At 66.8% G+C, this 40,536-nt stretch carries 46 protein-coding genes; 17 read left to right on the top strand and 29 right to left on the bottom strand.

The window, feature by feature from the left end; genetic code table 11:
• Positions 1-129: 129 nt before the first annotated feature.
• From ACQP2U_RS43570 to ACQP2U_RS43580, 3 genes are all read left to right on the top strand, one after another.
• Entirely contained in the window at positions 130-270 is a 141-nt protein-coding gene (locus ACQP2U_RS43570; protein WP_433716942.1) for a hypothetical protein, read from the top strand.
• Positions 271-1,465: 1,195 nt separating this feature from the next.
• Positions 1,466-2,773 (top strand): hypothetical protein, encoded by a 1,308-nt coding sequence (locus ACQP2U_RS43575; protein WP_433716940.1) that lies wholly within the window; start codon positions 1,466-1,468, stop codon positions 2,771-2,773.
• Positions 2,774-3,317: 544 nt separating this feature from the next.
• Entirely contained in the window at positions 3,318-3,842 is a 525-nt protein-coding gene (locus ACQP2U_RS43580) for a hypothetical protein (protein ID WP_433716939.1), read from the top strand.
• A 587-nt stretch (positions 3,843-4,429) separates the two neighbouring features.
• Here ACQP2U_RS43580 and ACQP2U_RS43585 read toward each other — a convergent pair.
• Entirely contained in the window at positions 4,430-5,458 is a 1,029-nt protein-coding gene (locus tag ACQP2U_RS43585; protein ID WP_433716937.1) for a hypothetical protein, read from the bottom strand.
• Positions 5,459-6,134: 676 nt separating this feature from the next.
• A complete protein-coding gene (locus tag ACQP2U_RS43590; protein ID WP_433716935.1) occupies positions 6,135-6,407 on the bottom strand; it encodes a hypothetical protein in 273 nt (90 codons plus the stop codon).
• 425 nt (positions 6,408-6,832) lie between these two features.
• On the opposite strand from ACQP2U_RS43590, the gene ACQP2U_RS43595 reads away from it, so the two are divergent.
• On the top strand, positions 6,833-8,206 hold the full coding sequence (locus ACQP2U_RS43595) for a hypothetical protein (RefSeq protein ID WP_433716933.1): 1,374 nt from the start codon (positions 6,833-6,835) through the stop codon (positions 8,204-8,206).
• A gap of 884 nt (positions 8,207-9,090) precedes the next feature.
• Here the strand turns inward: ACQP2U_RS43595 and ACQP2U_RS43600 are convergent.
• The 22 genes from ACQP2U_RS43600 to ACQP2U_RS43705 all read right to left on the bottom strand — a co-directional run bounded on the left by ACQP2U_RS43600 (position 9,091) and on the right by ACQP2U_RS43705 (position 21,814).
• A complete protein-coding gene (locus tag ACQP2U_RS43600; RefSeq protein ID WP_433716931.1) occupies positions 9,091-9,279 on the bottom strand; it encodes a hypothetical protein in 189 nt (62 codons plus the stop codon).
• Positions 9,280-9,380: 101 nt separating this feature from the next.
• Positions 9,381-9,785: a hypothetical protein gene (locus ACQP2U_RS43605; RefSeq protein ID WP_433716929.1), complete on the bottom strand. Its 405-nt coding sequence runs from the start codon at positions 9,783-9,785 to the stop codon at positions 9,381-9,383.
• A 554-nt stretch (positions 9,786-10,339) separates the two neighbouring features.
• The gene (locus ACQP2U_RS43610; RefSeq protein ID WP_433716927.1) at positions 10,340-10,849 is read right to left on the bottom strand and encodes a hypothetical protein; all 510 of its coding nucleotides are present in this window, start codon (positions 10,847-10,849) and stop codon (positions 10,340-10,342) included.
• A gap of 42 nt (positions 10,850-10,891) precedes the next feature.
• Positions 10,892-11,473, bottom strand: a complete 582-nt coding sequence (locus ACQP2U_RS43615) for a hypothetical protein (RefSeq protein ID WP_433716925.1) — start codon at positions 11,471-11,473, stop codon at positions 10,892-10,894.
• A gap of 174 nt (positions 11,474-11,647) precedes the next feature.
• Entirely contained in the window at positions 11,648-11,821 is a 174-nt protein-coding gene (locus ACQP2U_RS43620) for a hypothetical protein (protein WP_433716923.1), read from the bottom strand.
• 150 nt (positions 11,822-11,971) lie between these two features.
• A complete protein-coding gene (locus ACQP2U_RS43625; RefSeq protein ID WP_433717413.1) occupies positions 11,972-12,637 on the bottom strand; it encodes a DUF6349 family protein in 666 nt (221 codons plus the stop codon).
• Positions 12,637-12,906, bottom strand: coding sequence for a hypothetical protein (locus ACQP2U_RS43630; protein ID WP_433716920.1), 270 nt, complete (start codon positions 12,904-12,906; stop codon positions 12,637-12,639). The genes ACQP2U_RS43625 and ACQP2U_RS43630 overlap by 1 nt, the downstream gene beginning before the upstream one ends.
• A gap of 71 nt (positions 12,907-12,977) precedes the next feature.
• The gene (locus tag ACQP2U_RS43635) at positions 12,978-13,274 is read right to left on the bottom strand and encodes a hypothetical protein (RefSeq protein ID WP_433716918.1); all 297 of its coding nucleotides are present in this window, start codon (positions 13,272-13,274) and stop codon (positions 12,978-12,980) included.
• A 92-nt stretch (positions 13,275-13,366) separates the two neighbouring features.
• The gene (locus tag ACQP2U_RS43640; protein ID WP_433716916.1) at positions 13,367-13,594 is read right to left on the bottom strand and encodes a hypothetical protein; all 228 of its coding nucleotides are present in this window, start codon (positions 13,592-13,594) and stop codon (positions 13,367-13,369) included.
• A gap of 71 nt (positions 13,595-13,665) precedes the next feature.
• Complete coding sequence (locus tag ACQP2U_RS43645; RefSeq protein ID WP_433716914.1) at positions 13,666-13,881, bottom strand: hypothetical protein; 216 nt, start codon at positions 13,879-13,881, stop codon at positions 13,666-13,668.
• A gap of 70 nt (positions 13,882-13,951) precedes the next feature.
• Positions 13,952-14,221 carry a hypothetical protein gene (locus ACQP2U_RS43650; RefSeq protein ID WP_433716912.1) on the bottom strand — a complete coding sequence of 90 codons (270 nt, stop codon included), beginning with the start codon at positions 14,219-14,221 and terminating at the stop codon, positions 13,952-13,954.
• Between the two features lie 40 nt (positions 14,222-14,261).
• Positions 14,262-14,444 carry a hypothetical protein gene (locus tag ACQP2U_RS43655; RefSeq protein WP_433716910.1) on the bottom strand — a complete coding sequence of 61 codons (183 nt, stop codon included), beginning with the start codon at positions 14,442-14,444 and terminating at the stop codon, positions 14,262-14,264.
• 700 nt (positions 14,445-15,144) lie between these two features.
• A complete protein-coding gene (locus tag ACQP2U_RS43660) occupies positions 15,145-15,348 on the bottom strand; it encodes a hypothetical protein (protein WP_433716908.1) in 204 nt (67 codons plus the stop codon).
• 183 nt (positions 15,349-15,531) lie between these two features.
• Positions 15,532-16,146 (bottom strand): hypothetical protein, encoded by a 615-nt coding sequence (locus ACQP2U_RS43665; RefSeq protein WP_433716906.1) that lies wholly within the window; start codon positions 16,144-16,146, stop codon positions 15,532-15,534.
• A 112-nt stretch (positions 16,147-16,258) separates the two neighbouring features.
• On the bottom strand, positions 16,259-16,834 hold the full coding sequence (locus ACQP2U_RS43670) for a hypothetical protein (RefSeq protein ID WP_433716904.1): 576 nt from the start codon (positions 16,832-16,834) through the stop codon (positions 16,259-16,261).
• Positions 16,835-16,892: 58 nt separating this feature from the next.
• Entirely contained in the window at positions 16,893-17,126 is a 234-nt protein-coding gene (locus ACQP2U_RS43675) for a hypothetical protein (protein WP_433716902.1), read from the bottom strand.
• A 122-nt stretch (positions 17,127-17,248) separates the two neighbouring features.
• Positions 17,249-17,848 carry a hypothetical protein gene (locus ACQP2U_RS43680; protein ID WP_433716900.1) on the bottom strand — a complete coding sequence of 200 codons (600 nt, stop codon included), beginning with the start codon at positions 17,846-17,848 and terminating at the stop codon, positions 17,249-17,251.
• A 180-nt stretch (positions 17,849-18,028) separates the two neighbouring features.
• Positions 18,029-18,973 (bottom strand): phosphoadenosine phosphosulfate reductase family protein, encoded by a 945-nt coding sequence (locus tag ACQP2U_RS43685; protein WP_433716898.1) that lies wholly within the window; start codon positions 18,971-18,973, stop codon positions 18,029-18,031.
• Positions 18,974-19,026: 53 nt separating this feature from the next.
• A complete protein-coding gene (locus tag ACQP2U_RS43690; RefSeq protein WP_433716896.1) occupies positions 19,027-19,221 on the bottom strand; it encodes a hypothetical protein in 195 nt (64 codons plus the stop codon).
• Between the two features lie 454 nt (positions 19,222-19,675).
• Positions 19,676-20,320 carry a hypothetical protein gene (locus tag ACQP2U_RS43695; protein ID WP_433716894.1) on the bottom strand — a complete coding sequence of 215 codons (645 nt, stop codon included), beginning with the start codon at positions 20,318-20,320 and terminating at the stop codon, positions 19,676-19,678.
• Positions 20,321-20,463: 143 nt separating this feature from the next.
• Positions 20,464-21,186, bottom strand: coding sequence for a hypothetical protein (locus ACQP2U_RS43700; RefSeq protein ID WP_433716892.1), 723 nt, complete (start codon positions 21,184-21,186; stop codon positions 20,464-20,466).
• Positions 21,187-21,280: 94 nt separating this feature from the next.
• Positions 21,281-21,814, bottom strand: coding sequence for a hypothetical protein (locus ACQP2U_RS43705; protein WP_433716890.1), 534 nt, complete (start codon positions 21,812-21,814; stop codon positions 21,281-21,283).
• A gap of 759 nt (positions 21,815-22,573) precedes the next feature.
• Here ACQP2U_RS43705 and ACQP2U_RS43710 point away from each other — a divergent pair.
• Positions 22,574-23,770 (top strand): hypothetical protein, encoded by a 1,197-nt coding sequence (locus tag ACQP2U_RS43710; protein ID WP_433716888.1) that lies wholly within the window; start codon positions 22,574-22,576, stop codon positions 23,768-23,770.
• 156 nt (positions 23,771-23,926) lie between these two features.
• On the opposite strand, the gene ACQP2U_RS43715 is transcribed toward ACQP2U_RS43710, so the two are convergent.
• The 3 genes from ACQP2U_RS43715 to ACQP2U_RS43725 all read right to left on the bottom strand — a co-directional run bounded on the left by ACQP2U_RS43715 (position 23,927) and on the right by ACQP2U_RS43725 (position 25,073).
• Positions 23,927-24,343, bottom strand: a complete 417-nt coding sequence (locus tag ACQP2U_RS43715) for a hypothetical protein (RefSeq protein WP_433716887.1) — start codon at positions 24,341-24,343, stop codon at positions 23,927-23,929.
• A complete protein-coding gene (locus ACQP2U_RS43720; protein ID WP_433716885.1) occupies positions 24,340-24,663 on the bottom strand; it encodes a hypothetical protein in 324 nt (107 codons plus the stop codon). Before ACQP2U_RS43720 ends, ACQP2U_RS43715 begins: the two co-directional genes overlap by 4 nt.
• 146 nt (positions 24,664-24,809) lie before the next feature.
• Positions 24,810-25,073, bottom strand: coding sequence for a hypothetical protein (locus tag ACQP2U_RS43725; protein ID WP_433716883.1), 264 nt, complete (start codon positions 25,071-25,073; stop codon positions 24,810-24,812).
• A gap of 115 nt (positions 25,074-25,188) precedes the next feature.
• Here ACQP2U_RS43725 and ACQP2U_RS43730 point away from each other — a divergent pair, with 115 nt between their 5' ends.
• A complete protein-coding gene (locus ACQP2U_RS43730; RefSeq protein ID WP_433716881.1) occupies positions 25,189-25,461 on the top strand; it encodes a hypothetical protein in 273 nt (90 codons plus the stop codon).
• A 566-nt stretch (positions 25,462-26,027) separates the two neighbouring features.
• Here the strand turns inward: ACQP2U_RS43730 and ACQP2U_RS43735 are convergent.
• Positions 26,028-26,603 carry a hypothetical protein gene (locus tag ACQP2U_RS43735; RefSeq protein ID WP_433716879.1) on the bottom strand — a complete coding sequence of 192 codons (576 nt, stop codon included), beginning with the start codon at positions 26,601-26,603 and terminating at the stop codon, positions 26,028-26,030.
• A gap of 117 nt (positions 26,604-26,720) precedes the next feature.
• Between ACQP2U_RS43735 and ACQP2U_RS43740 the strand changes: the two genes are divergently transcribed.
• From ACQP2U_RS43740 to ACQP2U_RS43785, 10 genes are all read left to right on the top strand, one after another.
• On the top strand, positions 26,721-27,269 hold the full coding sequence (locus ACQP2U_RS43740; RefSeq protein WP_433716877.1) for a hypothetical protein: 549 nt from the start codon (positions 26,721-26,723) through the stop codon (positions 27,267-27,269).
• A 54-nt stretch (positions 27,270-27,323) separates the two neighbouring features.
• Positions 27,324-27,800 carry a hypothetical protein gene (locus ACQP2U_RS43745; RefSeq protein ID WP_433716875.1) on the top strand — a complete coding sequence of 159 codons (477 nt, stop codon included), beginning with the start codon at positions 27,324-27,326 and terminating at the stop codon, positions 27,798-27,800.
• Positions 27,801-27,889: 89 nt separating this feature from the next.
• Positions 27,890-28,237 (top strand): hypothetical protein, encoded by a 348-nt coding sequence (locus ACQP2U_RS43750; protein ID WP_433716874.1) that lies wholly within the window; start codon positions 27,890-27,892, stop codon positions 28,235-28,237.
• Between the two features lie 81 nt (positions 28,238-28,318).
• Positions 28,319-29,269, top strand: coding sequence for a hypothetical protein (locus ACQP2U_RS43755; RefSeq protein WP_433716872.1), 951 nt, complete (start codon positions 28,319-28,321; stop codon positions 29,267-29,269).
• 41 nt (positions 29,270-29,310) lie between these two features.
• Complete coding sequence (locus ACQP2U_RS43760; RefSeq protein WP_433716870.1) at positions 29,311-29,514, top strand: hypothetical protein; 204 nt, start codon at positions 29,311-29,313, stop codon at positions 29,512-29,514.
• Positions 29,515-29,573: 59 nt separating this feature from the next.
• Positions 29,574-30,047: a hypothetical protein gene (locus tag ACQP2U_RS43765; RefSeq protein ID WP_433716868.1), complete on the top strand. Its 474-nt coding sequence runs from the start codon at positions 29,574-29,576 to the stop codon at positions 30,045-30,047.
• Between the two features lie 28 nt (positions 30,048-30,075).
• Positions 30,076-30,588, top strand: a complete 513-nt coding sequence (locus tag ACQP2U_RS43770; RefSeq protein WP_433716866.1) for a hypothetical protein — start codon at positions 30,076-30,078, stop codon at positions 30,586-30,588.
• A 59-nt stretch (positions 30,589-30,647) separates the two neighbouring features.
• Positions 30,648-31,148 (top strand): hypothetical protein, encoded by a 501-nt coding sequence (locus tag ACQP2U_RS43775; RefSeq protein ID WP_433716864.1) that lies wholly within the window; start codon positions 30,648-30,650, stop codon positions 31,146-31,148.
• Between the two features lie 231 nt (positions 31,149-31,379).
• Positions 31,380-32,816, top strand: a complete 1,437-nt coding sequence (locus ACQP2U_RS43780; RefSeq protein ID WP_433716862.1) for an FtsK/SpoIIIE domain-containing protein — start codon at positions 31,380-31,382, stop codon at positions 32,814-32,816.
• Positions 32,817-33,740: 924 nt separating this feature from the next.
• Positions 33,741-35,861 (top strand): FtsK/SpoIIIE domain-containing protein, encoded by a 2,121-nt coding sequence (locus tag ACQP2U_RS43785; protein WP_433716860.1) that lies wholly within the window; start codon positions 33,741-33,743, stop codon positions 35,859-35,861.
• Positions 35,862-36,428: 567 nt separating this feature from the next.
• Here the strand turns inward: ACQP2U_RS43785 and ACQP2U_RS43790 are convergent.
• A complete protein-coding gene (locus tag ACQP2U_RS43790) occupies positions 36,429-38,069 on the bottom strand; it encodes a hypothetical protein (protein ID WP_433716858.1) in 1,641 nt (546 codons plus the stop codon).
• An 881-nt stretch (positions 38,070-38,950) separates the two neighbouring features.
• Here ACQP2U_RS43790 and ACQP2U_RS43795 point away from each other — a divergent pair.
• The coding region (locus ACQP2U_RS43795) for a hypothetical protein (protein WP_433717411.1) at positions 38,951-40,536 on the top strand (1,586 nt) is incomplete at its 3' end.

Genomic DNA, 40,536 nt, shown 5'->3' on the forward strand with positions numbered 1-40,536 from the left:
GCGGTACCCGGTGATGCTGGATCCGTTGAGCGGCAACCATTTCCGGCTCTCGGTCGTCGCGACCACTGTCGACCACCGCCCCGCCCCGCCCCGCCCGACCCCGGCAGGGCCGACCCGTTTCGTGTCGCGGTGCTCACCGCGCTGGCCCGCATCGACCGCGCATTCGCCGAGGACGCGGGCCCCGACGAACGCGACCGTCAGTACTGCCTCGAGCAGGTCGACAAGATCCTGCGCGCCGCGATCGACCAGGACGGGGGTGAGCAGCGGTGAGCCTGACCGGCCGACGGTCACGCTGCGCGCGTATAGCGGGCGTCGCCGACCGGCCCGGCCATTGATTTCGTGGTCGGCGCGACGTGGCTGGGTACGGGACTGTAGATGATTCAAACAAAGAACGGGCTCACACTGCGAAACAAGCCAGCCCAGGCCATGATGGTGCGGACACGGAATGAGATGAAGCGCGAGCGGTGCGAGCGAGCGCTGCTGCTCGTGGTCTTCTCCTTACTGGTGATCCTCACCGTAAGTCGCGAATTTCCGAAGCTTTCGGCACTTATCGCGTCGGCGACAGGCTGGATTACTGGCACCGCCCTGCTTATCCCAGGGGAAAACCGTCCCCGCAATGATTGGGATGGTTGTCGGGGTCATTGACCTCGTCGGTGTCCCGATCATCCAACGTGCCTGCGATCCGCGCCGAGACACCTCCAGACCGACAAGACCCTGACGGGGCACGATCAGCATCAAGTCCACGGCTGGCAGTGCTGGCAGCGCTGGCTCAGTCAGGGACCGCTAATCGGCGGAATTCCTTTCGTGGCCAATGCAATTCCGGCCGCTCGTCGTCAGCATTCGGAAGCTGTTTCGCATCAGCCTTCGACGAACAGGGTATTCGACGGCGTTGGACACACTGACCGGTTCTTCTCGGCGGTGCGCCGGTCCAAACGATCGACAACCTCACCGAACTTGTCCCTGGCATTCCTTCCCGCATTTCGAAGTCGTTTTGTTGTGTTCATCGAATGGCCCGGCAATTAGCGGTCTTAACTAGCCTCACGAAGTATCGAGGTTTCGTTCAAAGTGTCCCTTCGAACACAAATCGCGTGTGATACTTTCTGGGCTACGGCCACGCGAAAGAGCGCTAGTCGCGCCCACAACAAACGCCGTGGGTGGTGTGGCGACTAGTCCAATAGTCGACGAGATCCCTGACTACCCAAGGTAATCGGAGGACGCAATGCGCTTCGTAACTCGTGCTGAGCAGAACGAAATGACACAACGACACGGCCATTGGCGGACCTCGCCGAGCCGGTCCCTATCCGACAGCTACTTCGACGGCCAGCCACTTCCCCGCGAGATCCTCCCGCGCCATTGGCGACCTGAAGGCGACGTCCACGGCGGTCGAAGGATCTCCCGGTCGACAGAAAGCACCCGGTACTTCACAGGGCCGCAAGTCCTCATCCTCCGCGACGACGTGCGACGCATGACCTGGGCAGCTAGTGTCGAGCGCCATCGGCTGGTCCTACACAGCTACCTGCTCCCGGCTGCCTCTGAACCGCAGCTTGGACGTCAGACCCTCGCCGAGGGCGCTATCTGGCGCGCCCACCTCACCCTGAACAAGTACACGGGACGGGTCTGCCCCACCTGGGTGACCCGCCCGAACGGCCGAGGCGAAATCTGGCATGACGGGCATCGAATCGAGACACAAGGAAAGAACATCGACTTTCCGTTTTTTGCCTACAGCCAGGTGCCGATCGGACTCGTGCAGACCGAGGAGCCACCATTCGGAGTCCTCGGCTACAAGTGCCGCGACACCGGCCGCATCTACGTGCGACGCGTCGAGGGCTCAGACGCCGGAGCCGAACAGATCCTTGTGGCTGAGGACACGATCGGAGGAGCCTCGTTCGGGATCTCCAACAACGACGTCGTCTGCCGTGTGGACCTCATCCGAGACGGGCAGCTCATCCCAGCGCTGTCGACGTCGAACGACGGTGGCAGGTCCTTCACCCCACCACAGCCGATTGACCTCACCTCAGCGCTCGAACAGGGCTTCGTTCCGTGCCCCGGCTACCAGAAGCCGATTGTGGACAAGGGCGGCTCGTTCCACATGCCCATCGGGCTCCAGGGCGAAGGTGAAGCTCTAGCGCTGAACTACGTCGTCGCGTCCGACATCATGGTCGAAGCCATCAGAGTGGCCGGCGAGTTGGGCAAGACCGATCTGGAAGTCTTCCCCAGTACTTTGGGCAGTGGCAACACCTTCGGCAACGGCGTCAGCGATGGCCACGGACTCATCATGGTGGTCAGCACGACGGACGGAAAGCTGTTCTCCAGTAATTCCTCCGCCGGTGGAGGGCACTTCCCGGAAGCGCAACTACTCAACCACGAGATGCCCCTGGTCTCCGACTTCTCGGCGTCGGAGTGCTACAGCAGTGGCCTGACACCGAACGTGGTCAGCATGGACTACCTCGTTGTGGAAGCCGACGCGGTCGGGCGACCACGCTCCGGCGAGGTCTTCATCGAAACGTGGGACATGCCGCTGCCGCTACCGAATGCGACTGCGAGAGCAACAGGGAGCCGTCTCGAGGTCGAAGTTCTCAACGACGCCGACCTCGAACCCGGCAAGGTGACCTTTGGTTTCGACGATCCCACGGTCAACGTCACCGACGTCAAGATCCAGGACCTGCGCCACGCCACCGTAGACACCGACTGCGCAGACCTTTCGGGCAAAACCATTACCTTCGACGTGCTGACCCTCTTCCACCGCCACTACGGTGAGGCACTCATAGAGTGAGAGGTGCGTTGTACCCGGGATCGGCACTGTTCGGGCTGTCGGGCAGGTAGTCCTGGCCACAGCGGTAGCATCCCGTCGGCGATGTCGGCGGCGATGTCGGCGGCGATCAGCTCGCGGGTGGTGTCGTCTACGGGGCTATGGGCCCGCGTCGAGCCCGGTTTCGGTTGCGTGAGACCGTGTTGTCGGTCCTGGACGGTGCGGGCCGGGCGTTGTCGACCGATGAGGTCACCGCGGCGCTGCCGTGGTGTGTCGAACCGCCATGATGGGCCTTGCCGATTGTGGTGTGAGTCGGTGTTGCCGGTCGCGGTGTTCGGGCAAGTCCTTGAATGCCATCAGGATTGGCACGTCGTGGCGATCGCCCGCCCCAAGTATCAGGTTTACATTCGTGTGTTGCGCAGGGCTTTTCGGTGGTCTTCGGTCGGGCGGTGATCGAGGACGCCGACACCCGGTCGGCGCCGCTACCGTCCCCTTGATCGACGCAGGCGAACCTGTGGGCGTCAATGAAGGATCCGCAGGTGTTCGGTGATGGCGGAGAATGATCGGTGTGGATCGAGACGCGGTGATCGAGCAGTTGACGGCGAAGTTTCCCTCCGCCGAGGAGTTCTTGGCGGGCTGGTCGACGCATGGGCCTGGAACACCGGGCCCGGTTCAGGGCGTGGCACGGTTCACTTTCGAGGTGTTCGACGATCCGCGGCTGTTGTTGGTGCTGGGTGTCGGGTGGGCGGGGTCCAGGCGTGTGGCGTGGTGTTTGTGGGGTTCGGCCAGTAATGGACCCGACCCCGATATCGAGGTGCCGGTAGCGATTCCAGCTACTTTGAGTGACTCTGCGCGGCGCGCGCTGCAACTGCTGGCTGTCGACCAGGACGAGACCGAAGAGGCCGCGGCATTCGAACTCGCCGACATCGAGGTCGCCCACCAGGTTGCGGAACTGGCGATGAGCGTCGCGGGACGTACACCGGAAAACGATTACACGGCAGCCGATTTCGGTGCGACGGTCCATGCCGTGCTTCCTGGCACAGGTGATGTGGACGTGATCTGCGTGGGCACCCCGATGTGGATTGGCACGTAATAACGCTCACCACCGCAGCCGGGCTGGTTTGTCGTGTCTGCGTGCCCGCCACCGCCCGGTTGTGCTTGGGCTGGACCTGTGGCACGAGGTCGACGAGTAGGTCATGGTGATCGGGGCTGTGCCGCGGGTGGGTCGAACAACTCGCACGCCGTGGCTTCTCGGTTGTCACCACCCTCGCCGGATACGTGTTGGACGGCCCTTATGTAAATAGGACCGGCAGGTCTGTTTCGCCAACTCGCAACCGAGAACGAGCTCACCTTCGCTGGGGCTGGGGCCGTCTGCGACGATCCGGCCAACCAGTTGCTGTTGCGAGACGTGGGAAGGGACGGTCGGGATGATCTGTCAAATGGTGGGGCCGCACGCGGCCTATCGACCTTGGCGACCTGCCCGTCGGTCCGGCAACGCTACTGCTGATGGCGAAGCATGGTTTCCCGCGCTGGCCGACGATGCGTGACGGCGCGTCTTTTACGAAATCTGTTGGATCTCAATTGATTTGACCGCGTCCCGGTAGTTCACGGTCGGGGATCTCGCATGAATGTGTGGACGCCTCGAGTCTGTAGCGGTGTTGCCAGCGGCTACGTTGCCTTCTACAGTCCGAGGTCGCCGGCCGCAGGTGCAGCAGGCGGCGGGGATGGCTCGGGGTTGGGGCGGGAGTAGTCGTGTCGGCCGGTCAGGGTTTCGCCGACGGCATCGCCGGGGATCATATTTTGAGCGTGGACGGTGTAGACAGTTCCTCCCTGTTCGAATTTGATGTGGTGCCCGGTTGTGCTCGTCGGCTCTTCGTACGCCGTGTTCGACAAGGTGCTGTCGGCCGGTGTGGCCGATGCCCTCGGCTTCTCGGCGGTGCTGTGTGCGTGGGCACCCAGGCTCGGCGCGCCCGCGGCAGCGGCGGCGAGCGCGGCGCGTACCTCGGCAGTGGCAGCGCTCATGATGGCTTCCGCGTCGGGCAGCGGGAATGGTGCGGGGGCACCGCCGGTGTAGTCGCGGTCGGCGTAGAGATCGCCCTCGACCACCCGATTGGCGTGAGCTGTTCCCACCACGAGGTTGGCGGTGCGGAACTCCGCGATGTCGTCGGTCGTGCTCGACGGCTCTTTGCGTGCCATATTCGACGAGGCGCTGTCGGTGGGTGTGGCCGATGTCCCCGGCTTTCCGGCGGCGCCTGGTACGGGATTGCGCTGGGCCGGAGCGCACGCGGCGGCCGCGTCGAGCGCGTCGCGTACCTCGGCGCTGATGGCGCTGGTGGTGGCTCCCGGGGCGGGCGGGGGCAGGTATTCAATCGGTGGTACTGCATACCGGGTGTAGTCGCCGGAGCGGATCAGGAGTCTGCGGTATTGGTTGGCGCGTTCGGGGACAGCGAATCGGGCGGTGGCGTGATGGTCGATTTCGCTCGTGGGCCTGTCCGCGGTGACTTCGTACCGGAGCGAGGGGTCGTGAGGGGGCGCGAATCGCAGTTCCACTGCGCCCGGAGGTGGGTAGTCACCGACCAGAAGGCCGAAGTATTGGTCGGCGCGCTCGAAACTGCCGAATTGTGCGGTGGCGTCGGGGTCGATTTCGCCCGAGGTTTTGTCTTTCCAGGCGATGACGGCGACCGCAAGCAAGGGGCGGGGAGTGGTCACAGGCTCTCTCCGATCGAGTACAGGTGCAGTGTGGTGGGGGATTCGTTGACCCATGGCGACGTTCGCACGGCCGGGGTGGGAGAGCCAGGTAAAAATCCACATTCGGAACCGGAAAGATCCGCGGCCGCGAAGACGCACGGCCGAATCGTGACCGTGAGAGCGTCTGTGCTGGTGGCGGTGAGCCCGCCATCGTGGCGTCCGTGGCGGGTAGCATCCTGCACGGCGACGCGTCCGGTGACGGTGCCGAGACGGGGCCGGTGCACAGAATTGGCTGCGGCAGAGCAGATCACAACATCGGGGTCAGGCATGATGGTGGCCTCCTGCGCGCGAGGGTAGCCGCGCCGAGACGGGGCTTCGTGCGGGTTTCGCACTCGTGGTGTGAAACCCGACAGTCGATGACGTGCTCACGGCGTTTGCCAGAACTCCGCCAGAGGGGCGGTTCGGGGAGACGTGAGACAGCCGTCGACGGTCGATCGTCGCTGGTGACGGTGTGTTGCGGCTGATCAGGATCTGTTGTCGGAATCGGTGTGGCGGCTCTATGACTACGTCGCCGACCGGTTGAAGACCGCCCAGGATGCGGTGTGACCGGCTTCGGCTGTGAGATCCTTACAGGCTGTTGCGGTTTCACCGCTTCGAGCGGTCGCGCTGTTGGTGCGCGCTGCCGCTGGTGGCGTGTCTAGTTGAGTGGTTCGGTGTAGATCTCGATGACTTTGTCGGCGAGTTGGGTTCTTTGTTGGTCAGTGGTTTTGTAGAGGGGACCGGTCAGGCAGTAGTCGGTGTTGATGCCGATGTAGGGGTGGATGCCGATGCAGTCGGGCACGGCTAGCGACAGCATGGCTTGGTTGCCGATGAACCGGGTCATGCGTGCTGGTGGGGCGTGCTGGTCGGACCAGGTGAGTGTGTCGGGTTCCAGCCGCCACAGCGATACTGGTGTGACCGGTGTCTGCATTCCTCGAACCAGGTTGTCTCCGTTGGTTTTTTGGTGCATTTCCAGGAGGCGATGGAGGCGTAGAAGTGGTTGTCGGGCCCGTACCACAGGTCGCGGATGCCGACGCCGACGGGGAATTCGTCGTCGCGGGGTGTGGCGGCGGACAGGTCGGTTCTGCGGGTGTTGCCGTCGGGGGTGAGCACTTCCACTGTCGGTGTGGACTCGCATCCTGATCCGGTGTTGGCGATGAGGATCTGCTCGTTGGGTCCGGATACGCCGTCGGAGATCGAATCTGATTGTCGTGAACCGGTATTTATACGCAGTCGTGGGGCGGATCGCTGCGTAAGGTCGGGCGTGGTTCTCAGCGATTCCCATCATTCCGGAGGCGAATTCTGTTGGTGGACAACGATTTATCTTGCCTCGTCGCGCGACGGCTCGGTGCTTTGGTGACCCGCGATGCGGTGCTGATCGGATCCGCGGCCATCGACGCGGCACTCGGCGGCCGCGCCAGCATGCCGATCGCGGTATCGGTCGGTGAGGACGCCTACCGGTACCTGCGCACGGACCCTGGTTGGGTGCGCGCCGGGTCCCGGCTGGTGCGCGATGAGGTGTCGGTCGAGATGGGCTGGGGCAGGCTGTCGCACACCGAACTCACCGCCAGGGCGTGGAAGTTGCCCGGTGATGTGGGTGTGGCCGCGCTGCCCATGGTCTACGCCCAGATCCTCGACAGCGACGACGACCACGCCGCGAGGCTGGCGGCGCGGATCCGGGAACGCCTGCATGACCCGGCAGCGGGCCCGTTGCCTCGCTATGTTGCGGCGTGGGAGAACGCGGCGCTGGCTGCGACGCTGCCCGACGGCGTGGCCCAGGCCCCAGGGGCGGGCCACGCGCTGGCGTTGGCTGCGAACGGGTTGCTGACGTTGTCGACTCTCTACGGCGACCCTCGCCGCGGACGTGTCGGCCAGATCATCGGCACCGTCGAGCTGCCCGCCTACCAGGTGGCCGCGACCTATCACCACGCTGGTGGTGTGCTGGCGGATCTGGTGCGGCTGCACCAGCATCTGCGCACGCTGCGTGCCACCCCGGCCGACCATCTCGCGGCGATGGCCGCAGAGGTTTACAGCGATGTGGTGTACGGGCATGGGCGCTGCAGTAACAACCCGACCAGCTATGACGAACTGCGCTCGGCGGACCTGGCCGCCGCGCACGCGCTGGCCTTGGATATCGACCCCGACACCGCGGCGCGAGTGCACCGGATTGTGGCGGGCACCGGGTTCGACGAACGCACCCGCACCCAGAGCGGCGCCCACGATGTCGACACGGTCGTGCAGGCCGTAGCCGGGATCGACTTGGCGGTGCTGGCCCGACCCGAATCGGTCACTGCCACCATTGATCTGGCGGTCGAAGATCTGATGTCGGCCCGTTACAGCCCGACCCGGATCCTCGGTCGAGCTCTGCAGCAATCCGGTGTCCAGGTGCGTTCGACATCGCAAGCGCTGGCGTTCATCGACGAGTACGCCGATATGCGTCCGCGGCTGGACGGGCAGCGGCCCGCGGCCACCAGCGTGCGGGAAGCGTTCGCGCAGCGGATCATCGGCAACGCCGCCTTCACCGAGGGCCACCGCTACCCGCCGACATGGACCCTCGACGACCCCGGCCAGCGCGCCGAGAACGCAACCACTGCACGCGAACTGGGTAGGGGGCTGCTCACCGGACGCCTCACAGCGCGCCACGCCTACACCGCTGCGGCCGAGCATCACCGCCGCTGGTCCCGGTCGTGCACCAAGAGGAAAACCCGCCCCAGCAATCCACAGTCATAACCGCTGCGTCGCAACCGAATTCGGTACGACCCGGTCTGTCGGTAGGGTCTGGGAGCATTCCAGGTTGTCCCTTCGCCGCGCTCGGCATCGGCTACGGCGGCGATCTGCAGGATCAGTTCGCCGCGCAGCGCGTTGTCTTCGGCTGCACCAGCCCCTGGCGGATTCCGTGAGGCTGGTCGAACCGGTTCGGCGGATGCGTGGTGGGCCTGGGGGCAGGGCAGCGGGGCTCCCATCGAGTTCTGTTCCAGCCAGGCCCCGACTCGGCCGCGTTGTCACCGGTTCGCCGGAGGTGCTGATCGGATTTCCACTACTGCGCTGTGTCGGACATCGTCATTCCCACTATCGGGCCGGGACTGTGCTCAGCGTCGGAAACGGAGTGACCATGGAAGTTTCGCTGTCTGGACGCACTTAGGCTGAGGTCGCCATGATGGCGATACATGACGCGACCTGCGCCACGCTGACAACGAGCGAGGCTCGTAACAAACGGGGGTAGCCCCAATCTGCTCCGATCAGCAGTCTCACGACGGAAATGATCAGGAAGATGACACCGAGAGCGAGCAAGACCCAGATCAACCACGCTTGTGTAGGGCTCATAGTTGGAATCCTTCCCTCTGCCACGGGTCGATGATGGCACTGCGGCCGCCCCGAACGGCGTGGTGTCGCGGGTCGCGACGGTGAAGCCTGCGGCGGCGCGCCGCCATGGCGGCAATCATGCCTCAGCGCTGTCGATGGACAATCCGTCGGCGCGGGCGGGCGGTGGAGGTGAGGCGCATGTATCCGCAGTGGCTCCAGGTCGTAGGCCAGCACGCGCCAGGCGAACAGCGGCGGCATACGCGGTCCTTCAGCAGATCGCGCTCATGCCTGCGCCACGCGATCGGATCGCGTCAGGGCAGAGGGTGGCCCATGGTGTCCAGCAGCGTCCTGAGTTCTGTGGTGCTGCGGTGGCGCAGGGTTTGCGCGGTTGCGGGCAGGCCGACGAGTTCGACCGCGTCGACTATTTCGGCGCGCTGGGTTTCGTCGCTGTTGGTGATGGCGGTGTGCAGGCGGGCGTCGAGGGCGCTCAGGTCGGTCACGGTGTGTCCTTTGTCTGCTTCGGTGCTGGGCCGAGAAGGTCGGTGAGCAGTTTCGGGTGGATGCCGCCAACCATGGCAGGTAGCGCGCCGTTGCCCTGAGTCTACTTGCGGCCGAGTAGCTTTCGCGCCTGCTCGAGTGAGGATCCTGCGGATCGGAGTTCGGTGTCGATCCAGGCGAGCCGCAGATCACGGCGTTCAGTGGGCCCGGAGGTGAGTTCGGCGGTCCGGATCAGACCAGCCAGTGCCAGGGCTCCCGCCTCGTGGGGTTTGGTGCCGGGGACGAGGCCGCCTCGGGCGGCGAAGGTGGGCGACAGCAGTCGCGCGAGGTCGTAAGGTCTCAGGTCGAGTGTGATCGGGTTCGGGTCGATCTCGCCGTCAACGAGTGGAGGGATCCAGGCTCGGGTTTCGTCTGGTTCGTTCTCGTCGGCGCGGCGGCGTTCGAGATAGGTAATGGCGCGTCCGATGCCGGTGGCGAGGAACAGGTACAGATCCGAAGCTGCGGGCATGGGTTTCTCCTGATCGCTGTCTTTGCTCGACCCTAGTGGTGTACTCCGACATGGTCGGCCACCGTCGATGCGCGACCTGCTGCCTCGTTGATCGCGTGGCGCTGATCTGCAGCACTCCGCGCGGCACCCTGGTGCTGAGTTCTCCGGCGCTGGTGTGGCCGTCCAGGCCGCCGCAGTGATAGGTCATCATGACTTCGGATTCGACATGCGGGCGCAGGGCGTGGTGCCGACGGGGTGGATTGAATTGTGTTGTGCCGCAGGGGCAGCGGGGTACGCCCCGCGGCCTGTTTCGAGGATGTGTTCGAGGTTGATGTAGAGGGTGCGCCGGTGATCCACCGGCGCGCGTAGGCGTCGGCGAGCTGCGTTTTCCCGGATCCGGGCGGTCCGATCAGCGCGCACCCGCCGCCGGTGGTGACCTGCTGCCAACCGTCACCGGTGTGGTCGAGATAGCGGGCGGCGCGTTCGGAGATATCGCCGACGACAGAGGGGTGTGGTGCGGTCATCATGGCCTCATGTCAAAGGGGGCGGGGGTGTTGAGGGGTGTTGAGGGGTGCTCACCATGGCCGGTCGTGGCAGGTGTTGAGGGTGTGGGCGAGGCGGGTGAGCAGCAGGTGCAGCGCGGTCTCGCCGACCGCGCCGGTGTCGTGCAGGTGCCTGGCGTCGAGGCGGTCTACAAGGGTGGGGCCGCCGGGGATGACAGCGTGGAATATCAGGCCGTCGGCTCCATCGCGGTGGTCGCGTCGGCCGTAGGTGGCATAGAGGTAGATGGTGACTCCCGGTTTGGGTTCCCATCCGGTGACGGTGAGACCGTCGCGGCCGCCGTCGTCGTTGTCGTCGCTGATCCAGCCGAGCATGTCGGTGACGATGTGGCGGTCGAGCAGTTCGAAGACGCGCAGGTCGTTGTCGAGGCCGAGCAGGGTGCGGTAGGTCGCGCCGGGCCGAGCGTCGGGGTCGGGGGTGATGTCGAGCCACGCTGTCAGGCGGGCGGGATCGTAGGTGACCACGGGCCCGGTAAGGGCGGGTGTGTCGGTGAAGAGAGAGGTGGTGTCCAGCGGGGCGTTCATGGTCGTGCTCCTTGGGTGTGTGGCGGGTGCGGGCCGGTGGGGTTATTGCGTGCCCGTGAGCGGGATGGATCGTCCAGGGCCGAGGTACCCGATGCGGCCGGTGGGAGTCAGCTGCGTGTGCGGGCCACCGAAGCGGGCCCATGCGGCCTGGTTCGCTTCGGCCTGCCCGGAACGGTTCTCACCGAAGCCGACTCCTTCGAAGTGGACTGGGCCTGGCGTCTCGACGGGATCGCCTTCGATGTCCAGGATCGCGTAGACCGGGCCGAAGTACCCGAGATGGGCCCCAGGGTGCCGGATGTCCCGGATGTCTCGGCCTTGTTCGTGTACACGCAGCGAAAACCGCGACAGGAACCTCTCGCATCGTGCGTCGTCGACTGCACATGTGCCAGCGAAGCGCCAATAGCCCCACGGGGTCCACAGTTTTGATGGCATGTTGTAGGAGATCTCCAGGTACAGGCCGGATTCGGTTTGGTGGCCGAAGGGGTTGACCCCACCGATTCGGTACCCATCGGCATCGTGGGAGGAGATCTCCTCGTCGTAGATCTCGGCGATGTGCAGGCACTGGCCTACGAGGCGGCGGCTGTGCTCGTCGCTGCGTGTGTTCGTGTGTGGCGCCTCGGACACGTGGGCCATCTCCTTCGATTGGGTCAGCACTGTGGTCGAGCGTGACTGTTAGTTGTGTTATCTCATGAGGTTGGTTATTCGAGGGCCCAGCTGATCGGGTTCAGCGCCCCCGACCGAGACGGCGAGGCCGATACCGGTTGGCCGATGCCGGGGCGGCGGTCGTGATTGTGTGATTCAGGAATTTGCCGTGTGGTTCTTCTCCAGCGCAGCGGCCAGTTGCTCACGGACCTCTGTGTCAGACCAGCCCCAGGCGTGTGCGAGCGCTATCAACTGCTGGTCGGACCAGATCCTGCGCAACTCGTCGTCGCTGGGAACGAAGTCGATGACGCCCTGCATCGCAGTGCGCATTTCCACAAGGTCCCTCTCGCTCGGTCCAACGATCATGGTGTGAATTCCTTTCGGTAGCTGAAGGTTCGGTATCCAGCTTCAGACGCTCTGCCGACCCGGCAGGCGGAACCAACCTCATGAGACAGCACAGTTGGTTCAACACTGTTCGGGTCAGCCGCCCAGCAGGCCTGCACAGGATTGTGGCGGCTGGTTGGGGGTGGCGGCTGCGGTGGTGAGGGTGCGGGCGTCGATGTCGTAGCCGCCCCAGGGGGAGCGGCCTGGCACGGCGCGGGTGCCGAGGCTGGTGCGCAGGGTGGTGATCGGCCATCCGTTCGGCCGGTCACCGAGTTGGCTGATGATGGATGCGGCCCATTGGTGATGGGCGTGCGCGGTGTGGTCGCCTGGGTCCGGGACGACAGATGGGTCGTTGCGCCAGCCGGGGCAGGCGTGGTCGAGGGCGGCGAGGACCGCGGTTTCGCGGTTGGTGGTGGTGGGGCCTTCCCATGTGCATCGGCTGCATGCGCCGCGGTAGACCAGCGCGCCGACGCAGTGGCACGGCGAATAGCACACGCAGCGCAGGTCAGCGCTCAGGACAGTGGCTTGGCAGTGCTTGGTCGGCTGGTCCGGGTCGCCGACCGTGACGCTCCAGGCTCGTGCGCGATAGGTGCAGCCGAAGCGGCCGTAGCGCGCTATCCAGTCGGTGTATTCGGCGGCTCTGGCCTGCAGCCCTCGGGCGGGGCTGGCGTAGAGCCGTGGCAGGCCGTGTGCGGCGATCTGGGCGGCCCGGCGCTGGTCGTCGATTCGTTTCAGCTCGTCGAAGATGTCGATCTGCTCCATCACTGCGGCAGGCCTGTCATGGTGTGGTGCCAGTGCTCACTCACTCGGCACGGCCACCAGATGCGCTGGCTGGTGCAGCGGCAGTGCTCGAGGTGTTCTTCGGTCCGGTCCGGAAGCTGGAGTGTCTCGACGCGCAGGACACGTTCGGTCAGCACCGCGCGCAATCCGTTGTCGGAGAGGGTGTCTCCCTGCGAAGAGTCGGTGCGGACGTTGCCGGAGTCGTTGATGCCGGTGACGAGGCAATGCTGCGGTGGGGTGGTGTCGAGCATGACCGCCCTTGTCTTTGGGGCGGGGCCCCTTGCTGGTCTGGGGGTTTCGAGGTCGGTGAAATCGGTTGCCGCTACGCAGCGGGTTTGCCGTGCCTGGCGAGCACTTCCGGAATCAGGTAGTCGTTGTGTGGATGGTGGGCGGAAAGTTTCCGGTCACGAACGATCCGGCCGTAGACGGTTCTCGACTCGACTGCGACTGGGGTGTCAGCGGGAATGTTCGGGTTGAGGATGCGCGCGTAGATGAGTGCGTAGTGAATCTCGGTTTCGAGTTGGAACGTGTCGGGTGAACCCATCGACGTGTTCGAGTAGATCGCCTGATCGTTGAGCGACACAGACAGTGTGTGTTCGGTCCGGTAGTCGTAGGACATTCGTAGTCTCCATTCGATGGAAGTGGTTGTGGCGGTCGGTGTCCCACGCTGGAATCGAACTCGGCGCGGGCGCGATGGGGGATGGGGGATGGTTACAGCGTTCGAGACACCTTGACGGCCTGACCCGAGTAGGCGAATCGAGATGATCGCGTCTTGCGCGTAGGCATGAATTCCCACGTCTCGGGTCGCGGGTTGCGGACCTCGCGGACTTCCATCATTCCGCCGCGCACCCGGTACCCGTCGATCTCGACAAGCCAATTGCCTGGTTCGACCTCGTCGGGGCTCAGGTGTTGCCAGTACTCGTGGGGCTCGTCACCCATCGGATTCTCCTGTCGGAGTTTGGGTTCTAGTGGTCAGTACCGCGCCCACAGGGTGGGCGCGACACAAATGACTAGTCCTCGTCGAGTTCTGCGAGCTCCGCGCGGAGCCGGGCATTCTCGGCTTCGAGATGACGCATCCGCGCCGCCACGCTCCACTCGGACGCCTCCATGACGATCTCGACTTCTTCCGGGTCGTAGGGATCGAAGTCGACGCCGGGGGTGAACGTCAGCGGGGAGCGGTACTGCCCGTCGACCTCGGCCATCGAGGTGTAGTCGCCGATCATCATCTGAATCTCCTTGCGTGAGTGGTCTAGTGGTCAACACCGCGCCCGGGTGGTCCGGGCGCGAGGCAAACGACTAGGGCAGCTGGCGGGCAGCGCGGATGACGACGTCGCTGGCGGTGTCCTCACTCTCGAGGTCATCGATCCAAATGTCGTACGCCGCAACGATCTCGGGGTGACGGTCGTACAGGGTTTCGATGATGACGTTGCGAACGAGTCGCTCGGCCTCGTCGAGTTCGCCGATCGTGTCGAGGTCTGCGAATGCTTGGAGGGCAGTGGCGAGGGCGGCGGTGTCGTGCTGCCCGATGCTCTCGGTGAGTTCTTTGCGGGTGGTGGTGGCGGTCATCTGTATCTCCTCGAGGAGGTTCCGGGTTGCCGGGTGGGGCTCAGAAGAGCCACCGGTCGACCACGTAGCAGGTGATCCAGAGCGCCGGGAGGGCGATGGTCGTCTGCACGATGGGCAGGTGCTCGCCGTTGGTGATCACGATCAGGGCCGTGATCAGGGCTGTGAAGGAGGTGATGGTGGTGGCGTGGTGAGCGGCGTCCTTGTGGGGCGTGTTGGTGTCCATGTCGGGGCCCTTTCTGAGCGAATCTCTGCTGTCTCCCAGCCTACCCAATATGCGACATAGTTTCATAGATTTTCACGAAACTATGTCGCATATTGGGTGGTTGCCGTCCGGTCCCCTCGCTGCGCTGGTGTCACGCATCGAATGGGTTCTGGATGATCGCGAGCGTCATCGCGGTCAGCTGGCCGCGTCGGCATCCGGGAGCTCGGTAGAGGGGTTTGCGGCGGGTGAGGTAGATCTGAGTGCGTTGCAGGCCGCCACCCGCGGCTTCAGTGGCTCTCGCGCATCGCCTGCGATGCAGGTTCCGGCCTCTCGGCCATCGGTTGTCGACCCGGCGCTGGAAGCCGGCCTGGCCCTGGAAGGGCTGGGCGTGGACGGGTTGGGCGTGGGGAGTAGCCGCGCCCCTCTATCCGATGAACCATCGTCGGCCACAACCGCTTTCCCCACAGGTGCCGTCACCGGTGAGCGATCCAGGGGCGTTGCGCAGGTGTTGGTCGACATTGAAACTGCCTACGTCGCGGGCGCTTTCGGGCGTTGAGCGTGCCCACGAGCCATCGGCCCGAATCGGGCACTTTGGCGGCGGCACCTTGCCGACTCTTGGGCCGCTGCCCTGTCTGAGCGGATCTACATCTCGTCGTCGTAGGGGCTACGCGGGAGCCAGACATCGGCAGGGCCGGTACCTCCGACCAGCCACTTGTGGTATTCAGCGGTTTCGCCACTCGGTGACGCCGCCTACCGCGACGGCGAGCAGATCGCTGAGCTGCTGGGTGTGGACTAGAGCCTTCGCGGCCTTGTCCAGGGCGTCGCGCACGTAGTACGTGGACGGCTCGTCGGGGTGTGATTCAAGCAGCTCGAGGCGGGGGAGATCTGCTCGAGCTGCTGGACGAAAAACAGCTGCGCGTGTCATCGGGGCCCGGGTGCGTTGTCGTTGCGACGGCATCGGTCACGAACAGTTGAGTGTCCTTGTCGGTCGAACAGGCCCCAGCGATCGCGAGGCGGGCCAGGTCGCGCTCGCCGGGGTGTCACCCGCGCGGCCTGCGGGGCCGTCGCGGAGTCCGGTTCACCTCGGTCATGCTGGGGTAGGTGTCGGCTACATGGACTTCGGTATGGACTTCAGTTGTGCCGCAATGGAATTAGTGTCGCCGGTCGTCTCGGGTGTGTGTGGGGTGGGGTTGTAGCGGGGGTGAGGGGGCTTGTGGTGGGCATCGAGGGTGAGGGCGTGGTCGAGGCGGGTGCGGGTCAGGGCGGGCAGCCGGTGGACGGCGCGCCAGTCGTAGCGGCGGTGTCGGGCTTCGTCGTCGAGGGCGTCGCAGTGGGCGTCCCAGCGTTCGTAGGCGTCGGTGTCGAGGGTGCGGGAGGCGTTCGCGCGTTGTGCGCGGCTGTGGTGCAGTGCTTGGACCAGGGCGTCGATGGTGAAGTCTTCGAGCTGGTCGGGGCTGTCGGGGATCAGGGCCGGGTCGTAGCCGGCGCGGTATTTGCGCCGCCAGTCGGCGATCTGGTCGGCGCTGCGGTCGTGGTGGTCGGCGAGTTCGCGTGTGAGGCGGTCGTATTCGACGCGTTCGCTGCTCGAGAGGCGGGCGCGGGTCAGGGCGGCTCGGATCGGGGGCCGATGGTAGAGCTCGTCGAGGGCGGCCAGGACGGCCAGCACGGCGGTGGCGGCCGCGACGGTGGTGGCGGCGCCGATGTAGTGGTCTCGGTTGGGCATGAGGGGGCCTTTCGGTCGATCGGGGCCGGAGAACAACAGGTCGAGTGTTGCCCGGTTCGAGGGGAAGTGGGGCCGCGGCTCGCACTGCCGGTGTGTGAACCACGCCCGGGTGTCACAGGGTGGTCGTGGTGAGGTGGGTGTGGAGGAGGTGCGCGAGCAGTGGGGCTGCGGCGGCGGCGATGTCGTCGCAGATCGCGGCGAGGGCCGCAGTGTCGTGGCGGTCGAGTGCGGTGCGCAGGCGTTGGTCGAGGGCGGGCAGATCGGTGGGGGGTTGCAGTGTCTGCGCGCCGGGGCCGTCGTCGCCTTCGCTGAGGATGGTGCCGTGGCAGCCTGCCTTTTCGAGCAGGTCGAATACCTTCGGGTAGTCCCACAGCGGTTCGGTCTGGATGCGCAGGTATAAGGTGCCGTCGTCTCGGGGAGTGATCCATGCGCCGCAGGCGCCGGGGCGCTCTTCCTCCCCGTCGTCATCCCAGTCGCGGAAGTCGCTGGGCGCGTCGTCGGTGATTGCTCGGGCCACCGTGGCGGCCACCGTGTGGGCGAGAGCGGTTCGGTCGAGGTCGTCGATGGATGATGACTGATTCAGCAGCTTCTCGGTCAGCATCAGTCGTGCCACTCGCTGTAGGGGGTCGTAATCGCCTGCGGGGGCGGGGAACTGGATTTCGGCTTCGTAGGTGTAGGGGCAACTCATGGCGGGGTGGCCTCTTTCGTGTTCATGCCGCGGGTGGCGGACGGTGTTGCGGTGGTGTTCAGGCGGACCCGAATTGGAAGGAGTAGAAGCCGCCGTCGCTGTGGACGTGGAATCCCCACTGCTCGAGTTGGTCGATCTCGTGTGGGGTGAAGGCGGTGTCGTCGGCGCAGACGTGGAGGGTGTCGTGCGTGCAGTAGAGCGGGCTGGCGGGGTTGGCGGGGTGGCGGCTGAGCAGGGTGAGCGCGGCCAGCAACTCGCGCCATGCCTGCGGTGTGTCGGTCGGGGTGTCCATGTCTTTGGGGTTCTCCTGTTCGGGCGGGATGCTTCCGGTACCTCGCTGTGAGGCAGAGGTGCGGGGGTGTGAATGTCCTTGCCGGGCAGCAGTGTTCGGTCGAAGGCCGCCAGCCTGGAATATCAGGTGCGGCAGCGCGAGCAGCCGGTGGCGTTGGGGCCGGGGCCGTGCTGGTGGATGGTGAGCAGTTCGGTGCGGGTGGTGACGGGGGTCCACACCATTCCGCGTGGGCAGCGCGGGCAGGCGGATCCGGCGTCGAACTGGCCGGTCGCGGGCAGGTAGCGCAGCGGCAGGGCGCGCCGACCGGCCGCGATGGTCCAGGCGACGTGCCCGCGCGGAACGGAGTGGGTGTCGTTGCGGTGCAGGTGATATCCCACGTCGATCCCGAACAGCTGCACGGCGCGGATCCAGGCGTCGCGGCGGGTGTCGGGGGCCAGAGTGCCCGCCAGCAGGTCGGCCAGCGGGTCCGGCGGTGGGGTGAATCCGCCGGTGGCGGGGTCGTAGATGCCGCAATGGGTGCACCATGCGGTGGTGCCGGGCCGCAGGCACCCGTCGGCGAAATACTCACCGCAGCAGGGGCAATGGTGGGCGCGGCGCTCGGCGTCGCTGCCTTCCGGCGACCCGCACCCCTTGCACGGCCTACCGGAACCGGTGGCGGGATCGAACGAGCGCCGCGGGCGCGGCGGGGTGGCGGTTCGGTGGGTCGGACAGCGCAAGCTCATCGAAACGTCCTGGATACTCGAAGGATCGGCAAAGGGTTGCCGGTGGTGGGGCGGGGGTGTCGGCGCGTAGTTCGAGCACGCGAATGCTGTTGTGTGCGCGGTCAACTCGGTGTGTCCTCACCGGTACGCCCAAGGTCTGCGACACGGGTGAGGGTTCGGTCGACGTCCTCGAGGGTGTGCTCACGCGGCCCAGTCCTCGACCATCTCGACCCGCGGCTGGCGCTCGGCCAGGGCGATCACCTCGGCCATCGACAGTTTGTGCTGGAAGCGGTGTCCGATCGTGGTTTCCAGCGTCGCGATGCGCGCGGCCAGATCGGGCCGCAGCTGGGCTGAGAGCACGAGCGCTGATCGTGAGGCCAACACACAGAACGAGCAGCTGAGCCGGGGAAGACCCCAGCCGTAGGCGGGGTGCGGGCGGGTCCCGGCCTCGGCGATCAGTTCCCAAATTCCGTCGGTGCTCACGTGGTGCACCGGAAGCCAGGTATCGACGTGGCGGCGGCCGTTGGACGCGCCGTATCCGCCGGTGAGACCGGCGGGGATCTTTTCCTTGCGGGCTTTCAGCTCGGCGCGCGCGGCGGCCTTGCGCCGGCACGGCACGCAGGGACAGGTGGGGCTGCCGTCGTGGGCGAAGGCCGCCAGGCGCCGGCGCGCGGGGGACTCCTGGGCGCGCAAGCCCAGGACATTGAGCAGCCGGACCTGGTCGCGGCCGGACCGGCTGCGCGCGTCGGCGGTGAGTGCGGTCATCACCCTCCGAATCGGGCTGCGCTTGAAATCCGAAGTGCAGTAACGATTTCGGGAATCCGGGAACATACCGCGTGCGGCGATGGCGGCCAGGAAATCGGGGCCGTTGCGGCGGACCTTGATGAACGGGACACGGTAGTGCTCGGCATGTTCGGCCGCGAGTGCCGCCACCCCCGACCATTCCATTTCCCCGAGGTCTGCATGCACGCATACGACGCGGTCGGCGACCCTGGCGGCTCGTGCGGCGCGCATGGTGAGTTCGAAGGACGCCTGGGAATCCTTGCCGCCGGAGGAGTTGACCAGGATGATCTCGTAGTCGCGCAGGTCGGGGGTCGGGGGCGTCAGAGCGGTGACGTCGGGCAGATCCAAAAGCAGTTGGGTCATCGGCCTATCCAGGTTTCGGGGTCGTCGTGCTTCGCGTGTCGCGCGGCAAGGTTTCAGTCGCGGTCGCCGGCGCCGGGATCGGGGCCGTCCTGGCGGCGCTTGATCCCCTTCCTCGGCCACGACTTGAGCACCCTGCTCGAGCGCGGGGCATGGACTTGATGCCGCCCGGGGTGCTTGTGGGCGCGGTCGCAACGCCACGGCAGGCCCTCGTCGTAGGTCTTGCTGCGGCAGGTGGCTGTCTTGGTCATCGGAATCCCTTCCGAGAGTGGGGATTTGACGGTCACGCCGGAGTGGGTGGCGTGCCCGGCCCGCTGCGGGGCCGTACCTCCAGCCTACCTATATGCGACATAGTTTCATAGACTTTCGTGAAACTATGTCGCGAAAAGTCTGGTGTGCCTGCCGTCTCCCTGACGGGTCACATCTGTTGCGCGCCAATGACTTCCGGTCGACGCCGTGCAGTGCCGCACGCGGTGACGGCTCAAGCCGGATCGGGCCGGAGTCGGCCGAAAGCGCGAGTGCCCCGAAATAACTCGGTTGCCGCGCAAAGAGATGGATGACAGCACCGTCGCAGCACACGGTGCATGCCATCACGTCCAGGTGCTCGGACTCCTGAGCGGTCATCACCCGGATCCGGAAGCTCTTGTCACGCACGGCATCCGGGAAATCGACGGCGTGCGCACCCCACGGGGAGCCGTGGGGGGATCACCGGATGCGGCGGCTGGTGACCTGTTTGGAGGGCGCGGTCAGCAGCGCCGGGTCGGGGGTGGCTCCGACGATCCGGTAGGCGGTGCGGATGCAGGCCTTGCAGGTGGGAGTGCGCTGGTCTGGAGGGTCGGGCAGCTCGAAGAGCAGCTTCCTCGACCGCGAAGGCGTACAGCACAGCGAGGAGTGCTCGCTGCGGTGCAGACGGCCCACACTCACCGGTCGGGTAGGAAGAATGTGGTCGGCGCCGGAGACGTAGTTCTCGAGGTGCAGCGGTCCGGAGTAGTTGTAGGCGACCTTCACCGGCACGGGGAGCTGGGCGACCAGCGCCATCCAGGCGTCGTGGACTGCTCGGGCGTGCGCGGCGGCGGCTTCTTCGCGGGGCGACCGGGTGGGCGCAGGGCGCGGCGCGGCGGGCGGTTCGGGTTCGGCGGCCGCGGCCAGGTCCAGCAGGACCAGTTCGTACCCGGTCAACGCCCTGGTCCCGGTGAAGGGTGCGCCGAGCACCGCGCTGGCCCAGGCCCAGTTCCTGCTTGTGAACTCGGTGACCCGCTGCAGCTGGGCCGGGTCGACGAACCGGCAGTTCTGCCGGTCGGCGTCCTCGCGCAGTCGGGTCAGCTGTTGGGTGGTCAAGGCGGTCGCCATGAACTTCTCCTGCCGGGCGAATCGGAGGGGCCTGGATAGTCGAAGGCGGCGGCAGCAGCGGTGTCGGCGAGTAGTTCGGGCACACGAATTCTGTTGTGCACGTCGTGAACTCGATGACGTGTCGCCGCCAGCGCGCCCAGGGGTTATGTGTTGTCGTGAACAGCGAAGTTGTGGAGGTCGTGACCGCCGGTGAGGTCGGTGTAGGTCAACCCGGGGACCACGGCTCCGGCCCAGGTTGCGGGCTCGCCCGGGCTGGCGGGGGTGTCGGGATCGTCGGCGGGGGAGTGCAGCCATTCCCACGGCTGGTCTGCGAGATAGTGCAGCGCTTCGCCGTTGTTGGCTTGGATGTAGAAGGCGCTCTCGCCGCTGTAGCCGTAGGTGTCGAGAAGGTCCCAGACGCACACGATCCGGAGTCCGGACACAGCGCTGAGTCGGCTGAGGACCGAATAGACCTTCTCGGAGGTGTAGTCGTCGTGCATGCATCCGCGCAGCTCGGCCGGGGCTTGGAATGGTTTGTCCAGCTCGGCCAGGGACTGGGTGATCTCGCGCCCTTGCTCCTCATAGCGGTAGGCCATCAGCTGGACGTGGCCGATGAGTGTTCCGAACATCTGGTCCACAGTGTCGGTGGTGAACGGAAAGTCGGGCACACGTTCTTCGACCCATTCGGTGGGGTCGGAGGACGGCAGGGGCGGCAGGGGCAGGCTGCGCAGCCGGTTCAGTGTCCGGGCGACCTCGCGCAGCTCAGCTGCCGCCGTGTCGGCGGTCTTGCCACCGGAGCGCCAGATATAGCGCATGGATTGCAGCTCTTTGTCGTGCACGTCGACTACTTCGGAATCGACTGTCTGGCAATCGATGTCGCTGGTCATAGCGGTCCTTTCGCGAAGCTGGATGGGGTCGGTGTTGGCGAGGTGTCTGCCGCGCGCGCCCTGACACGGACTCGGGACGCGTGCGGTGGCGGGATCAGCCGCGGCCGTCGACGTCGACGATGATCCATTCGTCGCCCGTCGACAGGCGGCGGAACCAGTAGTCGTCGTGCATGTCGCTGGTGATGGTCAGCCGATACCTGTCGGGGCTCCAGGTGCGCAGTTCGTCGCCGGTGCGCGTGAGCGCGTGCTTGGCTTCGGGATCCAGGCTTTCCCAGTGGCGGGCGTAGTCGGCGAGGTTGCCGGCATACAGCGTGCCCTCGTACTGCCACATGTATTGGCGTGGTTCCCCGTGCAGACAGTTCTGGCGGTGGGGGACGTGCACGTCGCCGACGAGCGATTCCGAGTCCTCGGGGCAGTCGCAGGGCTTGCGGGCAGCAGAGATGTTGCGTTCGGCGATCATCGCGCCGTTCAGCGTGATCCGCACCGGCTCGTCCCTGGCGAGGGGAGGGGTGGTCATGTCGACGGTGACGGTGCCGGTGTCGTTGCGGCCGAAGCTGATTCGCAGGTAGGGCTTGTCGCCGTCGGGGAGGGAGTACGTCATGAAATCGGTGGAGGCGGTGCCGTTCATCAGGGCTCCTGTCTGGGGTGGGTTGTGGTGGCGCGTGAGAGCGGGTGGCTCGCCCGGCCCGCTGGGCGGGTGCCCACAGCCTACCTATTAGCGACATAGTTTCACAGTAATTCACAAAACTATGTCGCATATCGCTCGGGTGGCTGCCGTCGCCCCTGATGGTTCACATCTGTTGCGCGCCACGACCTTCCGGTCGGCGTGGTCCGGTGCGCCGCGCTGTGACGGCTCGTGAGGTCGGCTCCGCCCATCGGTGATGGCACCGGCCGACTTGCTGCGCCGGTGCCGAGGATCGTGTACATGCGTGATGCGTGCAGCGGTGTGTGCTCGCGCGAACGTCGTTCGCGAAAAGGGGTGTTTTCTGGTGTGGGAGAAGGTTTTTCGATGGTTGCTGGGGGCGTTGAATCGGCGTTACTGTGTGAGCACGCCAGCAGATCGCAGCAGGTAGCGGAGGTTCCGGGCCGCCGTGTCACCGGCTGCGGCGAGTGTGGCTGCCGACGGTTCACGCCCCTGTTCCGGGTGTGTGGAGCGCGCCGGCGCGAGTGACCGAGAAAGACGAAACCCACCCCCTCATCGCGGGCAAACGATGTGAGAGGGCGGGTTGTATCCCCAGAAGCTGGGTGACACCACACAGCTGGTGTGATGTACGTGTATGACGATAGCGGATAGGGCCGACATCTGACGAGCTCTCTCCCTCGCCGCACGCGTGTCACGACCGTGTCGCCTCTCCCGGCTCTGGGCCCGACCGAAAGGGAACAGGGCGTGAGCCACCTCCACGAAACATTGGTCAAGCGTGTGCATCTGGTCGATATCGCGGCGACGCGCTGGTGCGCCGCCAAGTCGGTGCTGCGGTGCATCGCTGGTTACGCCAGCGAAGCCTCCGGCGACACTGCTTGGCCCGGGGTCGAGTTGATGATGATCGAAACCGGGATGAGCGAGTCGGCGGTCATCAACACCACCACGCTGCTCGTGCAGAAGGGGTGGATCACCAGTCAGCGCCGCCCGGGCAGCTCGAACCGCTACCGGCTCAACGTCGCCCGGCTGCGCGCTCACCAGATCGAGAAGACCGCGCCGGGCGTGGACGAGTCGGGACAGGTGCACACCACCTCACGCTGGATCGTTCCCGGTCGCAGCACCGCCCGCGAGCGCACCGCCCGCCAGGCCGCGCGCCGGGCCGAAGCCGCCGCGGCCCGCCCGCTGGTGGACTTCACCGAGCAACCGCAGGTCACCACCAGCTACGCCGATCCGGTCGCGGCGCCGGATCCGGTACCGCCGCAGCCGAACACGTCGAATCCACGTAATCGAACACGTCGATTCGACGTAACCGAACACGTCGGATCGACGACCGAATCAGTAGTGACAGCGAAGAGAACAAACAGACAGCACGCGCACGCACCGCGCGGGCGTGCCACGACAGCGACTGCTTGCCTGCCTGCTGGTATTGCTTCGACCAGGAAAAACCCGCGCTGGACAGGGGTTTCGGCCCATGTCACCGCCTCGGCGGGACCGCAGGCGAGTGCCGCTGAGCAGCTGCTGGCGGGGTTGGCGTTGCCGTGGCCGGGGGCCGGTGGTGTGCTGCTGGTGGACAACAGCGTGATCCGCGGTGAAGCGGCCGCCCTGAACAAACGCCTGGACGAGGGCGGATGGACCTGCGAGGCCATGGCCGCCGCGATCCGCACCCGGTTCAGCACACAAGTCGACACCTTCGGCGGGCCCGCCAACATCGGCAATGTCATGGGAGTGCTGCGTAACGTCCTGCGCGATATCCCCCTCACTGCTCACGCCGTTTCCGCAGCTCAGGAACAGGTTGGGGGACAACGGGATTCGATCCCGTGGTGCGGTGCCTGCGACGCGGACAACAGGTGGATCACCGAGATCGGCGAAAACGGTCGACCGCGCTCCTACCGCTGCCCGGACTGCCATCCTGTCGAGGTGGCCAAATCGGTGTTGGTGAGCTGATAGGCGCGCCGACACGACCGGGTGAAATCCGGTTCACCACCCCTGTGGGCCCGCCATCGCGCCGACCAGTCGCGGGAGAGCCTTGCCGACCCCGGATTCCGTGCGCGCGTGAGGATCTCGGCCATGACGGAAGCGCCGTCCCCGCGCATCGGTCTCTCACGGCAAGGTGTCGAGCAGCACCTCGGGATCGAGACCGGCCAGCAGCTCGGCGCGATCGGTGAGCACGTACCAGCCTCGGGCGGTGGCCTCGGTGACCGCGTGCGCAGCGCTGACCAGCGCGTCCGCGTTGTCCTGGTGCCCGCGTCGGCGCAGCAGCGCGCCGAGATCGGCGGCGGTGGTCCGGTCCAGGATCGAGATCATGGTGTGCGGGGCGTCGAGCAGCACGGCCAGGGCATCGCGGTCACGGTCGGTGGCTTCGGCGGCGGCGAGCACCGCGGCCGGCACCAGGACGGTCCCGCCGTGCTCGACGATGGACCAGAAAATGCCCTGTGGATATGGGTTGTTGTGGATCCAGCCGAGTACGGCGGCGGTGTCGAACACGATTCCCGACACCGCGGGCACGGGTTGGTTCACGCAGCGCCCGACCGCGTTTCAGGCGCGGTGGCCCAGGCCTGGGCGCTGATCGTGTCGGCCTGGGCTTCGGTCAGTGGTGTGAGTCCTTGCAGCGCGCGGCCGTGGTTGATGATCTCCAGCGGGGGCCGTTTCGGCCCGGCGGCGCCGCCGTGGACGGTCTCGACGGCGCGCAGTGAGGCGTCGCGGTCCATACCGGCCTGCACCTGGTCGCTGACGTACTCGCTCACGGAGGTGATGCGCCCGTCCGCGCGCCACTGCTCCAACGTGGATGCCACGGTCTCGGGAACGCTGACCGTAATCTTCCGCGTCTTCTTCGCCATACCAGAATCGTATCGGGTATGGCGCGCCGAGCGCGAGAGCGTGACTCCGTGAGCGAACTTCCGCGCTGGTGCAAAAATGGCGACGGTGCCACCGGCGTGAGTCCGGTGGCACCGTGATCGCGGGGCCTATTCGGGGTGGGATCAGGTCAACCGAGCGCTTCGGTGATCTCGGCGATGCGGTGAGCGACGCGGGCCAGCGTGGCGTTGTCCTCGGTCTCGGCGACGTGGCGGGCGACGCGGGCCAGCTCGGCGTTGCGAGCTGGGTCGCTGCCATTGCCGTTGATCACCGGCATGCCGGCGCGGGTCAGCGAGGGCCAGGTGTCGGAGAGGCCGGCGGGGTCGGAATCCAGGACGAGGCCGGTGAGTTCGGCGAGCTGCGCGTGGCGGTCCATGTTCGACATCATGGTCATTTCGGAACCCCTTCTCGATTGCTTCTGCAGATCAGTCTACCCTATATGCGACATAGTTTCCTAGAGCTTCACGAAATTATGTCGCATACATGTAGGTTGGTCTGCAGCCAGGATCATGGCGCACGCCGACACCAACCGCGACGAACTGCTCACGGAGTTCGCCGAGTTCTTCCAGGACCGCACCCCGTACAACCCCACCAAACGCCGGGGTTCGTTCCTCAGCCTGGGTATCGCGGTGATCGGTCGCGCCAGCGCCGCCATCTTCGCTGGAAAGGGCATCGCCAAGTGCAGCGGAAGCAATCGAAAAGGGGCCGACGAGTACACCGAAGTGGCCCGCCGCGCCCGCCGCCTGGCCGAGATCGCCGACGCGCTCGCCCAACTCGACTAATCCCACCCCCGCCGGTACCGGGCACTCGCGGGGCCGCACCGGCGATCTTCTCCCAAGGGAACCTCCATGGACATCACGCTGGTTCTGCCCGGGCCGCCCTTGTTGACGAGCTCCTGACGTTCTTCTCCGGTGACGAGGGCGTCCGGGGTACTCCGCCGCGATGGCATAGGGCTGGCCACGCGCTTCGGTGGCCTCGAGCCGGAAGCCGAGCTCATCGCTTTCGCTGTCCGCGTCGCTCGCCTGGCCGCGATCACCGCCGCCCTCACCTGGAACCGACTAGGCCGTGCGCCGACGGTTGCGTTGCCGAGAACGGCGAAGAACTCAGCTGAATAGCGTTGCACAAGAGGGGGTTCCAGAAAATGACCATCGCCGAACTCGAAGCACCCGGAGGCGCCCTCTGTGTGGTGGCGCGATCCCCGTCTTGAGCCGCCGCGACTGATCTGAAGATGGCCGGAGGGCCGCTCTGATCGTCGAACTCGCCGACCTGCACCCCTCGCTGGGGCGTCTTCCCGCGTCCGGCTTCGTCGTGTCGAAGCCGAATCGGGAGGGGTGGGGGAGGGGTCGCCTCAGCCGAGGTGGGCGCGCATCTCGGCGACGCGGCTGGCCTGGGTATCGAGGTGGGCGTCGAGTTCGGCGAGCGCGGCGCGGACCTGTTCGGTCAGGGGGGAGTCGGGGGTGGGGGTGGTGGGCAGGACTTCGGCGGGCGTCTCGTTTTCGGGGTCGGTGATGCGTCCGGCAATGTGCAGGGCGCGCAGCGCGGCGTCCGCGGTCCTGGATCGGACCCCGTAGAGGGTGACGAGGTCTTCGGCGGTGAGGGAGGTGCCGGGGGGCAGGGTGCCGGCGTCGATGCTGGCCACGACCTGGGTGGCGAGGTCGTGGACCTTGGGGCGGCGGGAGTAGTGGTGCTCGCGGGGTCCCCGAGGGGCGCTGAGCTCGGGGTCGATTTCGCGGCGGGCGAGCTCGCGCAGGACCTGGGGGTAGGCGAAGTTCCCGAGTTGCTCGATCTCGGCGCGGCTGAGTGTGCCTTCGCGGATCGCCTGCACGGCGAGGTCGTCGCGCAGCGCGCGGACCGCTTCGCCGTAAGCCTCGGCGAGGCGGTCGAGGTCTCCGGCGTCGCGCAGGAGGGAGGCGGTGTCGGGCATGCGGAACATAGTACAAGGTTTTGCAAAATCCTTCGAAACTATGGCGCATACCGACTATGAATGATAGTTTCGTAGTAATTCACGAAACTATTACCCATAACGTGGAGTCGAGGAAACATGAACCGCCGCAACGGATCCCGCAACCGCACCCAGTCCCGCACCACGACCCGCACGCGCCGTAACCGGCCTGGGCGCGCCCCTCGTCGCCCGGCGCGACTGCGGTTCCTCGGGGTGTGGCTGCTGCTGGCCGCGATAGCCGTGGGCGTGCTCGGCGTGCTGGTGCTGACCAGCGACCGCACCCCGGCCGCCGCCAGCGCCGCTGCCGCCGCCACCGCCGCCACCGCCACCGCTGGCGTCGAAGCGCCGACGGCGACTGCGGGGACGGCGGGGACGGCGGGGACGGCGGGGACGTCCGGCAAGTGCGCGATGTTCTGCACCGATCACTCCTTCGCTTCTCCCCGCGCTACCGATCCCGCCCATTCCGAGGCGGTCGATCCGGAGGGCACCGGCGCGCCGTCGACGCCGGGGTGCTGGATGTTCTGCACGGCAGCGGCACCGGTCCACCTCGACCTGGGCAGCGGGCACAACGGCAACGGTGGCGGTGTGAACCTGGCCCTCGGTCACGACTCGAGCGGCGGCCACAGCTCATGGCGGATGGACCTGTAGCCGCGCCCGCGCACTGACGTCGATCCCGAAATCGCCTGGGAAGGACCACCATTCATGACCGGCATCAACTCCAACACCGGCGCGGAACACCCTGATCGCCCGGTGCGGGTCCGCGCGCGCCGCCGCACCCGCCGTGCGCAACGGCGCGCCGATCGGCCTGGTCTGCGCAGCAGCGTGCTGCGTCGAGCTGCCTCGTTGGCCGAGCTCACCGACCGCTACCAGCCGGAGATGACGTTTCTGCGCGAGCAGGGCTTGGACTCCGAAATCGTGTGGCACGACGGGTGCAGCGGGCTGCGTGCGCGCGTCGATGACGGGCACTACCTGCACGCGACCAATGGGGACCACTGCCTGATCGGCCGTGTCGAGGAGAACAGCAACGCTGTCGCGGGCCCCTGGTATGTCGGCATCTACACCCTCGAGGGCGACGCCGAGCGCATCACCGAGGAACAGGTCGCCGAGGGCATCGCCACAGAGTTCGCCGCCGCCTTCCATGCCGCTCGCGCATCACAGCGCCAGCACCTGAGCCGCTGAACCCTGGTGCGGCACAACCGGACCAGCACCTCCGCCATGCAGGGCCACGCCGTATACCCCGACCAGCCGATACGACGGAGATTGCTCACATGACCACCAGAGCCGACGACGAATCCGGAACAGGCACTGGCGCCCCGCCACCGACTTCACTCACCCGAGTCGATGCCGATGAGCTCGGTCCGCGCCGGGTGGGTGGGCGCTACCACGACTTCTACTGGGATGAGGACTACACGGTGCTCGCCATCGCTGACCATCCGGTGTGGCGGTGGGTCGTCACCGTCGAATGGCACCCCCGCGACACCACCAGGAACACCGGACAGTTCACCTGGCACAGCACCGCCTGGGACCCCCGCGACCAGGTGGTGCGCGACCCCAGCGACGCCGACGCCGCCGCGGCCGCCGCCCGCCACGACGAGATCTGTGATCGTCTGCCCTAAACGGTGGCCCTCGTCGCCGCCGTGCCCGAACCCGCCCGACCGCCACACCACTGCCGAACCGATCAGGGAGACCTTCACCTCATGACCGACTCCGACGCCATCACCCGCGCTTTCGCCACCCATCGGGCCCTGGTGGAGCAGCTGCGTGAGCGCGCCACCGCCGCGTTCTACGGCCCGATCGACGCCCGCCCGGCCGCGTCGGCGGCCGTCCTGACCGCCGCCGGTGAGCTCACCGGCGGCGATACGTCCGCCCAGCAGCAGCTCCACGATTCCGTGCTGGCCTGGGGGATGCGGCAGCTGCCCTTGCACCTCGAACTCGCGCTGACCGGTCCCGTCGCCGCGCCGCTACGCGAGGCCGCCACCGCGATCGCCACCGGATCCGAATCCGCCACGGCCGCACGCGCACTCGCCCGCGAGCGGGCCGCGGAGTTCGCCGCCGAACCCGGCCCCACCCGCGACGGTCTCGACGCCGACGCGCTCTACACCGGCGCGCTGGGCCTGGCCCGCCGACAGCGCCTCACCGACCGCGCCTACCCGCACCATCTGGAACTCATCCACTATGCCGCCGCCGCGGTCGACCGCACCCGCGACAACCGCTGGCTGGCGATGGTGCTGCGCTCGGGCAACGGCTGGATGCTGATCGACCACCTCCCCACCAGCGCCGACCACCCCGGCGGGCACACCTTCCACCTCGATCTCACCGGCTGCCAGGACCACGTGGTACGCGACTGGGACGACACCCGCGACCGGGTCCTGGGCCCGCGTATCGCGGCAGGACAGAACCTCGAGCAGATCACCGACCCGCGCATGCGGTACCTGATCGCGGCCACCGGCGACACCCGAGAGGGGATCTACCTGGTACCCGGGGATTTCACCAGCGAGGTACACCAGGCCTGCACCCGCGAAGCCCGCGACGCGGACCTGAACCCGGTGTTGCACGTCCACTCCCACCGCAGCACCTTCCACACCGCAGGCGTGATCTGGCACCAGCTGCCCACCACCCACCCCGGCCGCCACGACCAACAGCACTGAGATGAAGGTGAAACATCATGCGCGCGAGTCAGATTCGACGGATGCACGAGACACGGATTCGACAGGGGCGACGGCGGTTCGTTCACGGCCAGTCCCGATTCGGCGAGCCCCGCAAGATCACGGTGGAGGTGCCCCGCCTCGGCCGGCACCGGGTGATCACCGGCCGCGATGGCATGCGCTGGCTGGTGGTGCGTTCCTGGTACGGCCCGGTGGCGCACCGGGTGCCCGTGGTCGGCTACTGGTGAGCCGCCGAGGCTCGGCTGGCTGACCGGTTTCCCGCTTTTATTTTTCGAAAGGACTCGACGTGATCGACGTGACCACCAGCCAGGACGAGAACGGCAACTGCGTCGTCATCGCTCGCTCCGCACTGGCCGAGGGCCGGATCCACCTGCGCGCCGACGGCATCATGGCCCTGAGCGGGGACTTCGCCGACCCGATGCCGACCTGCCTGGTCGATCTGCTGCTCATCGCGCTGGAGAAGACACGGGTGACCGCACCGCCGAGGCCCGTCCTCGCCGCCGGCGCGACGTTCACCGCCCGCATCGTCACCGACGACTCCCTCGACCCCGACGACAGCCCGGCCCAGATCGCCGACATCGTGATCACCGCCGACGGCCACACTGGGCCGCCAGTCGCCACGTACACGCTGCACTCCAACCCGCTGGACCGCTTCGGCGTCGACCCCGCCGAGGTCCTCGAACAGCACGGCTGGCGGATGACCGGTCTCAGCCAGCTCGACATCGACAGCTACCTCGTCGTGCGCGTGGAACGCGCCTGATCCCCCATTTCCCCTGGAAGGAGAAGTCATGTCCACCCCTGACGAGTTCCACCGCCTCACCGACGCCGAGTTGCGCAGCATCGCCGAGACGCCCGGAACCTGGTCTCGACCACTCGCCCAAGAGGTGATCGCCCTGCGTGCTCGGGTCACCGAGCTGGAAGCATCGGCGCGGCGGTTGCCCGTCGGTTTCATCGTCGCAGAACGCTATCGCGATGGGGGTTGGATGATCGCCTACGACGGTGCGCCGTGGCCCGATCGGGCCTCTGCCCGCAACGACTTACCGGCCTTGCCAGGCGATTGGCGAGTGTTGACCGTCTACGACGAAACCGGCGCCCGCCGGGTCGCGGCGCTGCACGCCGCCGCGCTCGAGGAATCACTCGGTCGAGCATGGGACGCGGGCAACGCGGCAGGCCTCGATGGCTGGATCGGCCCCGGCCGCGGCGAACAGGTCGACGAGGAAGCGCTGCGGTACCGCGAACGCGACATCGACACTGTGATGCGGGAGGCACTCGACGATGCGGGAGTTCCTTCGCAGAAGTGATGGACGCCGACGATATCTCGAAGAAAAAGTTCCACCACACGATGTGAGAGGAGGCCGTGATGCGGATGCAGATGCGGGAACCGCAATGGCGCTTCGACGGCACCGGCGCTGACGGTGACTACGAGCGGATGAAGACCGATCGCAGCTGGGCGCCACCCGGGGGCACCTCGAGCGATGAGCACTTCCAGGTCGCGAGCGAACTGTCGGCCGCGTTCCGCGCCGAGCTGGCGGCCGCGATACCCGCGGTGGCGTTCCTGGCGAACCGCCCAGGCGACCTGGCGCCCCGGCCACCGCAAGCCAGCAGCACCTCCACGCTGTGGCAGGCCGACGGGGGCGGGGTGTTCAAGGTCCACGTCGGTGTCGAGCACCGCCCCGCATGGCCGATCGGTGACCACCGCACTCATCTGGCCATCGAGCACTATCCCGATGCCGACAGCCTGCAGGGCTGCCTGGCCCTGGACTCCTGGTTGTACGGGCTGGTCGCCCGCGACGCGGTCCAGCTGGCCGCCATGACGCTCGCGATCATCGAGCACCACCGGTGCGCGACAACGACGGCGTGAGCCGGCTGCGGCGCCGGCGTAGGCGAGGCCTCGAGACTGAGGTCTCGCGCTGAGCGGTGCTCCGGTCCTCGGCTGGAACGCTATGGCGCGCAACAGATGTGAATCGTGCGGCGGGGCCGGGAACCTGAACGTTATGCGACATAGTTTCGCGAAAATCTATGAAACTATGTCGCGTAAGGCTAGGCTGGAAGTAGCCCGCCCGACCTCCCTCAAGCCTGACCGGAGCACGCGATGACCACCATCAACCTCCTGCCGACGCTTTCGCCGCAGACCCGGCTGATCCTCACCGCGCTCGCCGCCCTGATCGGCGGGTTCCTCGCCTACACCCTCGCCAGCTACTGGGGTCTGGGCTGGCGGGTATGGACCGCCCGCGGCCGCGACCGCCGCCGCCACGAACGCCTGGCCGCCCATGTGCGCCGCACCTGGCCGCACCTGGCAAGAAACAGCAAGCTGTCGGTCAAGATCATCGAAGCGACCCTGGTCGAGACGCTGCTCGGTCGCCGCTTCCGGATTCCCCGCATCGTCGCCACCCACGCCGACCCCTGGGGCGTCACCGTCGTCCTGGACCCGCCACCCGGAATCAGCGAGAGGAAGTTCACCACCCTGCTCCTGCCGAGCCTGGCCCGCGCCTGGAATGTCCCGCAGGTGCTGTTCGAACGCACGCAGGACGGCTACTGGGAGCTGCGCCTGCAGGTGAGCATCCCCGCCGCGCTCGACCCGGCCGATATCGACCCCGACCCGACCCGTGCCTGGTGTGGCACCGACACCTTCGCGCGCCCCGTCGAAATCGACTTCGCCACCACCCCCGGCCTGCGCGTCCACGGCCGCACCGGCTCCGGCCGCACCACCTTCGTCCGCAATCTGCTCACTCACCTGGCCCCCCACCCCGATCTCGAGTTCTTCGTCCTCGACGGCTCGACGCCCGACCCCCGCACCGGCGGATACCGGAGTCTGGCCGACCGCTGCACCAAGCTGGTCGGTGACGACCTGGCCGCCGCCAACAAACTGCTCACCGGCCTGGCCGCACAGCGCCGTCAGCGCGCGGCCGCCATCGGCTACCCCCAGATCGGACTGGGGACCCCCGACTACTGGGAGCAAGGCCCCACCGTCGACTGGCCGATGTGGATCGTCGTCATCGACGGCTACTCCACCTTCCTCGCCCCCGCCCAGGGCCGCAGCGCCGCCGCTCGCGCCCGCACCGCACTGGCACGGGAGAACAGAGACGCGGTCCTCGATCTGCTCATCAACGGCCCCCGGGTCGGCATCGCAGTCGTGCTCACCACCGGCGAGACCCTGCCCAAAGACCTGCGTGATCACCTGACCGTGACGATCTCCCTCGCCTGCGACCCCGAGCAGGTCACCAACGCGCTCGGCGCCAAGATCCGCAGCCACCCCGCCGCCAACCCCGCCGGATTCCGCCACATCGACATGGCCACCATGACGACCCCCGCAGGCGGCTACATCCAACTCCGGGTGCCCCTCACCCCCGCCCCCGAACTGGCCCCCTCGGCAGGGTCCGACCCCGCCGACCCTCCCGACCCCACCGACCCCGGCGGCCCCACCGACCCCGCGGGGGACGCCGGGGTCGGTGGGGCCGAGTCCAGCCGCCCCTCCGCCGACCCCACCACTGCGACCCCCCTCGCCCTCCCCGCCGCCCCTCCGCATTGAGCCGACGTACCTCCCGGGGTCGAGCGGGCCGCCAGGGGTCGACCCTCGGATAGCTGGCCCGACCCCGGCCCCGACCCCCGAGCATTCCCAGGGACGACCCCCACCGACCCGGCCCCGACCCCCGAGCGGCCGACCCCGACCCCCGAGCGGCCGACCCCGGCCCCCTCGACCCCGGAGGGGGCCGCATTCCCGATAGTCCGACCGGAAATGGTGCAAAAGGTGTGTAGGGCTGGTGGAGTTCGGCCCTCGAGGGAGGGGAGCAGGGCCAGTGGCTGGCATTCGGTTGGCGCCGCCGAAGAGAACGAAGGACGGGGATGAGGGCCGCAGCGTACGAAAACGCCAACACGGAGAGAACGACGTCGAATGAACCAACTTCCACGAAGACCTGGCGCGAGGCCATCGCCCGCGGACCCACACAACCACCGGAACCGCCCTGCGCACGGCCCTGCCCGGTCCGCGCCACCGGCCCCAACCGTCACCCCGCCGCCGCCAGGGTCGACGGGGTCGGCCCTCGTCGACCCCCGTCCGTACCCCGGGGCCGACGGGGTGGCCCCCGGGGTACGTCGCCACGTCCTGGGTGTCGGCCCCCGGAGGTGACCGCCACGAACCCCCGACCCCCGCGAGGCGGTTGCGATCGACCCCGCATCGACCCCATCCGACCCCGGTCGAAATGGTGCAAAAGGTGTGTGGGGCTCGCGGATTCGCCAGGAGGAACGGCGAGAGATGGGGGGATCTGCTGCGCTGGCGACCGCGCGGAAGTGGGGTCGAAAAGCCTGACCGCGCATCAAAGAGTGCTAGAACGCTAGAATGCGAGCATGCTAGCGCAATCGTCTTTTCGTCCTGCCCGACACCCGATAGTCCACCCCTCATGAAGCCGTCCCCGCAGCCACCGCGTTCGTAGCGCGCCGACACCACCCCACACCAATGAACCCCAAAAGCATCGGCATCGAACACGTCGCCATCGTCGGCATCGCCTGCATCCCCGTCGCGTTCTGGCTGTTCTTCATCCACCCCCTCTGGCAGTTCTTCCACGGCGCTGTCGTCGTGGCCATCCTCGCCGGCGCTATCGCCTTGGCCGTTCAGGTCGTTCTCCACCGCAAGAAGACCGCCCGCCGCACCCTGGCCCGGCAGGAGGCCGAGCAGGCCGAGCGAGACGCCATCTGGGAACGAGACTCGGCCACCATCACCGACCAGGTCGCACGCTGCGCCGCCGATCTCCTGCACAACCCGATCCAGGCCGCCGACATCTGGGGCGAACTCGGCCTCGGCGAACCCGGCAACCACCCCACCCTCGACACCGAAACCTGCTCCAGCGGAGTCGAAGAAACCAGCTACGGCAGCCGGGTCTACCTGCTCATGCCCAGCAACTTCGCCAATCCCGCCGCCTACGTCAGCAAACTCCCCGAACTCGCCAACCACCTCGGCGTCGACGTCGTGCGCATCGTCCGCGTCACCGGCCGCCTCCTCGTACTCGACCTCGTCACCCGCGACCCCCTCACCACCCCGCAATGGCAGCAATGGCTGCAACCCTTCCCCGAACGCCTGCACACCGGGCTGGGCCGGATCGCCGAGACCTGGAGCGCCTGCGAACTGTGGACGCGGCTCGGGCTGGGCAGAGAACCCAACCACCGCACCGGCGACCCCGGCTCCTGGCCCACCGTGCTGCCCGGAGAACACAACGGCATACCCGACTCCGGTGTGTGGACGGTCCCTGTCGGCGCCTGCGTGCGCCTGACGATCCCCGACAACTGCTCGGCCAACGACTTCGCCAGCAAAGCCGACAAGATCGCCCCCGCCCTCGACGTCCCCGCGGTACGGGTGAAGTCCCGCGACGGAAACCAACTCATCTTGGAACTGCGCGTGGTCGACCCGATCGCCGTGCTGGCCTGGTGCCCGCTGATCTCGGTCCACGAGGTGCTCGACGCCGACGGGTCGGTGACCACCCGATACCGGCCCGTCGTGGCACCCAACTCGCTGAGCTGCCACGACGACTTCGACCTGGCCGTCAGCGACCAAGGCGAGATGGTCACCTTCAACCTCTCCAAGCACGGACACATCGTCATCGGCGGCCGCACCCGATCCGGCAAGTCGATCCTGCTCAACAACCTCGTCGCCCGGGCCATGCTGATGCGCGACACCAAGGTGCTGATGATCGACCCCAACGGCGCCGCCACCCCGCCCTGGTACCGCTTGCTGCACCGGGTGTGCGAGGAAAACGACGGCGACGCCGCCTGCGAAATCCTCCTGGACGTGCTCGACGAGATCGAGCGCCGCAAGCGAATCTTCCACCAAAAGAAAATCGACAAGATCACCGACTTCTCCGAGGACCTGCCGCTGTGGGTGCTCGCCATCGACGAGGCCGCCCTGTTCCGCAAGCACTCACGGTTCGGCGACCTGCTGGGCAAAGTGGCCGCCATCGCCCTCAAATACGGCATCGTCTTGATCGTTTCCCTGCAGAAGGTCTCCGAGGACAACCTGCCCACCGCCGTACGCTCCCAGCTGACCAACAGGGTCAGCCACGCCGTGAACGACGCCCAGGACTTCCGGGTCCTGCTCCCCACTGCCCCCGCCGTCTACGCCGAGGAAGTCCTCAAACTGTCCGTCCCCCAGGGCGTGGCGATCGGTCTGCTGGCCAGCCAATCCGACTTCGTCCGGATGCGCGGGTTGTTCCTGCCCACCCAGGCCTGCTTCGACATCGCCGACGCGATCCTGGCCGTCCGCAAACCCGAACGCGACCTGCCCTACCAAGACGACGAGGACACCGACACCGCTGAAACCCCCGCAACCTCCTCCAAGCCCACCAGCACGCCGCCCAAACCCCGCACCGCGCCGGCATCCGCACCACGCGAACGGGCCAGCGAACAGCACGCCAGCGGCAACATCTTGCTGCTCGACGACTTCCGCGGCGTCCGCTACTGCCTTGCACCGGACTGCAACAACCCGGTCCCCCAAGCCCACACCGGCCGTCCCGGGAAGTTCTGCTCGCCGAGATGCCGCCAGATCCACCACCGCCACAAGAACCGCAAACAACCGACCGAGGACTGACTGACGCGAGCGCTCGAAGCCATTACCAGCAAATATGTTTCGTAGCGTTGCGTGACGTTCCGTTGGCACTTTCGTTCGAGGGGAAAAAGCGGGCACCACATGAGGAGAATCGGTGCTCCCTCACGCGGTGCCGCCGAGCCCTACTCGACCACCGCGCTCACGTGACCGACCACCCCGACAGCGGCGCCATCAGTGGCCAACTGCCACCACCCGACACCCACCCCAGGAAGCGTTGGGCCAGATCATCCTCGGTCTCGGTGGCCATGCTTCGGCCCTGCAGCAGCTCGCCCGCACCAGGCGCGCATCGGGCACGAGATGTGTGAGCGGTTCCTCTCCCGCCTCGGATCGGCCGACGACAACCGCGACGCCGCACAGCTGATGATGGCCCGACTGCCAGGCCGAGCGGGATATCGAGCAGCACACCGAAGCTCTGCGGCCCTGGAGCGCTGGTCACCGTTCATCGAAAGCGGCCCCGCACGTAGGCCAGCAAACACACGAAATAGGTCCGCCCTTGAATCACTATGGGGTCGAGCCTATTTCGTGTGTGTATGGGACGTTTGGGCGCTCCTATGCGGCCTGTTGATCGAGCGCAGCGGCTCCGGAGTCGGTCAGCCGGACCGGGGTGGACGCGCCTTCGGCGACCTCCTTTGTCTGCGGATCGGAGAACGACCAGCCCACGAGTCCCGCGTCGAAGGCGTCCCGAACGAACTTGGTCTGGGCTTTCGACAGATCCTGATCGGTGTTGCGGAACCGAAGCCCCGCCCCGAGTTCCCCGTCGGGGCCGCGCGCACTCAGCACTGAGACGCGATCGGCGCGGATATCCTCGAGCAGCCGGTACTGATCGCGCTTGAATTGCCGCGCGGTGCCCTTCGAATCGGCTACGGCCTCACCGCCATGTTCCCCCGCCTCGACCTTCACGGGCTGCTCGGCCCGTGCGCTGTAGGCCCGCAGACCCGCCTCGGTGATCTTCACCGGCGCGAAACCCTCGCGGTTGGCCCTACCGAAGGCGATGAACTTGTGCCGCAACAACGATTCCAAGGTCTTGACCACGCCGTCGCCCACGCGCTTTCCCCCGATGTACCAGTCGAACTCCTCCGCCTCGGCGTCGATCACCACAACCGTCACCGACAGGCGACCGCGGGCCTCGGGATGCAGATCCCCGAGCATGGACAGCTGCGCCGGGGTCAGCCGCACCCGGGCAGGCCGCCTACCCGCGCCAGGAGCGTGCTGTACCGCGGTGTACCTCTCCAACTGCTTCGCCAGCGCCTTCTCAGCACCCTGGGCCTCGAAACGGTCCTGCTCGGCCTGCTTGATCCGCCGCTCGGCCTCGGCCAAGCTGGCGCGCAGCTGCGCCACCTCCGATTCCGCAGCCGTGCAACGAGACTCGAGGTCGGCAAGCCGCTTCGCCACCGCCGCATCGGTCTCTTCGAAACCTTCGAGAGCAACGGTGGCCTGCCGCGAGGCCTGCCCCACCGCCGCCGCCATCGCCGCCAGAGCAGCCCGCATCGGCGCCAACGGATCATCGCCGCCGACGGGCACAGGCGCCGACTCCGGCACGGCGAGCTCCGCCGCTAACTCCACCGACGCCGCCGCTACCGCCGTCTCGCGATCCAGCCGCACCCGCCGCGCCGCAGGCGGGGGGAAGCGCGTGGGTGACGGCGTGGCCGCCGCAACGGTCTTCTCCACGGGACTTTCCGCAGGGGCCGCCACAGGCTCAACCACCTCGACGGCATCATCAGCTATCTCGGAGATATCAGCATTTTCAGGCGCGCCGATATCCGACACGTCATCACCTGCATTTTCGGACGTGCCCAGAGCATCATAGCCTGAGTCTTCGGTGCTCTCAGCAACAACACCCGCGCGGGCGTTCGACAGCTCTTCCCAGGCGTTGCTCACCAGCTTGTCTCGCCAGCGGTCCGAATTCTTCGCCTTGTGCGGGTCACCGTCATAGGTTGGCTGAGGGCCGTGGGTTTGAAGCTGTTTCACCTCGCACCCGCACAGCTGCGGCACGAGCACCACTTCCCCCTTCGGCAGCGGCGCATCGGCCCCGTAGGAGCTCCACAACTTCTTGTTCGCCCACTCCAGTTCCTGCGCCGGCCGTGTCGTGATCGGCGGCCACAGGCCCACGGTGCCGCAGACCGAGCACGCCACCTTGTCCAGCTTCACCCGCGGATCCTCGTCCCCGTGCTGCCGCGCCTCGATCGCCAACACGTCGATCCGATGCTCAGACCGGCAGGCCATGCACGGCACCGGGTATGCCGCCGCCGCGATGGACCCCAGCGTGTCCCCCGCTTGTGCCCGCTGCACGGTCAGCGACAGCGGCCAGCGGCAGAAGGACACCACCTCCTCACCGGGACCCGAGGCCGCTGCCGCCGCGTCGCTGACCACCTGTCCGGCAGTCACCTGCACCGGCAATCCACCGCCGTACTCTTCTCCTCATCAACGGACTATTGTGCTTCTCTCCTCAAATACCGTGAGCACCTCCTCACCTGAGCCGAGGAAAATGGAGAAAGCCGAGGAGAATAGGCTGATAGCTGAGGATAATGGGTGTAGACTGAGGAGTACGCAGCAGCAGCCAGAAGGACCGGAGCCGCCGAGCGCAGAAACCCCCAGGTCAGCGGTGACTGACGAGCGCCCCGAGAGGTAGGCTCACCATGACCCCGACGCTCACTCATCCCTCATGTCCCACTCCACGCTGAGGAGCTTGCTACGCCCGAGCCGTTTGCAAACGGCTCGAGCGTAACGAAACTCCTCAGCGTGAGGAGTAAGGGACATGAGGATGATGGGGTGAGGGCTTTCGGTCGGGGGGTCATGGTGAGGAACCTACCCTCTCGGGGGCGCTTTCGTCAATTACCCCCGCTGACCTGGGGGTTTTCTGCGCTTTCGGCGGCTTTCCGGTCCTTCTGGGCTGCTTGGCTGCTGTTCATACTCCTCAGTCTACACCCATTATCCTCAGCTATCAACCTATTCTCCTCAGCTTTCTCCATTTTTCCTCGGCTCAGGTATTGAGGAGAGAGGTGCTTTCACGGTATATTTAGAGGAGAGAGAGAAACACAATAGTCCGTTGATGAGGAGAAAGGAGTACGGCGGTGGATTTGCCAGTGCAGGTGGACTTGCCGGATTGGGTGGTCGAAGCGGTACGGCTCGGAGCGACGCGGAAAGGCGGGCCTCGGGTCCCGGTGGGGGAGGTGGTGTCCTTCTGCCGCTGGCCGCTGTCGCTGACCGTGCAGCGGGCACAAGCGGGGGACACGCTGGGGTCCATCGCGGCGGCGGCATACCCGGTGCCGTGCATGGCCTGCCGGTCTGAGCATCGGATCGACGTGTTGGCGATCGAGGCGCGGCAGCACGGGGACGAGGATCCGCGGGTGAAGCTGGACAAGGTGGCGTGCTCGGTCTGCGGCACCGTGGGCCTGTGGCCGCCGATCACGACACGGCCGGCGCAGGAACTGGAGTGGGCGAACAAGAAGTTGTGGAGCTCCTACGGGGCCGATGCGCCGCTGCCGAAGGGGGAAGTGGTGCTCGTGCCGCAGCTGTGCGGGTGCGAGGTGAAACAGCTTCAAACCCACGGCCCTCAGCCAACCTATGACGGTGACCCGCACAAGGCGAAGAATTCGGACCGCTGGCGAGACAAGCTGGTGAGCAACGCCTGGGAAGAGCTGTCGAACGCCCGCGCGGGTGTTGTTGCTGAGAGCACCGAAGACTCAGGCTATGATGCTCTGGGCACGTCCGAAAATGCAGGTGATGACGTGTCGGATATCGGCGCGCCTGAAAATGCTGATATCTCCGAGATAGCTGATGATGCCGTCGAGGTGGTTGAGCCTGTGGCGGCCCCTGCGGAAAGTCCCGTGGAGAAGACCGTTGCGGCGGCCACGCCGTCACCCACGCGCTTCCCCCCGCCTGCGGCGCGGCGGGTGCGGCTGGATCGCGAGACGGCGGTAGCGGCGGCGTCGGTGGAGTTAGCGGCGGAGCTCGCCGTGCCGGAGTCGGCGCCTGTGCCCGTCGGCGGCGATGATCCGTTGGCGCCGATGCGGGCTGCTCTGGCGGCGATGGCGGCGGCGGTGGGGCAGGCCTCGCGGCAGGCCACCGTTGCTCTCGAAGGTTTCGAAGAGACCGATGCGGCGGTGGCGAAGCGGCTTGCCGACCTCGAGTCTCGTTGCACGGCTGCGGAATCGGAGGTGGCGCAGCTGCGCGCCAGCTTGGCCGAGGCCGAGCGGCGGATCAAGCAGGCCGAGCAGGACCGTTTCGAGGCCCAGGGTGCTGAGAAGGCGCTGGCGAAGCAGTTGGAGAGGTACACCGCGGTACAGCACGCTCCTGGCGCGGGTAGGCGGCCTGCCCGGGTGCGGCTGACCCCGGCGCAGCTGTCCATGCTCGGGGATCTGCATCCCGAGGCCCGCGGTCGCCTGTCGGTGACGGTTGTGGTGATCGACGCCGAGGCGGAGGAGTTCGACTGGTACATCGGGGGAAAGCGCGTGGGCGACGGCGTGGTCAAGACCTTGGAATCGTTGTTGCGGCACAAGTTCATCGCCTTCGGTAGGGCCAACCGCGAGGGTTTCGCGCCGGTGAAGATCTCGCCGACTACGCAGCCGAGCGGCTACCGGCGAACCGGCGTGCCCTTCGAGGCACCAGGTGGCGCGATCGAATACCGGCCTGGCACCGCGAGGATATCCGCGCCGAT

Source organism: Nocardia sp. CA-084685 (assembly GCF_050955785.1).
Lineage (GTDB): Bacteria > Actinomycetota > Actinomycetes > Mycobacteriales > Mycobacteriaceae > Nocardia.

Coding starts and splice junctions, on each gene's coding strand:
- ACQP2U_RS43760 (WP_433716870.1), top strand. CDS start 29,311: ATGCACGAGACACGGATTCGACAGGGGCGACGGCGGTTCGTTCACGGC.
- ACQP2U_RS43660 (WP_433716908.1), bottom strand. CDS start 15,348: ATGACACGCGCAGCTGTTTTTCGTCCAGCAGCTCGAGCAGATCTCCCC.
- ACQP2U_RS43720 (WP_433716885.1), bottom strand. CDS start 24,663: ATGGCGAAGAAGACGCGGAAGATTACGGTCAGCGTTCCCGAGACCGTG.
- ACQP2U_RS43770 (WP_433716866.1), top strand. CDS start 30,076: ATGTCCACCCCTGACGAGTTCCACCGCCTCACCGACGCCGAGTTGCGC.
- ACQP2U_RS43620 (WP_433716923.1), bottom strand. CDS start 11,821: ATGCGCACTGCGATGCAGGGCGTCATCGACTTCGTTCCCAGCGACGAC.
- ACQP2U_RS43635 (WP_433716918.1), bottom strand. CDS start 13,274: ATGTCCTACGACTACCGGACCGAACACACACTGTCTGTGTCGCTCAAC.
- ACQP2U_RS43605 (WP_433716929.1), bottom strand. CDS start 9,785: ATGCCCGCAGCTTCGGATCTGTACCTGTTCCTCGCCACCGGCATCGGA.
- ACQP2U_RS43750 (WP_433716874.1), top strand. CDS start 27,890: ATGACCACCAGAGCCGACGACGAATCCGGAACAGGCACTGGCGCCCCG.
- ACQP2U_RS43575 (WP_433716940.1), top strand. CDS start 1,466: ATGACCTGGGCAGCTAGTGTCGAGCGCCATCGGCTGGTCCTACACAGC.
- ACQP2U_RS43755 (WP_433716872.1), top strand. CDS start 28,319: ATGACCGACTCCGACGCCATCACCCGCGCTTTCGCCACCCATCGGGCC.
- ACQP2U_RS43745 (WP_433716875.1), top strand. CDS start 27,324: ATGACCGGCATCAACTCCAACACCGGCGCGGAACACCCTGATCGCCCG.
- ACQP2U_RS43700 (WP_433716892.1), bottom strand. CDS start 21,186: ATGACCAGCGACATCGATTGCCAGACAGTCGATTCCGAAGTAGTCGAC.
- ACQP2U_RS43610 (WP_433716927.1), bottom strand. CDS start 10,849: ATGAACGCCCCGCTGGACACCACCTCTCTCTTCACCGACACACCCGCC.
- ACQP2U_RS43645 (WP_433716914.1), bottom strand. CDS start 13,881: ATGATGATCGGCGACTACACCTCGATGGCCGAGGTCGACGGGCAGTAC.
- ACQP2U_RS43740 (WP_433716877.1), top strand. CDS start 26,721: ATGAACCGCCGCAACGGATCCCGCAACCGCACCCAGTCCCGCACCACG.
- ACQP2U_RS43690 (WP_433716896.1), bottom strand. CDS start 19,221: ATGACCAAGACAGCCACCTGCCGCAGCAAGACCTACGACGAGGGCCTG.
- ACQP2U_RS43655 (WP_433716910.1), bottom strand. CDS start 14,444: ATGGACACCAACACGCCCCACAAGGACGCCGCTCACCACGCCACCACC.
- ACQP2U_RS43685 (WP_433716898.1), bottom strand. CDS start 18,973: ATGACCCAACTGCTTTTGGATCTGCCCGACGTCACCGCTCTGACGCCC.
- ACQP2U_RS43705 (WP_433716890.1), bottom strand. CDS start 21,814: ATGAACGGCACCGCCTCCACCGATTTCATGACGTACTCCCTCCCCGAC.
- ACQP2U_RS43650 (WP_433716912.1), bottom strand. CDS start 14,221: ATGACCGCCACCACCACCCGCAAAGAACTCACCGAGAGCATCGGGCAG.
- ACQP2U_RS43730 (WP_433716881.1), top strand. CDS start 25,189: ATGGCGCACGCCGACACCAACCGCGACGAACTGCTCACGGAGTTCGCC.
- ACQP2U_RS43775 (WP_433716864.1), top strand. CDS start 30,648: ATGCGGATGCAGATGCGGGAACCGCAATGGCGCTTCGACGGCACCGGC.
- ACQP2U_RS43725 (WP_433716883.1), bottom strand. CDS start 25,073: ATGACCATGATGTCGAACATGGACCGCCACGCGCAGCTCGCCGAACTC.
- ACQP2U_RS43665 (WP_433716906.1), bottom strand. CDS start 16,146: ATGCCCAACCGAGACCACTACATCGGCGCCGCCACCACCGTCGCGGCC.
- ACQP2U_RS43680 (WP_433716900.1), bottom strand. CDS start 17,848: ATGAGCTTGCGCTGTCCGACCCACCGAACCGCCACCCCGCCGCGCCCG.
- ACQP2U_RS43695 (WP_433716894.1), bottom strand. CDS start 20,320: ATGGCGACCGCCTTGACCACCCAACAGCTGACCCGACTGCGCGAGGAC.
- ACQP2U_RS43670 (WP_433716904.1), bottom strand. CDS start 16,834: ATGAGTTGCCCCTACACCTACGAAGCCGAAATCCAGTTCCCCGCCCCC.
- ACQP2U_RS43780 (WP_433716862.1), top strand. CDS start 31,380: ATGACCACCATCAACCTCCTGCCGACGCTTTCGCCGCAGACCCGGCTG.
- ACQP2U_RS43735 (WP_433716879.1), bottom strand. CDS start 26,603: ATGCCCGACACCGCCTCCCTCCTGCGCGACGCCGGAGACCTCGACCGC.
- ACQP2U_RS43625 (WP_433717413.1), bottom strand. CDS start 12,637: ATGGAGCAGATCGACATCTTCGACGAGCTGAAACGAATCGACGACCAG.
- ACQP2U_RS43675 (WP_433716902.1), bottom strand. CDS start 17,126: ATGGACACCCCGACCGACACACCGCAGGCATGGCGCGAGTTGCTGGCC.
- ACQP2U_RS43590 (WP_433716935.1), bottom strand. CDS start 6,407: ATGCAGACACCGGTCACACCAGTATCGCTGTGGCGGCTGGAACCCGAC.
- ACQP2U_RS43785 (WP_433716860.1), top strand. CDS start 33,741: ATGAACCCCAAAAGCATCGGCATCGAACACGTCGCCATCGTCGGCATC.
- ACQP2U_RS43640 (WP_433716916.1), bottom strand. CDS start 13,594: ATGGGTGACGAGCCCCACGAGTACTGGCAACACCTGAGCCCCGACGAG.
- ACQP2U_RS43630 (WP_433716920.1), bottom strand. CDS start 12,906: ATGCTCGACACCACCCCACCGCAGCATTGCCTCGTCACCGGCATCAAC.